Annotated in this window: 43 protein-coding genes, 2 tRNA genes and 2 pseudogenes; 30 read left to right on the forward strand and 17 right to left on the reverse strand. The window is 47.5% G+C overall.

From position 1 onward, the window contains the following. Positions 1-103: 103 nt before the first annotated feature. Both ACWB0I_RS07390 and ACWB0I_RS07395 read right to left on the reverse strand, forming a co-directional pair. Positions 104-178 (reverse strand) — tRNA-Val (locus ACWB0I_RS07390). Continuing rightward, entirely contained in the window at positions 169-423 is a 255-nt protein-coding gene (locus ACWB0I_RS07395; protein ID WP_479387415.1) for a hypothetical protein, read from the reverse strand. The genes ACWB0I_RS07390 and ACWB0I_RS07395 overlap by 10 nt, the downstream gene beginning before the upstream one ends. A gap of 134 nt (positions 424-557) precedes the next feature. Between ACWB0I_RS07395 and ACWB0I_RS07400 the strand changes: the two genes are divergently transcribed. The 5 genes from ACWB0I_RS07400 to ACWB0I_RS07420 all read left to right on the forward strand — a co-directional run bounded on the left by ACWB0I_RS07400 (position 558) and on the right by ACWB0I_RS07420 (position 6,024). Beyond that, positions 558-1,541, forward strand: a complete 984-nt coding sequence (locus tag ACWB0I_RS07400; RefSeq protein ID WP_479387416.1) for an MlaD family protein — start codon at positions 558-560, stop codon at positions 1,539-1,541. Further along, positions 1,522-2,142 carry an ABC-type transport auxiliary lipoprotein family protein gene (locus ACWB0I_RS07405; protein ID WP_479387417.1) on the forward strand — a complete coding sequence of 207 codons (621 nt, stop codon included), beginning with the start codon at positions 1,522-1,524 and terminating at the stop codon, positions 2,140-2,142. Before ACWB0I_RS07400 ends, ACWB0I_RS07405 begins: the two co-directional genes overlap by 20 nt. Positions 2,143-2,154: 12 nt before the next feature. Further along, the gene (locus tag ACWB0I_RS07410) at positions 2,155-3,246 is read left to right on the forward strand and encodes an ABC transporter permease (RefSeq protein WP_479387418.1); all 1,092 of its coding nucleotides are present in this window, start codon (positions 2,155-2,157) and stop codon (positions 3,244-3,246) included. Further along, positions 3,246-3,977, forward strand: coding sequence for an ABC transporter ATP-binding protein (locus ACWB0I_RS07415; protein WP_479387419.1), 732 nt, complete (start codon positions 3,246-3,248; stop codon positions 3,975-3,977). Before ACWB0I_RS07410 ends, ACWB0I_RS07415 begins: the two co-directional genes overlap by 1 nt. 106 nt (positions 3,978-4,083) lie before the next feature. Beyond that, positions 4,084-6,024, forward strand: coding sequence for a ComEA family DNA-binding protein (locus tag ACWB0I_RS07420; RefSeq protein ID WP_479387420.1), 1,941 nt, complete (start codon positions 4,084-4,086; stop codon positions 6,022-6,024). A gap of 5 nt (positions 6,025-6,029) precedes the next feature. Here ACWB0I_RS07420 and ACWB0I_RS07425 read toward each other — a convergent pair whose 3' ends face one another. The 4 genes from ACWB0I_RS07425 to ACWB0I_RS07440 are packed head-to-tail and all read right to left on the reverse strand — an operon-like array spanning position 6,030 to position 9,464. Further along, a complete protein-coding gene (locus ACWB0I_RS07425; protein ID WP_479387421.1) occupies positions 6,030-6,422 on the reverse strand; it encodes a carbonic anhydrase in 393 nt (130 codons plus the stop codon). Positions 6,423-6,437: 15 nt separating this feature from the next. Next, positions 6,438-7,940, reverse strand: a complete 1,503-nt coding sequence (locus tag ACWB0I_RS07430; RefSeq protein WP_479387422.1) for an ABC transporter permease — start codon at positions 7,938-7,940, stop codon at positions 6,438-6,440. Beyond that, entirely contained in the window at positions 7,937-8,857 is a 921-nt protein-coding gene (locus ACWB0I_RS07435; RefSeq protein WP_479387423.1) for an ABC transporter ATP-binding protein, read from the reverse strand. The genes ACWB0I_RS07430 and ACWB0I_RS07435 overlap by 4 nt, the downstream gene beginning before the upstream one ends. A gap of 13 nt (positions 8,858-8,870) precedes the next feature. Beyond that, complete coding sequence (locus ACWB0I_RS07440) at positions 8,871-9,464, reverse strand: YigZ family protein (RefSeq protein WP_479387424.1); 594 nt, start codon at positions 9,462-9,464, stop codon at positions 8,871-8,873. A 223-nt stretch (positions 9,465-9,687) separates the two neighbouring features. Here ACWB0I_RS07440 and ACWB0I_RS07445 point away from each other — a divergent pair. The 15 genes from ACWB0I_RS07445 to ACWB0I_RS07515 all read left to right on the forward strand — a co-directional run bounded on the left by ACWB0I_RS07445 (position 9,688) and on the right by ACWB0I_RS07515 (position 26,826). Beyond that, positions 9,688-9,762 (forward strand) — tRNA-Asp (locus ACWB0I_RS07445). A gap of 781 nt (positions 9,763-10,543) precedes the next feature. Further along, complete coding sequence (locus ACWB0I_RS07450) at positions 10,544-11,782, forward strand: GAF and HD-GYP domain-containing protein (RefSeq protein ID WP_479387425.1); 1,239 nt, start codon at positions 10,544-10,546, stop codon at positions 11,780-11,782. A 410-nt stretch (positions 11,783-12,192) separates the two neighbouring features. Continuing rightward, positions 12,193-12,615, forward strand: coding sequence for an NADH-quinone oxidoreductase subunit A (locus ACWB0I_RS07455; protein WP_479387426.1), 423 nt, complete (start codon positions 12,193-12,195; stop codon positions 12,613-12,615). After that, positions 12,612-13,250: an NADH-quinone oxidoreductase subunit B gene (locus ACWB0I_RS07460; protein WP_479387427.1), complete on the forward strand. Its 639-nt coding sequence runs from the start codon at positions 12,612-12,614 to the stop codon at positions 13,248-13,250. Before ACWB0I_RS07455 ends, ACWB0I_RS07460 begins: the two co-directional genes overlap by 4 nt. 35 nt (positions 13,251-13,285) lie before the next feature. Beyond that, positions 13,286-15,034 (forward strand): NADH-quinone oxidoreductase subunit C/D, encoded by a 1,749-nt coding sequence (gene nuoC / locus ACWB0I_RS07465; protein WP_479387428.1) that lies wholly within the window; start codon positions 13,286-13,288, stop codon positions 15,032-15,034. Between the two features lie 21 nt (positions 15,035-15,055). After that, positions 15,056-15,520, forward strand: coding sequence for an NADH-quinone oxidoreductase subunit NuoE (nuoE, locus tag ACWB0I_RS07470; protein WP_479387429.1), 465 nt, complete (start codon positions 15,056-15,058; stop codon positions 15,518-15,520). A 14-nt stretch (positions 15,521-15,534) separates the two neighbouring features. Further along, complete coding sequence (gene nuoF / locus ACWB0I_RS07475) at positions 15,535-16,806, forward strand: NADH-quinone oxidoreductase subunit NuoF (RefSeq protein ID WP_479387430.1); 1,272 nt, start codon at positions 15,535-15,537, stop codon at positions 16,804-16,806. Between the two features lie 2 nt (positions 16,807-16,808). After that, positions 16,809-19,508 (forward strand): NADH-quinone oxidoreductase subunit NuoG, encoded by a 2,700-nt coding sequence (nuoG, locus tag ACWB0I_RS07480; protein WP_479387431.1) that lies wholly within the window; start codon positions 16,809-16,811, stop codon positions 19,506-19,508. Between the two features lie 4 nt (positions 19,509-19,512). Then, the gene (gene nuoH, locus ACWB0I_RS07485; RefSeq protein ID WP_479387432.1) at positions 19,513-20,469 is read left to right on the forward strand and encodes an NADH-quinone oxidoreductase subunit NuoH; all 957 of its coding nucleotides are present in this window, start codon (positions 19,513-19,515) and stop codon (positions 20,467-20,469) included. 61 nt (positions 20,470-20,530) lie between these two features. Next, entirely contained in the window at positions 20,531-21,046 is a 516-nt protein-coding gene (gene nuoI, locus ACWB0I_RS07490) for an NADH-quinone oxidoreductase subunit NuoI (protein WP_479387433.1), read from the forward strand. 34 nt (positions 21,047-21,080) lie between these two features. Then, a complete protein-coding gene (gene nuoJ, locus ACWB0I_RS07495) occupies positions 21,081-21,611 on the forward strand; it encodes an NADH-quinone oxidoreductase subunit J (protein WP_479387434.1) in 531 nt (176 codons plus the stop codon). After that, positions 21,611-21,919 (forward strand): NADH-quinone oxidoreductase subunit NuoK, encoded by a 309-nt coding sequence (gene nuoK / locus ACWB0I_RS07500; RefSeq protein ID WP_479387435.1) that lies wholly within the window; start codon positions 21,611-21,613, stop codon positions 21,917-21,919. Before nuoJ ends, nuoK begins: the two co-directional genes overlap by 1 nt. Before the next feature lies 1 nt (position 21,920). Further along, entirely contained in the window at positions 21,921-23,813 is a 1,893-nt protein-coding gene (nuoL, locus tag ACWB0I_RS07505; protein WP_479387436.1) for an NADH-quinone oxidoreductase subunit L, read from the forward strand. Then, positions 23,810-25,378 carry a complex I subunit 4 family protein gene (locus ACWB0I_RS07510; RefSeq protein WP_479387437.1) on the forward strand — a complete coding sequence of 523 codons (1,569 nt, stop codon included), beginning with the start codon at positions 23,810-23,812 and terminating at the stop codon, positions 25,376-25,378. Before nuoL ends, ACWB0I_RS07510 begins: the two co-directional genes overlap by 4 nt. Further along, entirely contained in the window at positions 25,375-26,826 is a 1,452-nt protein-coding gene (locus ACWB0I_RS07515) for an NADH-quinone oxidoreductase subunit N (protein WP_479387438.1), read from the forward strand. The genes ACWB0I_RS07510 and ACWB0I_RS07515 overlap by 4 nt, the downstream gene beginning before the upstream one ends. A 402-nt stretch (positions 26,827-27,228) precedes the next feature. Here ACWB0I_RS07515 and tpx read toward each other — a convergent pair whose 3' ends face one another. Together tpx and ACWB0I_RS07525 are read right to left on the reverse strand one after the other, a co-directional pair. After that, the gene (gene tpx, locus ACWB0I_RS07520) at positions 27,229-27,732 is read right to left on the reverse strand and encodes a thiol peroxidase (protein WP_479387439.1); all 504 of its coding nucleotides are present in this window, start codon (positions 27,730-27,732) and stop codon (positions 27,229-27,231) included. 378 nt (positions 27,733-28,110) lie between these two features. After that, positions 28,111-29,421 carry an SPL family radical SAM protein gene (locus tag ACWB0I_RS07525; protein ID WP_479387440.1) on the reverse strand — a complete coding sequence of 437 codons (1,311 nt, stop codon included), beginning with the start codon at positions 29,419-29,421 and terminating at the stop codon, positions 28,111-28,113. A 170-nt stretch (positions 29,422-29,591) separates the two neighbouring features. On the opposite strand from ACWB0I_RS07525, the gene ACWB0I_RS07530 reads away from it, so the two are divergent. The 8 genes from ACWB0I_RS07530 to ACWB0I_RS07565 all read left to right on the forward strand — a co-directional run bounded on the left by ACWB0I_RS07530 (position 29,592) and on the right by ACWB0I_RS07565 (position 36,715). Beyond that, positions 29,592-29,990, forward strand: a complete 399-nt coding sequence (locus ACWB0I_RS07530; protein ID WP_479387441.1) for a secondary thiamine-phosphate synthase enzyme YjbQ — start codon at positions 29,592-29,594, stop codon at positions 29,988-29,990. A 103-nt stretch (positions 29,991-30,093) separates the two neighbouring features. After that, positions 30,094-31,677 (forward strand): hypothetical protein, encoded by a 1,584-nt coding sequence (locus ACWB0I_RS07535; RefSeq protein ID WP_479387442.1) that lies wholly within the window; start codon positions 30,094-30,096, stop codon positions 31,675-31,677. A gap of 22 nt (positions 31,678-31,699) precedes the next feature. Continuing rightward, a complete protein-coding gene (locus ACWB0I_RS07540) occupies positions 31,700-32,566 on the forward strand; it encodes a Rossmann-like and DUF2520 domain-containing protein (RefSeq protein ID WP_479387443.1) in 867 nt (288 codons plus the stop codon). Then, a complete protein-coding gene (gene hisJ / locus ACWB0I_RS07545; RefSeq protein ID WP_479387444.1) occupies positions 32,556-33,377 on the forward strand; it encodes a histidinol-phosphatase HisJ in 822 nt (273 codons plus the stop codon). The genes ACWB0I_RS07540 and hisJ overlap by 11 nt, the downstream gene beginning before the upstream one ends. A gap of 10 nt (positions 33,378-33,387) precedes the next feature. Further along, a complete protein-coding gene (locus ACWB0I_RS07550; protein ID WP_479387445.1) occupies positions 33,388-33,807 on the forward strand; it encodes a CoA-binding protein in 420 nt (139 codons plus the stop codon). 1 nt (position 33,808) lies between these two features. Then, positions 33,809-34,684 (forward strand): TraB/GumN family protein, encoded by an 876-nt coding sequence (locus ACWB0I_RS07555; RefSeq protein ID WP_479387446.1) that lies wholly within the window; start codon positions 33,809-33,811, stop codon positions 34,682-34,684. A 10-nt stretch (positions 34,685-34,694) separates the two neighbouring features. Next, on the forward strand, positions 34,695-35,465 hold the full coding sequence (locus ACWB0I_RS07560; RefSeq protein WP_479387447.1) for a DUF72 domain-containing protein: 771 nt from the start codon (positions 34,695-34,697) through the stop codon (positions 35,463-35,465). Between the two features lie 14 nt (positions 35,466-35,479). Continuing rightward, positions 35,480-36,715 (forward strand): exo-beta-N-acetylmuramidase NamZ family protein, encoded by a 1,236-nt coding sequence (locus ACWB0I_RS07565; protein ID WP_479387448.1) that lies wholly within the window; start codon positions 35,480-35,482, stop codon positions 36,713-36,715. A 332-nt stretch (positions 36,716-37,047) separates the two neighbouring features. On the opposite strand, the gene ACWB0I_RS07570 is transcribed toward ACWB0I_RS07565, so the two are convergent. Continuing rightward, positions 37,048-38,916, reverse strand: a complete 1,869-nt coding sequence (locus tag ACWB0I_RS07570; protein WP_479387449.1) for a metallophosphoesterase family protein — start codon at positions 38,914-38,916, stop codon at positions 37,048-37,050. Between the two features lie 178 nt (positions 38,917-39,094). On the opposite strand from ACWB0I_RS07570, the gene ACWB0I_RS07575 reads away from it, so the two are divergent. After that, a complete protein-coding gene (locus tag ACWB0I_RS07575; RefSeq protein WP_479387450.1) occupies positions 39,095-39,301 on the forward strand; it encodes a hypothetical protein in 207 nt (68 codons plus the stop codon). 67 nt (positions 39,302-39,368) lie between these two features. Here the strand turns inward: ACWB0I_RS07575 and lhgO are convergent, their stop codons facing one another. The 8 genes and pseudogenes from lhgO to lepA form a co-directional block, all read right to left on the reverse strand. Continuing rightward, on the reverse strand, positions 39,369-40,577 hold the full coding sequence (lhgO, locus tag ACWB0I_RS07580; RefSeq protein WP_479387451.1) for an L-2-hydroxyglutarate oxidase: 1,209 nt from the start codon (positions 40,575-40,577) through the stop codon (positions 39,369-39,371). Further along, a complete protein-coding gene (locus ACWB0I_RS07585) occupies positions 40,558-41,394 on the reverse strand; it encodes a PSP1 domain-containing protein (protein WP_479387452.1) in 837 nt (278 codons plus the stop codon). The genes lhgO and ACWB0I_RS07585 overlap by 20 nt, the downstream gene beginning before the upstream one ends. Continuing rightward, positions 41,391-42,491 carry a DNA polymerase III subunit delta' gene (gene holB, locus ACWB0I_RS07590; RefSeq protein ID WP_479387453.1) on the reverse strand — a complete coding sequence of 367 codons (1,101 nt, stop codon included), beginning with the start codon at positions 42,489-42,491 and terminating at the stop codon, positions 41,391-41,393. Before holB ends, ACWB0I_RS07585 begins: the two co-directional genes overlap by 4 nt. A gap of 258 nt (positions 42,492-42,749) precedes the next feature. Beyond that, entirely contained in the window at positions 42,750-44,012 is a 1,263-nt protein-coding gene (locus ACWB0I_RS07595) for an asparagine synthetase B (protein WP_479387457.1), read from the reverse strand. Beyond that, on the reverse strand, positions 44,012-45,847 hold the full coding sequence (locus ACWB0I_RS07600) for a tetratricopeptide repeat protein (protein ID WP_479387454.1): 1,836 nt from the start codon (positions 45,845-45,847) through the stop codon (positions 44,012-44,014). The genes ACWB0I_RS07595 and ACWB0I_RS07600 overlap by 1 nt, the downstream gene beginning before the upstream one ends. Then, positions 45,822-46,982, reverse strand: a complete 1,161-nt coding sequence (hemW, locus tag ACWB0I_RS07605; RefSeq protein ID WP_479387455.1) for a radical SAM family heme chaperone HemW — start codon at positions 46,980-46,982, stop codon at positions 45,822-45,824. The genes ACWB0I_RS07600 and hemW overlap by 26 nt, the downstream gene beginning before the upstream one ends. Next, positions 46,979-47,695, reverse strand: a pseudogene (gene lepB / locus ACWB0I_RS07610) (signal peptidase I). The gene hemW and the pseudogene lepB overlap by 4 nt, the downstream one beginning before the upstream one ends. An 18-nt stretch (positions 47,696-47,713) precedes the next feature. After that, a complete protein-coding gene (gene lepA / locus ACWB0I_RS07615) occupies positions 47,714-49,519 on the reverse strand; it encodes a translation elongation factor 4 (protein WP_479387456.1) in 1,806 nt (601 codons plus the stop codon). A 402-nt stretch (positions 49,520-49,921) separates the two neighbouring features. Between lepA and ACWB0I_RS07620 the strand changes: the two are divergent. Further along, positions 49,922-50,923 (forward strand): annotated as a pseudogene (locus ACWB0I_RS07620) (hypothetical protein); the annotation flags it as partial.

Raw genomic sequence — 50,923 nt, forward strand, 5'->3', positions numbered from 1 at the left:
GATTCGAACCTACGACCCTCCCGACTTGTCGGGATGCTCAAGACCAACTTAGTGATTTTTTTTCAATAAAAAGAGTCTACCGAATTGGCAGGCTGAAAGAGTGTGGGCGATGTAGGATTCGAACCTACGACCCCCTGCTTGTAAGGCAGGTGCTCTAGACCAACTGAGCTAATCGCCCTTGACTTTACCCTTGGCCATTATGGCCACAGGAATTACAATGAGATAGGCAATGATCAGCACAATGGGCGCCAGATGTAAAGAGAGAAATCCTTCTGCCGGAGGCTGAGCCATAAAAATGTAGCCCAGAATGATCAAGCCCAACCCTACAAGAAAAATATTGATGTTTTTCTTGCTGATAACAATGGCTTCCACTCGTTTTTCGTGGCGCTTTTTCTGATCTTTTTTTCTGGCTTGTTTAGCCATTTTGCTTACTCTCGCGTTAATTTTGAGCCCCAAATATAACCAGAATTTCACCCTCTTGCAAAAATTTTTTAATTTGTTTGAATTGATTACTTTCTTTGCTTAATTTCGTAAAAATTGCAAAGGAAGATCGAGCGATGAAGTCAAAATCGCAAAAAATACGACTGGGTATCTTTGTCTTTGTGGGGCTGTTGTTACTACTGGGTCTGGTGCTTATTCTCTCCATTGAAAGGTATTTTAAGGAAAAAGACATCTACTACATCAAATATCAAAATGTGTCTGTTAGCGGACTCGATGTGGGCAGCGCGGTAAAATACCTGGGTGTGCATATTGGTTCCGTTCAGAAAATTGAAATTGATCCCCGCAACATCAGTCAGATCATTGTAACCATTGGCGTACAGCATGGCACACCCATCAAGCAGGATGTGGTGGCCGATATCTCCACTGTTGGCATTACGGGTCTTAAAATCATCGAATTACGCGGTGGAACGCAGGAAGCGCCATTGCTCAAGCCAGGAGGTAACATTCAGCCAGGAAGATCCTTAACCGAAGAGATAACCGGTAAGGCCGAAGTACTGGCTGAAAAGATTGAATTGATCTTAAACAATCTGCTGCAACTGACTGATCCTCTCAATCAAAAGAAGGTTATCAACCTGGTTGAAGAGTCGCAGTCCGCGGTCAGTCGGTTAAATCGAATTTTGGCTCAAACCGAACCCCGCCTGGAAAATGTGATGGCCCATCTCGACAGCACCACGGGGCATCTAACCTATGCCGCGCGTTCGGCCAGAAATACCCTGCAAACCATCGAACAGGTAGTGGAATCGGATACCTTTAAAATGACCATGCGCAATATTGCTGAAGTCACGGAAAAGCTGAACAAAGCCAATATTTACAATCTAGATGAGGATCTGAATTTTGCTGTTGATCGCCTGAATCACTTGTTGGAACAGGTGGACTTATTGGTCAACATGAACAGCGTGCGTCTGAATCAGACCATGGAACAGTTAAATCAGACCATGCAGTATCTGAATAGTGCCGCCCGCCAGATTGATGAAGACCCATCTATTTTGCTGGGTGGCAGTAAACCGGAGAATCCGCCAGATGAAAACCTTAAAGACTAAACTACTCGTTACTTTGCTGAGTTTTTTAATTTTTTCTCTGACAAATTGCACCAGTGAACGCGTTTTGAAAAAAATTTATGTGCTGGATGAACAAATCGATTCCACCCTCATCCATCCAACTCCGCTGCCCTATGCCGTAATGATTGAGCCGTTCTGGGCCAGTCCCGCCTACAGGACAAGGCAAATTGCGTTACGCACCAATGGACATGAGCTGCAGTATTATTACTACCACCAATGGAGTGAAGCGCCGGCCGTGGCCTTCAGGTTTTTGTTGTGGCGCAAATTAAAATCGCTCAATCTGTTTCAAAATTGCGAGTTAGCCGTAGGCCAGGTTTTCCCGCAATACGGCATCGGTGGAACATTGGACAGGGTAGAGGTCAGAGCCCGGGACAAAACCCATAAATTCCCTCAGGCTGCCATTAAAGGCCGACTCGAACTGTTCGAGTTTAAAACGCGTCAAACCGTGGTTGCCCACACATTTGAACGGGCCATGCCCCTAACCAAAAAATTTTCCATGAACCAGTTCGTGACAGCAGTAAACCAGATGGTTAATAGTGAACTGGACCAATTCATTGCCAAAATCGTAAAACAGTTGCAATAGTGGATTGATTGCATGGACCCGTTAAACATTACCCTGCCCGAGCACTTCGATCATACACAGATTAAGTCCATAGAAAAGATGCTTCTTAAATACAAAAGCAAAACATTTGCCGGGCAGACTCTTTTGCTCGACTTTCAGAATATGCGCCAGTTGGATAGCGCCGCCGCTGTCTTTTTGTATCATCTGAAAGAGGAATTTAAAAGCAGAGGCATTGAACTGCGCTGGCTCAACGTTGCTCCTGAGGTAGAGAAAACGCTCAGGTTATTTAAACCGGTTAAACCGGCCCCTTTGTCGCAGCCCGCGGCAAACCTATTTGAGCTTATTGGGCAGGCCGGCTACAATCTGCTCACTCAATTTAAAGAATCCGTTTTTTTGTTCTCGAATATCGGCTTCTGGTCGGTGGTGAGCCTTTTAAAACCGCGATTACGCAGAAAGGGGGAGATCAGCAACCAGGGCGTTTTAGTGGGGGCCAATGCCTTACCCATTGTGGCCTTGATTGCCTTTCTCATCGGTTTCATCCTGGCATTGCAATCAGCGGCGCAATTGCGCCAGTTCGGGGCCAATATTTACGTGGCAGATTTAATTGCCATTGCCATGGTCAGCGAGATGGGGCCATTGATCACCGCCATTTTAGTAGCTGGGCGGTCCGGATCGGCTATTACCGCCGAAATTGCGACCATGAAGGTAAGCGAAGAAATCGATGCCCTGACTGTGATGGGCGTGGATCCCATCCCCTACCTGATCGTGCCCAAACTCTATGCCCTGGTGATCACCTTACCACTGCTAACCGTATTTGCCAATATCATTGGCATTTTGGGCGGAGCCATTATTGGCGTTACCTATCTCGATATTGGCTTCTACGCTTTTTTCAAAGAAGTTTTTACTGTTTTGCGCTACAAAGAAATTGTTACCGGTCTGGTGAAAAGTTTGACCTTTTCGATCATTATTTTGTTTACCGCTGCCTATTTCGGTTTTAAAGTAAAAGGCGGCGCCGAAGGCGTGGGCCGGGTGACTACCTCCTCGGTGGTCGCCTCCATCTTTTTTGTGATTGTGGCCGATAGTCTGTTAGGATTAATCTTTTATTTTGGAGAACCAGCCTTCTGATGAATGAACCGGTCATTCAGGTCCAGAATTTGGTCAGTGGTTACGAAGATCAGATTATTTTAGACCAGATTACCTTCGATGTAACGCCTGGCGAAATTCTGGTAATTTTAGGCACCAGCGGTTGTGGTAAAACCACGCTGCTCAAACACTTGATTGGACTCATGCAGCCTTTTTCGGGCCAAATTTCATTGTTGGGCAAAGATTTGCTAAAGGCCGATGAAAAAGAATTGCTAAGCCTCATGCAGCAGGTGGGCGTCCTGTTCCAGAACAGCGCTTTGTTGAATTCCATTACCGTGGCAGAAAATGTAGCCATCCCTCTGGAACAGCACACCAATCTGAGCGCGGAATTGATCAAAGAAATTGTGCAGGTAAAGTTGTCTCTGGTGGGCTTGAAGGATGCCGCTTTGTCTTTGCCTTCGGAGTTGTCCGGCGGCATGCGCAAACGGGCCGCCCTGGCCCGCGCTATTGCGCTCGATCCCAAAATCCTGTTTGCCGATGAACCGGGTGCCGGGCTGGATCCGGTAACCGCTGCTTCTCTGGATCGTTTGTTGTTGAATTTGCGTGATTTGCTGGGTATGACTTTGATTGTCGTTACCCATGAGGTGGCCAGTATTAAACGCATAGCCGATCGTATTCTCTTTTTGCATCAGGGCCAGGTGGCTTTCTGGGGCCCTTTAAAGGATGCTTTGAATTCGGATATTGAACCCGTGCGTGAGTTTTTTACGGTTTGATTCGTCTGCACTCCATGCACGATGGTCAAGGACAGGGAAAAAGTCCTGATTCTTGCTTTGACCTCTTTTTGACTTTTTTCAAATCGACAGGTAAAAATAGCCATTTTTGACCATGTTCAAAACCGGTTTGCTTTTACCCATTCTGGTCTTGACTCTTTATTTAAAGGTTCCGCTTTGGGCCCAGCAGAACGATGTGCTGGAACGCTGGTTCGATTTAATTCATGATGACCCAACTCTGGCCGAAATCCTGACTGAGTTGCGCGAAAATCCTGTGCCTGTAAATCAGGCAGACCGCCAACAATGGCAACGTATTCCATTGATCACCCAGCAAGAAATTGATTCCATTTTGAGCTATCGTCAGCGGCGGGGAACCTTTACCAGCATTCGTCAGCTTCAGAAAATCGTTGGCCGTGAGAAATATCGCCTGATCCGACCGTTTGTGATATTGAGGCCCGTCAAGAGAGAGAAAACGATTTTAACGCAGCGCAATTACTGGAGTGTGGAAACTCCCCAGGAAATCCTTACAGGAAAATTTAACGGGAGCAAGCTGTACAACCTGACCCGCTTTCAATATCTGAAAAAAGAACAGTGGGCGATGGGCTTGGTTTTGCAAAAAGATGTGGGAGAATCGTCTTTCAACGATTACTGGAATGCCTTTGCTGCTTACTACTCTAAACACTGGCAGCTATTCCTGGGCAGCTACTATTTACAGTTTGGGCAGGGCTTGCTTTTTGCCTCTCCTTTTGGTCGTGTAAAGACCAGCCTGGTCATGTTACCGTTTCAATCTGGCCTCAACAAGGTAAGCCCCTATCAGGGCACGGCAGAAAACTGGGCCCAGACCGGTCTCTGTTTCAAAGGCCAGATGCACCGTAACCTGCAAATCATTCTCTTTGGCGCCCGTAATCTTCGCGATGGACGTTTTAACCCGGAAACGCGACGCATCATCGGTTTTGAGTTTTCCGGGTATCACCGTTCGACAACAGAGCGAGCCCGGCAGGACATCATCCAGGAAAACGTGTTTGGCTTGCAGGTAACGCATCGTTTAAAACCGGGTGTGCAGGCGCAATGGACGCTGGTGCAATTTCATTACAGACCAGGCATTGAACGTAACGAATGGAATGTAAAATCCTCTGAGTTGCGGAAAAAATTTTACGATTTTAATGGCGATGATCTCCTGTTGAGCAGTCTGGCCTATGATGTTCAAAAAAGAGATTGGCATTTAAGCGGAGAAATTGCCGGCGGCAGACACAGCGCTCCGGCCTGGACGCAAAGTTGCTGGCTGCAAAAAGAACCATTGCGCACCGGCCTCATTTTCTGGAATTTGGCGCCTGGTTTTCACTCACCTTATGGTAGGGTGTTGGGCCAGAGCGATCCCTTTCCCGGAGCGATACGTGGATTGTACGGGGCCCTCAGCTGGCAGAGAGGTAACTGGGAGTTCAATTTCTACAAGATTTTGAGTCAGGATTTATGGCGCAGCTATCAAAGCCCGTTTCCGCAATTAAAAGACGAATGGCTGGCGCAACTGCGCTGGATGTTTGGAGAGCATGATTTGACGCTGCGCTGGCGGGAAAAAGTGACTGGATTTTCAGGCCAGGAACCAGGCTCCGGTTTCCAGCAAGCGGATGAAATTCGAATTCAATATGCTACTCAGCTGAAGAACAGGATTGAATTTAGAACGCGGCTGGATAGCAAACACCTGAAACACTCCGGTCAAAAGGGTCTACTTACTTTTCAACAAATCCGCTGGGTTGTGTCACGGCGCTTGCGTTTGTATTTCAGAGTGACCTTTTTTAGAACCGATGCCTATGATTCCAGAATTTACGAGTACGAGCAGGACGTGCCCGGAAGTTTTGCCAATTATCCTCTTTATGGACAGGGATTTAAATGGTACGGACTCATTCAGTGGCAGCCGTTTAATGGTTTGAAAATCTGGCTCAAATATCGCTATTTATTCATTAAAGACAATGCCTTAGCCGATGTGGATTATGGGCGGAATGTCAGTGCGCTAAAACGTCTGCTGCATTTGCAAATCAGGGCGACCTTTTAAGACATTCAGCCATCCGCCTCCAAAGGCCTTATCTCTTCCACCTGCCATTTTTCATTGACCCATAAGCCAATAATTTGCACATCCCTAAAGTGCTGTTTAAGGAAATTGATGGCTTTCTGGATGTGTTCGATCTGCACGGCTTTTGGGTTAGGATTGCCGGCGCAGTCGTGGTGGCCAATCACGGCAATGTGTTGCGATTGATGAGCCCTTAGAGAGATACGAATTCTGGAGAGTAGAGAATCAATCAGCTGCCTGTCGGTCTGTTCAGCCAGAATGCGGTTTGGACCGGCTTCGGTAATCATATCGACAAAGAGTCGATCAAATCGTTTCTGCAAATAAGAGATCACTGCAGTTTGAATTCGACCATCCATGCAGTTAATGGCTGTACAAAATTGCATCCAATATCTCCATAGTTACCACACTTTAATCCAGCGCCAGATTTCCCGTGGAATGGGTTTTTTTCCGACCATTAATGTGGACATGCGAAAAATCCGTCCGGCAATAAAGACCATGGCCGCAATGGAAAGCAACATCAAAATAATGGTGCCATAGATATCGAACATGATGGGCGTGGTGGAAAGCGGAATGCGCATAATCATGAACGATGGCGTTAAAAAGGGAATAAAGCTCAGAATACGAATGACCGGTGCATTGGGATCGGCCAGAACCAACAACGAGAGCAGTACTGGGAAAATGGCAATAGTACGCAATAGCTGATTGATCTGTTGGGCGTCATACTCGCTGGCCGAGACCGAGCCGATGGTAACGAAAATGGAACCATAAAACAAAAAGCCCAGACTAAAGTAGATGAGAAAATAGAGAGCATTCTGCCAGTTCAGGTAAGTGATTTTGTCGCCCGGAATAACCCCGATGGAGATCAAAAGCAGGGTGATGGCGAACCAGCTGAATATTTGCACCAGACCTAAAAAGCCCAAACCAAAAATTTTACCGCCCATAAGCTGACTGCTGGAAACGTAAGAGAGTAAAATTTCAATCACCCGATTGGACTTTTCTAAAAGGACGCTGCTAAAAACATAGCCGCCGGCCGTAAAAATAGCCATGAAAAGTAAAAAGACGCCAATTAAAGGGCCGTAAAACTGGACATAAAAGTTCCACTCCTGTTGCCCTTCGGGTAACAACTGGTATTTTTTGAGATAGATGGGCCGGAACCAGCGGCGGATTTTGCTGCGAGGAATCTGGTCATTTAAAATGCGCTTCTTGATAATAATGGTTTGCAGAATTTTCTCGAAACGGTCAATCTCTTTTAAGTCGCCCGGCGTCTTGGTGTGATATTCCACAATACCGTTTTTTGCAAAATCTGGTCCAAAGACCAGGTAAGCGTTTAAAACATCCATGTGCAACAGGGAGTCTGCGGTTTTGAGCGCTTCACGTTTGTAAAGCGAATCCATGGCCGATTTGAAGCGGGAGAGCTCAATTTCGATCAGTTCTTTCTCTTCTCTGGTATTTTGCAGTTTTTCGTAGGAGGTGCGTAAAACGTAGTCGCGATTTGGAATGCGTCGGTTTTTGTAATATTGCATGCGCTCGCTCTTGATCTGTTCATAAGCCAGGTTGATGGAATCCAGACGCGCCTTGATCTCTTCATATTTGGCAAGCATCTGTTTGTACGGTCTGGAATTGCCCACGGCCACATTCATTACCAGGTACTCAGAGGACTGGTTTTCCAGACGGTAGCTACGACTCAGTTCCCGCTGCAGCTCTTCTTTGATGTTCTGACCGGAAAGATCGATTAAACCGATAAGTTTGGTGGTAATCTGGGGTTGTAAATTGAAAATGAACAGAGGCAATGTAATGACAGCAGCAAACAAAAAAGGCGAAACAAACGTGTTAAACAGAAAGGAACGCGATTTAATGCGCGTGGTAAATTCCCAGCGGGCAATACGAAAAATATTTTTCATTTTGAATCCTCAGTCTGTTCCTGAATCAAACGGATAAAAATATCGTGCAACGATGGCTCAAATACTTCAAAACGCAAGATGCGTGCCTTTTGCTCCACCTGTTTTAAAAGATCGGTCAGTTTGAGTGTCTTGTTTTCGAGGACAAACTTGTAGCTGTTTTTTCCTTCTTCAATGATTTGCAGGCCGGACATTTCGGCTAGCTGCGGAATAGGGCGGTCTGCTTCAATGTAATAGGCGTCTTCACGAAACTGTTTCTTGATCTTAGAAATGGGGCCGTCTATTACCACCTGAGCCTGGTTGATTAAACAGATGTGGTCGCACAGTTTTTCGGCCTGATCCATCAGATGTGTGGAGAGGATCAGAATTTTGTTCTTGCTTTTGTATTCTTCCAGAAGTTCCTGTAACACCGATTGGTTAATGGGATCCAGACCGGTGAACGGCTCATCCAGAATCAACACATCTGGATCATGTAAAAAAGCCGCAATAAATTGAATTTTCTGCTGGATGCCTTTTGAGAGTTCATTGATGTGGGCGTCGGTGTATTCCACAATACCCAGACGATCTAAATAACGAATGGCTTCGACCTCGGCCTTACGAATCGACAGGTTGTTCAGGGTCCCAAAGTAGACCAGAACATCCAGCACCCTGGCTCTGGGGTAAAGGCCCCGTTCTTCGGGCAGATAACCAAAATGGACGCCTTTTAATCTTTGACGACGGATGCCATTAAAAAGAATTTCTCCTTCGTCCGGCTGCAGAATGTTCATGATTATACGCATGGTGGTCGTTTTGCCGGCCCCATTGGGTCCCAATAAACCAAAGGTTTCGCCGCCCTGTACTGTAAAACTCAGGTTGTTTAAAACCACATGGTCATTAAAACGTTTACTGACATTCTGGACTTCCAGAATATTCTGTTCCATGAATTCCCGACCTCTATTTGATTAATTCAAACTGCCCGTGAGTTGCATTCTGTAATTTGAGTAAAAATTCATCCATTTTGCTTTGTGGTAATTCGACGTAAAAGGTCACGCCATTAGAATAATCGCTGTGCGTAACCCGTCCACCCAATTGACCGAGCAAATGGTAGATGTGGTTTTCGTGCGCAAAAGGGGTTTTGATTTGTAAGGAACCGGTTTTGATTTTTTCTTTGATTTTCAGCGATTTCAGGGCTTCTCTGGTAGCATCGCCATAGGCGCGAATGAGTCCACCCGTACCCAGTTTTGTCCCCCCAAAGTAGCGGGTTACCACACAAAGCACCTCGAACAGGTTTTGCCCTTCGAGCGCCTGCAAAATGGGTTTGCCAGCCGTGCCCGAGGGTTCGCCATCGTCAGAAAAGCGGAAAGTCTGTTCATCAATTCGGTAGGCAAAACAGTTGTGGGTAGCATCATAATATTGCTTTCTAACAGTCGCGTATGTTTCTTCAGCTCCCTCTTTACTTTTAACCGGGAAGATTTGCGCAATAAATCGGGAACCTTTAACATTCAACCTGGCTATAGCCCTGGAGGCGGGTACTAAGTAGCGATCCATAAGCGTTTACAACTGTAATATTAACATAAGATTAAAAATTTTAGTTACTTAAATACTTGCGTTCAATTTAGATAAACAACAGGTATTTGTCAAGGCGGGCAACAAATTCGTGGAACATGAAGGCCAGCGAACTGTAAATAATTGAGAAATGATAGAAACCGGAAAAAATGATTTGAAATGATTAAAAAATGTCTTTATATTTGAAATCTATTGCAATAACAATGGTCCGGTAGTTCAATCTGGTTAGAGCACCTGCCTGTCACGCAGGAAGTTGCGGGTTCGAGTCCCGTCCGGACCGCTTTTCAAAGGTTCACGAAGGCACTTCGTGAACCTTTTTTTTGGGGGGTGTGACGCAAAGGCAGTGTAGAGCTTCAGCTCGAGACGTTGTAAGGGCGAAGCATTTTTTGCAAAGTCTTTCTCAAAAGCGATTTTAACTTATACACAAAGAGGTTGCGCTAATTGGAACAACCTTCAGCAAAATGCTTCGCCCTTACGCCTGAGAAAGATTTCTCCACTTTGCACGTCGCTTTCGCCCCGCGCATCGGTCGAAATGACAGTTAATTGGTTTCAAGCGCACCGTAACTCGAACTTTAGCTCGGGCCCTCCACAGGCAGAAACAATTTCCCCCTGGTCCCGATTTTCGTGGAGAAAGTAGCAGGAGGTGAGGACGAAAAAGACAAAGCCTGCTTTAGCGAAGCGAAAATCCCGATTCTCGGGGACAGGCCCGTCTGGCCACCGGACAGGCTTGTCCGGCCGTAGGACGGGCCCGCCAGTCTGGCAAAGCGCAGCCGGACAGGCCATTCAACCGTTCAACTAATCAACAATTCAACAGCTTTACTTACTCACACAGCACAGAAATTTTTGCATTCCGCTATGGCGGAATAGATCTTTTGAAGGGAGTATTTTAAACGTTTTACCGGGTCGTCTTGCTATTTTTATTCAGGCCCTTGCTTCTGGCCTTTATTAGAGATGATTTTTGAAAAACGGATTATTTTTCATTGCGCAACTGTTTTAAATATCTGTAGATTTGTGCCGAATACGATTTAGGAACGTTTTAATAGCAGCAAAGGATTAGCTGGATGCTAAACCACACTCAAAAATTAAACCGCCTGGTGGAATTTGGCCTTGAAATCAGCCAGGTGGCCGATCTCGACCTGCTGCTGGAAAAAGTGTTGAGTGAAGCGAGATTTTTGTTCAATGCTGATGCGGGATCGATTTACATCAGGGAAGGGCATCTGTTGCGCTTTACCATTTCCCAGAATGAGACTTTGCAAAAACGACTGCCCAAAGGCAAAAAATTAATTTACACTTCTTTTACCCTGCCGATTAACAACAATTCGATTGCCGGCTATGTGGCCAATAATGACTACACTTTGAACCTGCCCAATGTGTACAAACTGGATCCGAACTTGCCTTTTTCTTTTAATCCGGAGTTTGATAAAATCAGTGGCTACCACACCCAATCCATGTTGACCATCCCCATGAAGAATACGCGGAACCAGATCATCGGTGTGTTGCAATTGATTAATGCTCAGGACGATGCCGGGCATATTGTTCCCTTTGATCCCGAAGATGAGCCCATTGTGAAGCATTTTGCTATTTACGCGGCCAATGCCATTGAACGGGCGCAAATGACGCGGGATACCATCGAACGTATGATCAGCATGGCCGAGCTAAGAGACCCCAAAGAGACCGGCCCTCATGCCAATAGAGTGGCGGCCTATGCAGTGGAACTCTTTGAGGCCTACGCCCACAAAAAAAACATGCCTCAGAAAGAGATCGATCGAACCAGAGATGCTCTGCGTATGGCAGCCATGCTCCACGATGTGGGCAAGGTAGCGATTTCTGATACGATTTTGAAAAAACCTGGTAAATTAACGGATGAAGAATACGAAATCATGAAGTTACACACCATTCATGGCGCACGGCTTTTCCTCAATCCCCGCTCGGATTTTGATGATTATTCGGCGATTGTGGCATTGAACCACCATGAACGCTGGGACGGTAAAGGCTATCCCGGGCACGTTGATCCTTTAAGCGGTAAGCCCCTACCAGGTTACGAAGATGAACATGGTAAAGCTCGCGGCAAAAGGGAGGAAGAAATTCCGCTCTTTGGTCGTATTGTAGCCCTGGCCGATGTGTACGACGCGCTCTCTTCCAGGCGCGTTTACAAACAGGCCTGGTCAGAAGAAAAAGTTCTGCAGGTGCTGGAAGAGGAAAGGGGAAAACAATTCGATCCCAATCTGGTGGATTGTTTTTTTGAGAGATTGGAGAGCATCCGGGCCATTGCTTCAAAATATCCGGACCGCGAAGATTGATCGCTACAAAGCATTGCGGTCAACCAGGACCGCGCCATCGTACAACCGGCCGTGGTCTTCAACCATTACTGTTTATTTTTGTGGACGAACTTATTGCTTCCCGATCGCATAACTGAATGGGCAGTAACGTACTCAGCAAAATTTTTTTAGTCCTCTCAGTGCGCAAAAAATTCAGAAAAGATGTAAATCCATCGGAAAAATAGTAAATTTTTTTTTCAAAAAATGTAAAAATGATTAGCGTTGAAATAATTTTATTTTTATCTTTGCGTCTTATGCAGTTCATTGAGAAAATTTTCATATTTTGGGGAATAATTCATTTACTGAATGCGTAATAAAGTTTTTTACGCCAAAATAATTGAAAAATTTCACAAACTTTAACCCTGTTTACGATTTAAGAAAGGGATTTGGTTTTGGAAGTTACAACACCTCAATGGCCATTGCTGGTGTACATCGTGGCCGTTCTTGGCCTGGTAAGTATTATGATCGGGCTTTCCTATCTTTTAGGGCAAAGACACAAAGAGCGGGCCACCGGTGACTATTATGAGGCGGGTATTTTGCACACCGGTACCTCCCAGATTCGTTTTACGGCCCACTTTTATTTAATCGCTCTTTTCTTTATTATTTTCGATTTAGAAGCGGTCTTCATTATTGCCTGGGCTATCGCTTACAAAAGCGTCGGCTGGCTGGGCTTTGCGGGCGTTGCTATTTTTATTTTGATTTTATTGATCGTGCTTGTTTACGAATGGCGTATTGGTGCCTTGAACTTTGCAGCCGATGGCAAAAAGATTATTCAAAAAATGAATGAATTAAAAAAGGTGAATCGACAATCATGAAATGGTGGTTAAGCAAACCCAATCAATCCATAAAGGGTGCTCTGCAGGATACCTCGGTGGAAGAGGCGGTTAAGCAGAGCGTGTTGTTAACGCGCTTGCAAGACCTGATTGCCTGGGGGCGTAAAAACTCTCTCTGGCCTTTTAACTTTGGCCTTTCCTGCTGCTATGTGGAGATGGCGACCAGTATTACCAGTAAATACGATCTGGCCCGCTTCGGGGCCGAAGTGATTCGTGGCACGCCCAGAGAGGCAGACATGATGATCATTGCCGGTACGGTTTTTTTGAAGATGGCGCCCATCATCAAACGGCTTTACGAGCAGATGATGGAGCCGCGTTGGGTGATTTCCATGGGTTCCTGCGCCAACTCAGGTGGGATGTTCGACGTTTATTCCGTGGTGCAGGGGGTGGACAAGTTTCTGCCTGTGGATGTTTACGTACCTGGCTGCCCACCGCGTCCCGATGCATTTCTGGATGGCTTAATGCGTCTGCAGGAATTGGTAGGCAATGAAAAACGGCCGTTAAGCTGGGTGGTTGGGCCGCAGGGAGTCATTAAACCGGAAAAGCGCATTGTGCGTGATGAGCGCTGGCCGGAAAAGAAAAAGACAACCTTTTTAAAGCCGCCGGATGAAATTTAACCTTAAGTGTCAGTCAAAATAGCGAAGATTAAAATATGACGTACGATCATAGTGTTGTTGAGCAGTTGAAACAGGAATTTGGGGCCCATAGTATGGTCTTGCAAAAAACGCAGGACGGCCTGCCCACAGTTTACGTGCAACCAGAGATGGTTGGCCAGGTGCTGAGATATTTAAAAAACAAGATTTCCAAACCGTACAAAATGTTGTACGATTTAACGGCCATTGACGAGCGCAATCGCCAGCACACAGAAGACCTGCCAAAGGGCGAATTTACGGTAGTGTACCATCTGCTTTCCTTTGATCGCAATTCGGATTTGCGTGTTAAGGTGGCTCTGCAGGGCGAGTATCCCTCCATCCGGTCCGTGACGGACATCTGGGCTAATGCCAACTGGTACGAACGGGAAGTGTACGACATGTTTGGCATCAGGTTTGACGGTCACCCCAATTTGCGCCGCATTTTGATGCCCGAAACCTGGGAAGGTCATCCGCTGCGTAAAGACCATCCGGCCAGAGCCACGGAAATGGGGCCCTTCCAGTTGCCGGATGATAAGCAGGACAGAGAGCAGGAAGCGCTGCAATTTAAACCGGAAGAATGGGGATTGCAACGTTCTTCGGAAGATACGGATTTCATGTTTCTGAATCTGGGGCCGCAGCATCCTGGAACACACGGCGTGCTGCGTCTAATTTTACAATTAGATGGCGAAGAATTGGTGGATGTGGTGCCGGACATTGGCTTCCACCACCGGGCACAGGAAAAAATGGCCGAACGCCAGACCTGGCACACCTATTTACCCTACACCGACCGCATCGACTACCTGGGCGGCGTCATGAATAATCTGGCTTATGTATTGGCGGTTGAGACCTTAGCCGGCATCGAAGTGCCCGATCGGGCCAAGGTCATTCGCATCATGCTCAGCGAGCTTTTCCGCATTGCCAGCCATCTGGTCTGGTACGGGACCTTTGCCCAGGATGTGGGCCAGATGTCGCCGGTCTTCTACATGTTCAACGACCGTGAACGCATCTTTGACATTATTATGGCCATTACCGGCGATCGCATGCATCCCAACTGGTTTCGCATCGGTGGGGTGGCTCAGGACCTGCCCAAAGGCTGGGACAAACTGGTCAAGGACTTTATCGATTATTTCCCGAAACAATTGAAGACTTACGACAAGCTGGTCATGAAAAACAAAATTATCAAGGCTCGAACTGTAGGCATTGGCGCTTACACCACGGAAGAGGCCATTGAGTGGGGCGTTACAGGTCCTGGCTTGCGGGCCACCGGTCTGGAGTGGGATTTTCGTAAAAAACGTCCTTATGGTGGCTATGACCAGTTTGAATTTGACATTCCCACCGGTCAGAATGGGGACGGGTACGATCGGGCCCTGGTGCGTATTGAAGAGATGCGTCAGAGTTTACGCATCATCGAGCAGTGCTGGAAGAACATGCCGGAAGGTCATTACAAATCGGATCATCCTTTAACCACGCCGCCGCGCAAAGAACGTACCATGCACGATATTGAGACACTGATTAACCATTTTCTGAATGTAACATGGGGGCCGGTCATTCCGCCGGGCGAGGCCTTTCATGGGATTGAAGCCACCAAAGGCAACAATGGTTTTTATCTGATCAGTGACGGGGGAACCAATTCCTATCGTACGCGTGTTCGAACTCCTTCCTTTCCCCATATTCAAATGGTGCCCTACATCAGTCGCGGGCACACCATTGCTGACCTGCTGGCTATTTTAGCCAGCATTGATTATGTTTTAGCCGATGTTGACAGGTAAATCAATAATACGGATTGCGTTATGCTGAACGAGAAAGAAATCGTAGAAATAGAAGAACATATCAAACACTATCCGCGCAAACAGGCTGCTGTCATCGAAGCTTTGAAAGTGGTGCAGGCCCACCGCGGTTATGTTTCTGACGAGAGCGTAAAAGACATTGCCCAATTTTTAGAAATGACGCCGGATGAAGTGGATAGCGTGGCTACCTTTTACAATCTCATCTTTCGTAAGCCGGTAGGGGAGCACGTTATTCTGCTTTGCGACAGCGTGAGTTGCTGGATTATGGGCTACGAAAATGTGCGGGATCACTTAAAACAAAAATTGAAAATAGATATTGGCCAGACCTCAGAAGATGGGAAATTTACGCTTTTGACCATTCCCTGTCTGGGAGCCTGTGATCGGGCGCCGGCCATGATGGTGGACAATGACCTGCACGGTCAGTTAACCCCTGAAAAAATCGATCAAATTCTTGAAAAATATAAGTGAGAATAGATTAGCCTATGGAACGACCATTAACACAACATATTCGGCCCGGTGAAACCAATTTTTTAAAGGATTACCAGAAAAATGGCGGGTATCAGGGATTGAAAGCCGCTTTAAAAATGACGCCTAAAGAAGTGCAGGAAGTGGTGAAAAAATCGGGGCTGCGCGGCCGGGGCGGCGCCGGTTTCCCTACGGGTTTAAAGTGGAGTTTTGTGCCCATCGGCGATGATGCGCCGCGTCCCAAATACCTGATTGCCAATGGCGACGAAATGGAACCGGGCACTTTTAAAGATCGCCTGCTGTTAGAAGGCGATCCTCACCAGTTAATTGAAGGCATGATCATCAGCGCGTACGCCATTCAGGCCGAAATTGGCTACATCTTTTTACGCTGGGCTTACAAAAAAGCAGAGCAGATCATCAGCAAGGCGTTGAATGAGGCGTACGAAGCCGGCCTGTTGGGTAAAAACATATTAGGCAGCGGCTTTAATTTTGATCTGTATTTGCACACCAGCGCCGGGCGTTACATCTGTGGAGAAGAGACGGCGCTGCTTAATTCGCTGGAAGGCAAACGGGCTAATCCCAGAGCCAAGCCGCCATTTCCACAAACCAGCGGGTTGTTTGGTAAACCCAGTATCGTCAACAATATCGAAACCCTGTGTAATGTCCCCCACATCCTGCGCAATGGCACGGACTGGTATCACAGTCTCAGCCTTAGCGTGGATGGCGGCACCAAGATCTTTGGCGTGAGCGGCAAGGTAAACAATCCTGGCTTGTGGGAATTGCCCCTGGGCGTAACCTTGCGTGAAGTGCTGGAAGAAAAAGCTGGCGGGCTGCGTAAAGGAGTTAAGTTTAAAGGATTGCTACCGGGTGGCGCTTCGACCGATTTCCTGGTCGAAGAACATATGGACATTAAGCTGGATTACAAAGGCGTGGAAGAAGCCGGCAGCCGCCTGGGCACCGGTACGATGATCGTGTTAGACGATCAGACCTGTGTGGTGGGCATGGTGCACAACTTAGAGCAGTTTTTCGCTCAGGAATCCTGCGGCTGGTGTACGCCCTGCCGGGATGGGCTGCCCTGGGCCCGCAATATTTTGTGGGCCATTGAAAACGGCCAGGGCAAGATGGAAGACCTTGAAATCCTGGCCGGAATGACCAAAACGTTGGGCCCGGGCCACACCTTTTGCGCTCTGGCTCCCGGCGCCATGGAGCCATTGCAAAGCGCTTTAAAATATTTTCGTGAAGATTTTGAGCGTCATATTAAAGAACAACGCTGCCCCTGGAGGTCTTGAGAATGGTTAAGATTACAATAGATGGCAAAACATACCAGGTCGAGCCGAAAAAGAATCTCTTACAAACGGTTTTGTCTTTGGGCCTGGATTTACCCTATTTTTGCTGGCATCCGGCCATGGGATCGGTTGGCTCCTGCCGGCAATGTGCGGTGAAAAAATACGCCGACGAAAACGATCAGAAAGGCCGAATTGTCATGGCCTGTATGGAACCTGTGGTTGACGGCCTGCGCATCTCAATCAATGATCCGGAGGTTAAGCAGTTCCGGGAAAACATCATTGAGTTGATTATGACCAACCATCCGCACGATTGTCCGGTGTGTGATGAAGGTGGCGAATGCCACTTACAGGACATGACTCTGATGTCCGGCCATAACTATCGCAGATACGAATTTAATAAGCGTACGCACAAAAACCAGTATCTGGGGCCCTTTATCAATCATGAAATGAACCGCTGCATTGCCTGCTACCGCTGCGTTCGCTTTTACCGCGAATACGCCGGGGGACGCGATTTCAATGTGTTTGCTTCGAGGAATCACGTCTTTTTTGGCCGTTACGAAGATGGCGTGCTGGAAAATGAGTTCAGCGGTAATCTGGTCGAAGTTTGTCCTACGGGTGTGTTCACCGACAAGACCTACAAACAACATTACACGCGTAAATGGGATTTGACCACGGCGCCCAGTATTTGTCATAATTGCAGCCTGGGATGTAATATCATCGCTGGTGAACGTTACGGCCTGGTTCGCCGGATTGCCAGTCGCTACAACGAAAAAGTAAACGGTTATTTTATTTGCGACCGCGGACGCTTTGGCTACGAATATGTCAACAGCGACCAACGGATTAAAGAACCCCTGCGCCGCGGACAGGCTTCCGGTCAGTTAGAGCCGGTGGATGTGCCCACGGTGTTTGAATTCGTAAAAAAAGTGATGAATAAGAAGGGCAACATTCTGGGCATTGGCTCTCCCAAAGCATCGCTTGAATCCAATTACGCTTTACAAAAACTGGTGGGTAAAGAACACTTTTTTGCCGGAGTCGATGCGCTGGAACATCGCCTGGTGCTCAAAGCCATGGACATCATGCAAAACGGGCCTTCCAATGTTCCATCCTTAAAACAAACCGAAAAAGCCGATGTGGTGCTGGTGCTCGGAGAAGATGTGACCAATACTGCGCCCATGCTGGCCCTGAGCCTGCGCCAGGCTTCGCGGGTGCGCCCCATGGAACTACCCATCAAAATGAACATTCCTACCTGGCATGAGATGGCTGCTATGGAAATCATGCAGGATGAACGTGGGCCGTTTTTTGTGCTGACGCCCAATGAAACCAAACTGGATGATGTGGCTACGGCCACCTATCGCAATGCGCCGGACAATATTGCCCGTTTAGGGTTTGCCATTGCTCACGAAATCGATCCCAATGCTCCGGCCGTAGAAAATCTGAGCGAAAAAGAACGTCAATTGGCCATACAGATTGCCGAAGAGTTGATCAGGGCCAAAAAGCCATTGATCGTCAGCGGCGTCTCATTGCTGAACGAAAAGATTCTGGAAGCCGCGGCCAATATTGGTCGGGCCATTGACAAAAAAGAAAAGATTGCTGATCTGTTTTTTGTATTGCCGGAAGCCAACAGCTTTGGTCTGGCTACGCTTGAAGAAAAGACGCTGGAAGACGCCTTACAGGCCGTGGAGCAAAATAAATTTGAAGCGATCGTTATTCTGGAAAACGATTTGTACCGTTGCCTACCTGAAGACCAGGCTGACAGGCTGTTAGGCGGCGCCGAAAAAAAGGTGGTGCTTCACTACCTGCAGAACAAGACCACAGAAAAAGCGGACCTGGTCGTTTCTGTAGGGCCCTTTACTGAAAGCGACGGCACATTGATTAATAATGAAGGTCGAGCTCAGCGTTTCTTCCAGACCTTCTATCCGCAAGAAACCATTAAAGAGAGTTGGCGCTGGCTGGCCGGTTTTATGGAAGACAATGGACTGGTTGCCGAAAATGAACTCAATAATCTGGACGATGTGATCCACGCTCTGGTAAGCGATTACCCGCAGCTAAGTGCTGTGAAAGAAGCGGCTCCGGACAGTAAATTCCGCATTAATGGGCAAAAAATTCCGCGCCAGTCGCACCGCTTTTCAGGCAGAACGGCGATCCAGGCCCATGTGAATGTGAGCGAACCTGCTCCGCCTGAAGATCCGGACACGCCCCTTTCCTTTTCAATGGAAGGCTACAACGGCCCTACGCCGCCGGCTACACTTTCGCGTTTCTGGTACCCTGGCTGGAACTCCAATCAGGCGGTAAACAAGTTTCAGATTGAGGTGGGCGGCGGTCTGCACGGCGGAGCTCCAGGCGTGCGTATTTTTAAACCCCGTTTAGACAATGAACCCGAATACTTTAAAGAAGTCCCGGCTGCCTTTGAACCCGTGGCCGGCCAGTGGTTGACCATTCCGCTGTATCTGTTTTATGGTAGCGATGAATTTAGCCGGCACACGCCCGGCGCGCAGGAGGTTATTCCCCAGCCCTTTGTTTTACTCAACACTAAAGATGCCGAGGCCTTTAAAAGGCCCAGTGTAAAAATAGAGCTGGCAAACCAAACCCTGGAACTACCGGTAAAAGGCAGTCCCCATTTGCCCCGGGGGCTGGCAGCTTTGCCCGTAGGAATGCCGGAAATCGGTTTTGTAAGTTTACCAACCATGGCAAAAATTACAGGATAGTGTTATGAACGAAACCCTGTTTTATCTGATATTGATTGTTGGCGTTCTGGTGGTCATGCTTTCCGTGGCTGCGCTGTTAATCTGGTACGAGCGGCGCATGCTGGCCTTGTGGCAGGATCGTTACGGTCCGAATCGTGTGGGCCCTTTTGGTCTGGTGCAGGTCATGGCCGACATGGTTAAAATCTTTTTTAAAGAGGACTGGATTGCGCCCTTTGCCGATAAGTGGGTATTTATCATTGCCCCGACCTTTGTGGTTATCGCCATTCTGATGGGCTTTGCTGTGGTCCCCTTTGGTCCGGGCCTGGTAGTAGCCGATCTGAATATCGGTTTGTTGTTCTTTCTGGCCATGTCCTCACTGGGCGCCTACAGCATTTTTCTGGGCGGCATATCGTCCAACAATAAATACGCGTTGATCGGCTCCCTGCGTGGGGCAGCTCAGGTCATTTCTTATGAAGTGTTCATGGGCCTTTCGTTGATGGGCGTGGTTATCATGAGCGATTCATTTAGTCTGGTGAAGATTGTGGAAGCCCAGAGGACGATCTGGTTTGTAATCCCGCAGTTCATCGGCTTTGTCATTTTTGTTATTGCCGGCTTTGCCGAATCGCACCGGGCGCCGTTCGATTTACCGGAAGCCGAAAGCGAGTTGATCGCCGGTTTTCATTCTGAGTATTCGGGCATGAAATTTGGCATGTTTTTCGTCGGAGAATATCTGGGCATTACGCTCATTTCGGCCATGATCGCCACACTCTTTTTCGGCGGATGGCTGGGACCGGCTTTCTTGCCACCGGTGGTCTGGTTCTTTTTGAAGACCGGTGTGTTTATTACCTTTTTTATTCTGGTTCGGGCCGCTTTACCCAGACCAAGGTACGATCAATTAATGGCTCTGGGCTGGAAGATCCTTTTGCCTCTGTCCCTGTTAAATGTGTTGGTAACCGGGGCGTTGAAATTATATTTTGGTTGAATTGACAGGCTCTGCCGGTTCAACCATTTAAACTGTAAACTCAAATCAGGCTGGAGAATAGATGTTTAGCATTTTACGCAGTATCTGGCTAACATTGCTTCATACGTTTAGCAAGCGTTTTACGGTACAGTACCCGGAGGAGAAACCGTATCTTCCGGCGCGTTACCGAGGACGCATTGTTTTGACCCGTGATCCGGATGGACAGGAACGATGTGTGGCCTGTAATTTATGCGCGGCCGCCTGTCCGGTGGACTGCATCGCTCTGGAGGCAACCGAAGATGAGACCGGGCGGCGTTACCCCAAGTTTTTCCGCATCAATTTTTCGCGCTGTATTTTTTGCGGCTATTGCGAGGAAGCCTGCCCTACTTACGCCATTCAACTTACCCCCGATTTTGAACTGGCGGAATACGATCGGCAAAACCTGGTTTACGAAAAGGAACATCTTTTGATTGACGGACAGGGCAAGTATCACGGTTACAATTTTTACCGTATTGCCGGTTACGCCATTGGCGGAAAAGACAAAGGCCAGGCTGAACACGAAGATCCGCCCATTGATGTGCACGATTTAAAACCGTAATTAAGTTGAAGTTGAGAATAAAGGGCCATTATTCATGACACTATTATTTTATCTTGCAGCGTTCATTGCCATAGTCGCATCGATTCTGGTTGTTACGCGTACCAACATCATTCATGCTTTGCTCTACATGGTTGTTGCGCTGTTGGCCACGGCCGTCATGTTCTTTTTGATCGGAGCGCCATTCATCGCCGCCATGGAAATTATTATTTACGCCGGCGCCATTCTGGTCATGTTTGTTTTTGTGGTCATGATGCTCAATCTTGGTCAGCGCGGCATTCAGCAGGAAAAACAATGGCTCTCATCTGAAGGTTGGTACTTTCCCTCTTTGCTGAGTCTGATTTTGCTCATAGAAGTTGGCTACATTGTTTTGTCTGGCAATCATCTTGAATTGGCCGGTCAACCGGTGGCTCCGCAACAGGTAGGCCGGCAACTGTTTTCGACCTACGTGCTGGGCGTTGAGTTAGCCGCTGTTTTGTTAATGGCTGGTATTATTGGCGCCTACCATCTGGCGCGACGTAAAAAACACGTGGTTCATCGTTTTTTAAATAACGAAGGAGGCGAGTAATGGCTTCCGTTTCTCTGAACACAGGTCTGCTTATTTCCGGTATTATGTTCTTTATCGGATTTATTGGCGTAATGATTCGTAAGAATATTTTGTTCATGTTGATTTCCATAGAAATCATGCTGAATGCGGCCGGTCTGGCCTTTGTTTTTGCCGGCGCGCGTTTTGGTCAGGCCGATGGCCAGGTGATGTTTTTGTTTATTTTGACTACAGCTGCCGCCGAGGTGGCTGTGGGGCTGGCCCTGGTCATCCAATTCTACCAAAAATTTAAAACCCTCAATTCCGATGCTGCTAATAAGTTGAGAGGCTGATATGTACGATTTATTATGGTTAGTTCCGGCATTGCCCTTTTCAGGTTTTTTAATCCTGGCGCTTTTTGGGAAAAAATTGGGTCGCACGCTTTCGGCTGTGGTCGGAGTGGGTTCTGTGGGCCTTTCAGCTGTGGTGACCATGCTGATCGGAATCCAGTTCCTGACCCATGCCCCTGAAAATGGCGCTTTTGTGCAAACGGTGTGGAACTGGATTGCAGCCGATGATTTTCAGGTGAACATTGCCTTCCATCTGGATGCGCTTTCCATGGTCTTTGTTTTTGTCATTACCTTTGTCGGATTCTGGATTCATCTTTACTCCGTGGAATACATGGCCGAGGATGATGGCTTCAGCCGTTTTTTTGCTTACATGAATTTGTTCGTGGGCGCCATGCTGATGCTTGTCCTGGGCGATAATCTGTTGCTCCTGTACCTGGGCTGGGAAGGCGTCGGTTTGTGTAGTTACCTGTTAATCGGTTTCTGGTACCGCGATCCGGCCAATGGTTACGCTGCTCGCAAGGCTTTTATTGTAACGCGTGTGGGCGATGCAGCCATGGCTGTGGGACTTTTTCTTCTGTTTTACAGTTTTCGATCGCTGAATATTCAGGAAATTTTATCCGTGGCTCCACATGTCTGGAGCACAGGCAACACATTGGCTGTGGCTTCCACCTTGCTTCTTTTGGGAGGTGCCGTTGGGAAATCAGCTCAATTACCGCTGCAGGTCTGGTTACCGGACGCCATGGCCGGCCCCACACCGACCAGCGCCCTGATCCATGCGGCAACCATGGTAACGGCTGGTGTGTATTTAATTGCCCGCATGAATGGCCTCTATTTGCTGGCTCCGATTTCCATGACGGCGGTGGCCATCGTGGGCGCGGCAACTCTGCTGGTGGCTGGTTTGGCCGGTGTAACCCAAACCGACATTAAACGCGTGCTGGCCTATTCTACGGTCAGTCAAATTGGTTACATGTTTTTAGCTCTGGGCGTGGGCGCCTGGAGCGCAGCTGTCTTCCATTTTATGATCCATGCTTTTTTTAAAGCCTTGCTCTTTTTGGGAGCCGGCGCCATCATTCTGGCCCAACACCATGAACAGAACATGTTCAAAATGGGCGGGCTGGCCAAAGCCTTGCCTGTCACCTTCTGGACCTTTTTGATTGGTTCCGGTTCGCTGGCCGCACTGCCGCTCATTACCGCAGGGTTTTACAGCAAGGATGCCATCATCTGGTATGCCTGGGCCGGTCCCAACGGTAGCTTGTATTTATGGCTGGCCGCTGTGTTTGGCGCTGTGATTACGGCCTTTTACACCTTTCGCATGGTCTTTGTTACTTTCTTTGGGCAACAAAAAATGGAGGTTTCGCACTACCCGGCCTGGAAGGTGCACCTACCGCTGGTTGTCCTGGCCTTTTTTGCCCTGTTTGGCGGATTCATCGAATTGCCAGGAACCATGGGGCACGTAACCCTGTTCAGCGATTTTATGAAATCGGTTTTGCCGGTAACCGAGGGCGGCCATCATCAGGCTACTCTGGAACTGTTTTCTCAGGGATTAACAGCTGTTCTGGCCTTACTGGCCATTTATGTAGCCTACTATCTGTATCTGAAAAACACGAAAATTGTGGCTGATTTTACGAGCACAACACCCGGACGCGCCCTTCAGCAATTTCTCCTTTCCGGTCTGGGCTTTGACTGGCTTTACGAGCGGTTGTTCATCCGGCCCTATGTCTATCTGGCGCGAATTAACAAACGGGATTTTATTGACCTGTTCTTTGTTTTTCTGGCCTGGCTGTCCAGGCAGTTCCACTACTTGTTTAAGTTAACGCAAACCGGTAAAGTACGCCGATACATTGTGGGCATCGCCCTTGGCGCTCTGGTATCAATAACAATTGTGGTGATCCTATGACATTAACATTTTTATTTGCATGGTTGGTTTTAGGCGGATTGTTGGCCTGGTTTTCAGGCCGCTGGAATAAAGAAGCGCCCCGCTGGATTTCGCTGGGCTTTTTAGTGGTGCATCTCATTGTTAGTGTGCGTTTGTGGCTCTCTTTTCTTGCGCAAAAGGGGCTTGTCCTGGAGCGGGGCCACTGGTTTTTAATGGAAAAAGCGAAATGGATTCCGCAGTGGGGCATTCAATATTTTTTAGCCGTAGATGGCCTCAGTATTTTGTTGATTGTCCTGACCAGTTTTTTAGGATTGCTGGCCGTGGCTTGTTCCTGGAAAGGCATTCAGGAACGCGTCGGCTTTTTCTTTTTTAATTTACTCTTAATTTTGGCTGGCCTGAGCGGTGTGTTTATGGCCCTGGATCTGTTTCTGTTCTACTTTTTCTGGGAAGTGATGCTCATCCCGCTCTACTTTTTGATTGGCATCTGGGGACATTCCAATCGCGTTTACGCTACCTTAAAGTTCTTTATTTTTACGCAGGCCAGCGGTCTCTTTATGCTCATATCCATTTTGGCTCTCTATTTTATTCATGGAGCCCAAACCGGACACTACACGTTCGATTACGTTGAATTGCTGGGAACGCAGGTACCGCCCAAAATAGCTTTCTGGTTGATGCTGGGCTTCTTTCTGGGATTTGGCGTAAAATTGCCCACGGTTCCTGTACACACCTGGTTGCCGGATGCCCACACTGAAGCCCCGACGGCGGGAAGTGTGGTTTTAGCGGGTCTGGTGCTTAAAGCCGGCGCTTATGGTTTTATCCGCTTTTTGATGCCTCTTTTCCCTCAGGCCGGAAAAGAGTTCGCCATGGTGGCCATGGTGCTGGGCATTATTGGTATTATTTACGCCGCCATTGTGGCCTTTGCCCAGAACGACCTGAAACGGCTGGTTGCTTACACCAGCGTTAGCCACATGGGATTTGTGCTGTTGGGCGTTTTTGCCTGGAACCAGCTGGCTTTGCAGGGCGCGGTCATGATCATTTTGTCTCACGGTCTGAGCACGGGCGCTCTGTTTATTCTGGTAGGTGATATCTACGACCGGCTGCACACACGCGACATGGATAAATTAGGCGGTTTGTGGGATATCTCTCCTAAACTGGGCGGATTCGGAATGGTGTTTGCCATGGCTTCTTTAGGATTGCCCGGCCTGGCCAATTTTGTCGGTGAATTTCTTGTGCTGTTGGGCGTGTTTCAGGTAAGCGTGCCCATTGCCGCTCTGGCAACGCTGGGTTTTATTGCTGCCACGGTCTATTCTTTGTGGATGATCCAGAAAACATTTTTTGGCAAAAATGTACAGCAATGGAAAATGCCCGATGCTTCACCCAGAGAAATTTCCATCTACAGTGCATTGGTTCTGGCCTTACTCTGGTTGGGTCTGTTCCCCAACACAGCCTTAAAAACTTCGCGCCAGGCCTTGAGAAATTTACAGTCCATTACGGCCCAGTACTTTAAATCTTCAAACACACTGTCCAACGATCCTACGGTGCAGGAGTTAAAGAAAAGTCGTTCGAATTACGGAGGTCTGGAATGACCGGTCACGATCTATTGAAGCTGATGCCCATCATTTATTTAGCCGCTACGCCTTTAGTGGTCATGCTGGCAATTGCCATAAAACGCGATCATAGTATTACGACGTTGATTTCAGTAATTGGCTTATTAATGGCTTTTTTTGCCATCCCCGGGGCCCGTTACGATTACGGAAATCCCTTTAGCCAACTTTTAAGCATCGATCATTATGCGTTGTTTTACTTTGGATTGATCTTTCTGTCAACCATTGCTTTAATCATTCCTTCCTATCAATATCTTGAACTGCGCTTTAAAGGCAATCGAGAAGAGTACTACCTGTTGTTGTTAACGGCTACGCTGGGATCAACGATTCTGGCGGCCAGCAACCATTTTGTTAGTTTTTTTCTGGGCCTGGAAGTGCTCAGTGTTTCTCTTTATGGATTAATTGCCTATCTACGGCAGAATGAGGAAGGCATTGAAGCCGGGTTGAAATATCTGGTGTTGGCTGCCGTTTCTTCCGCCTTTCTGATCTTTGGCATGGCTCTGATCTATTCGCAAAGCGGATCGATGCAGTTCAGCGAGGTCATCAAATTTTTGGCCCAAAAAGGCCATTACAACATCATCTCGGTTGCTGGGTTGAGTCTGATGGTGGTGGGGTTTGGCTTCAAATTAGCTGTGGCACCTTTTCATATGTGGTCGCCGGATGTTTACCAGGGCGCCCCGGCGCCGGTCACGGCCTTCATTGCTTCGGTTTCCAAGGGTGGCATTTTAGCTCTGCTTTTCCGCTTTTTTGCCCACTTTAACATCGTACAGTCTAAGCCCTTATTTGCCATCTTTGCTCTCATTGCCATTCTTTCCATGTTTGGCGGAAATTTACTGGCTCTTTTGCAAAGCAATGTCAAACGAATGCTGGCCTATTCCTCCATTGCCCACTTCGGTTACATTCTGGTGGCCTTCATTGCCGGCAACGCCCATCGCCATTTTAAGGGCGTGGAAGCCGCCACGTTTTACATTGTTTCTTACTTCATTACCATCATTGGCGCCTTTGTAATAGTTGGTTTAATTGCCACCGAAGAACGCGAAGCAATGGAAATGTCGGATTACCGCGGCCTGTACTGGAGGCATCCCTGGCTTTCTGTGGCCCTGTCGGCCATGATGTTCTCGTTGGCCGGAATTCCGCTGACCGCCGGATTCATTGCCAAGTACTACATTTTAACGGCCGGTGTTTCCAATAAATTGTGGGTGCTGGTTATTATTCTGGTCATCAATAGCGCCCTGGGAGTCTACTACTATTTGCGTGTCACCGTGGAAATGTTCAGTAATGTGGATGAAACAGAGAAGGCTGCGCTGATTACGCCGCAGGTAGGCATTTTTAGCGGCGTGCTGCTGGCCGTTTTAACCCTGGCTCTGATCTGGATTGGCGTCTATCCCACGGGACTCATTTACAGCATTCAGAATGCGGTATTATTTTAAACAGATGTTGGCCTGATGGCCGCTAAAAACAGAGTCGGGCCTGAACGGTTATGGGCCTTGCCCGAGGCCAGTGAAAGGGATCCCTCACTCCCCGCTAAAGCGGGATCAGAATGACAGTCGAAAACGGGCCTTCATCTTTTAGCAGCAACGCGACGTTTCACAAAATAATTCGTAATTTTTAATTTTTTAATTAAAAATGCCTTTTGGTGTATTGGGGGATCGGAGTCCGCTTCAAGTAAAAAAACCGGCCCTCATCAACTCTGAAAGACCGGTCTAACGTTGAATTCCATCAATAAATAGTGCTCGGTAAGATTGGCTTCTGAGATACTTCCTCGCCCAAGCTCGAAAGGTTTTGAGCAAAACGCTACATCCGTAAAATACAGGGATAAGGCGCGTTTATGATTATTCCGAAAGAGCCTGTAAGGCAGCCTGGTAATCGGGCTCCTGGGTAATTTCGGGCACCAGTTCGGTATGTAAAATTTTACCGTTTTCATCGGCCACAATCACTGTGCGGGCAAACAGACCACGCATCGGACCGTCTATGATTCGGACGCCATAGGTTTCGCCAAAACCGCGTTCGTGCAATTCTGATAGGTTGACGACGTTTTCAATGCCTTCCGTGGTACAAAAGCGTTTGTGGGCAAATGGTAAGTCCATGGAAACACAGAGGACTTTTGTGTTTTGCAGACCGGCTGCCAGTTCATTAAACTTGCGTACGCTATTGGCGCAAACAGAGGTGTCCAGACTGGGGAAAATGTTTAACACCAGGCGTTGCCCGGAAAAATCTTTTAAACACACATCCCCTAAATCGGTGGTGGTTAAACTGAAATCCGGTAATTGGCTGCCTACCGCGGGCACATCGCCAGAGGTGTGGATTGGATTGCCTTTTAATTTAACTTCTGCCATAAGTAAACCCCTTTTCATTGTTTGTTAACATCAAATGGTTTTAACTATGGTAACGATGTTTTTATTTCCTGTCAGTTGGGTAATGTTTAAAGAAATTACTGATTCAACAGAGGCGAAACAAAAAAACGCTGATTTTGTTATTAAAAAGAAATCAGCCCTTTATTCCACCGCAAAGTGCGCAAAAAATCGCCCAAAATTATGATTCTGTAAATGATTAATAAAATTTTTGCACGCTCAGGCAATCGATCTTTTGAGGGCAGTATTTTAACATTTTGGGTGCTTTTTCTTTTTACCAGAAGGAAGATCTTCTGCCCATTCCGAAGATGTGTTTTTTTAATCCGGGGCTAATTTAGCAAAAAGGGGCTGAATGAGAGCGCTTTACAGCTCTGCTGGATTAAGGATGTTTTGTGGGAAACCAATTTTTTTAAAACTGGATTGTAATAAAGCCTGCTCAAAAGCCTCGTTATTGGGATAAACAAAACCAAAGCTCTGGCGCCAGATGTCGGCTTTTTCCATGCACAGGTAAAAAAAGACGTTTTGGTGCCAGGGTGCAAAGGCCTGGTACATGGTGCGGAACATTTCAATTTTAATGGGGTCCGGGTAGGTCCATTTGCCATGCGGATCGGGGACCAGGGGCATTTGAAGGATTCGCGTTTTAAAGCCTTTTTTTCGAATTTGTTTAATGACCGGCCGAATCAGAGTAACCGAGCCCAGAGAGATGAACAGTACCTGCTCAGGATCAAACAGGTCCATCAAACGTCGGGCTAAATTCGGGTAGGCGGTTGACCATTCATCGTAGTAGATCATGGGATGAAAGTGAAACCCCACTTTGCCGCCGCGTTGCGAAACGGTACGCGCCGCTTTTAGGCGGTTTTCCAGGCTGGCTGTAAAATGCTCTTCGTTTTCAATAATGATTTGTGGATTTAATGACCAGGTGCAAACAATGTTGGGCGGAATTTCATGTTCCAGAAAATAATGAATATTGGCCGATTTGGTTTTAAATTCTAATAACACATTGGGATGTCTTCGCGCGAATTGAAATAAGGCATCCAGCATGCCGTTGCGATTGCCCCAGACCAGCGAATCAGATGACTGTCCCGTTCCAATATGGATCAGCTGTTCCGGATTAATCGGAATGTTGGCCAGCTTTTGCTCCAGATCGGCGTCAAAGGTAACCTGATCGCTGTAAAAGGTTTGAATGGTGCAGTAGCTGCAGCCGAAGGCACAGGTTTCAACCGCATCGATTGTTCGCAAATTGCAACAAACCGTCTTTTCTGAAGCAACGGGACACCAGCCAAAGATGTTTTTATTTGAATGTGAGTCAACCAATTGCGTGCGACTGATTTTTTTTGGCACTTCTCCTTTGAAATCGTTGTACGTTTTAGGTTGAGCTTTTAAGGCTTGCAGGCGAGGGGTAAAAACTGAAAAGAACTTTTCCCTCTGGTTTCGGCCGCTTGCTCTGGAAAGATGGGGTAGAACTTGCTCATTGATCCATTGCCGCAATCCGGGCATACCCCACATTTCAAAATCGCGTGCCGCATCCACCAGTTGTTTAAATTCCTGGAAACTAAAATGGAATTCAGCAAACAGTTCTTTTAAAAACAACTGCTCTTCAACCGGCAATTGTAAAAAGAGGGTCTGCTGTTTAAATTGTTCAAATTTTGCCTGCCAGTCTTTTCGTTTGGCCATAAAAGTCCTTATTTTATGATAATGGTTTTGTAACGCACCAAATTTACAGGATATTTCGCAAAAGGCAAGACCATTTTTGGCTGAGAACGCCAGATCGGAAAACAGATTTTGGTTAAGTTGGCAATTTTTTTAAATTCCAAAAAAAACAGAACGAACAGGGAGATACCGCTATGGAAAAAATAGATGTACGAACCGCTCGTCGTACAGAGCTAATCGATATTACGGGTCTGGTGCAAAAAGCCGTAACCAACGTTGGATTGCAGGAAGGTTTGGTGGTTGTTTTTGTACCGCACACCACTGCGGCTGTAACCATCAACGAGAATGCCGATCCAAGCGTTCAACGGGATATTCTGCACGAAGTCAATAAAGTGATTCCCTTTGAAGACGGCTACCATCATCTGGAAGGTAATTCGGCGGCTCACATTAAGGCCTCGTTGTTTGGAAGTTCGGAAACCATCCTTGTACAAAATGGTCGCTTACAGTTAGGCACCTGGCAGGGCATCTATTTTTGTGAATTTGATGGCCCCCGCCAGCGTAAAGTCTGGTTGCAATTTATTTCTGCTTCCTAAATTTAAATCGGGTGCAGAAAAATGAAGTGCATCACATTTTGATTTGATGTTATTCATTAATTCCTTTATTTTTGGTAAACAAACCTAATTTGAGGAAATAACGATGTTAGAAGATGTAATGGAAATTTTTATTGAACGTATTCGGAAAAAAGTATTAGCCGATAATAAGATGACCGAGATCCCTCTGGCCTACCTGGTGACACTGGACATTCCGCAGTCCATCAAACACTTTTTTGATCAGGAGGTCGAACTGTGGATTCGCGAGGAAGAAGAAAAATTTACCAGCAGCGATCGCTTTAACTATGATTTACCGGAAGTACGCGTGTTAATCGATCAGATTTTCGATATCCTTAAACAAACCGCGCAATTCAGTTTGCCCAAATTTAATCAGCTATTGGAAAGAGCGGTTAAATTACAGCTGAATTTCATCATTCAACCCCATCGTACCCTGACCCAGTTTCTTTTCAAAGATAGCCGCATCATCTCTACCATAGAGGTGTACGACACGTTAAAGTACTTTTTTCAATTCGAATATTACAAAGAGGCTATTTCCGATTATTTTAACACCAAGTACATGAAGCAGATTTCGCAGGAACAGTTTGTTAATCTAATCAATAAGATTGATGAAAAAGTGTTCGCGGAAAATCGGATTGAAATGACGCTCAAAGTCATCAAAACCATCATGAACTTTTTAAGCGAAGCCAAAGGCACAGAGGTCACTTCGCTGCCCACCGATGTTTTATTGGCTGCCCTGAAAGACCGCAATTTGGATGACCTGGTGGCCCGCGTTGAACAGGCCCAAGACCAGATTCAACTGGATGAGATGTCATTTGATGATATTGAGAGTATCTTGTTCGGCCGGTTCGCCGAAATGCCGGAAACTCCGCCTGCTGAAAAATTTACAATCGATGAAATTCCAGGCATTGAAGAAGAAAAATTGACGATTCCGGTCGATGATATTGAGGTCGGTGAGGAAACCCCACTCGAAAAACAGGTTGGAGGCGCGGTAGATGAACTGGAACGTTTTGATGAAAAATTGCGTGAATTGGAAGTCGAAGAAGAGGAAGAGTTTGAATTTGATGAAGAGGAAGAGGAAGTCCAGCCCGCTGAAATAGAACCCACTTTGGAACAGGAAGAAGCGCTGTCTATGGAAGAAGAAATCCCGGCTGAAGAAGAAGCTCCGCTACAAGAGATGGAGATGGAACCTTCTGAAGCAGAAGAAACTTTCAGTCCCCCGCAAGAGGTAATGCCCGAGGCGGAAGCCGAGGTTGAAGAAGAAGCCGAACCTCTGGAAGAAGAACCGGTAGCAGAAGAAGAGGTGGCCGAGAGCGCAGAAAGCGCCGGGCCTTCCAGAGTAGCCGAAGACCTGGCCGAACATCTGGCTAAACAGATTGCCGGCGAAGGACCGCTGGAAGATTTAAACAACATGATAAAAGGCCGAACGCGAAAAAAGATTATCAAAAAATTGTTCCGCAAAGATGAAGCCGCTTTCAATGAATTCATTAATCATTTAAATGCCATGTCTTCCTGGAAAGAAGCTTCGCATTACATCGATGATACCTTTTACGAGTTGAACATCAATCCCTATTCCAAAGAAGCCATTGCCTTTAGCGATATTGTTTACATGCGCTTCTTTCCCAAAGACAAGTACATCGGCCAAAAATTGGAAGAAGACAAATTTGACTGATGGGACATGGTGAAGGCGCTGGATGCAAAATATTTTAATTATTGGCTGGGGTAAAGTAGGAAGCAGTCTCTTTAATCTGTTTAGGGCCCTGAACCGCCATCAAATTTTTGTGCTGGACACAAAAAAAGAATATGAACAACAATGGGCGGCCTATTTGCCCGCTGAGGCGTTTTTTACCCGTTTTGAAGACCTGCGGCACCGTGTCTTTAGCATGATAGCCATCTGCACCCCGGATGATCAGATTGCCTCTCTGCTGCCGGAATTGGAACAGATGGCCTTAAAAGGTTGCCAGGTGTTCCACACCTCAGGCAGTAAATCGGCAAATGTATTGCAGCCTCTAAAAGAGAGTGGTGCCCTGGTGGGCAGCCTCCATCCTTTACAAACGTTCAATACTCTATTTTTATCCGTCGAACACTGGCGCAACATCATCTGTACTTTTCAGGGAGATGCGGCTTTATTTGAGGCCCTACGTGACCTTTTACAGAAATTTCAGGTGCGGATTGTAAAAATTAATGCCCAACAAAAACAGATGCTCCATCTGGCGGCCACCATAGCAGCCAATTTTCAGGTTGCGCTTTACAGCTGGGCCGAGCAGTTGTTGTCAAGCGGGGGCCTGGAAGCGCACAATTTGAATGAATGGTTGGGTCCCCTGATCAGGCAGGTGACCGAAAACCTGAAAAAACAGCCGATTGAAAAGATTTTAAGCGGGCCCCTGCAGCGTGGCGATTTGAGCACGTTAGCCGAGCATCTCGAAATCTTGAAAAAACAGCCCGTTCCCCATGATGCAGAGCTGTACCGTTTACTCAGTCTAAAATTGCTGGAAAATGAGCGCTTTCCGATCAATCGTCGTTCATCATTAAAAAAATTTCTGGAACAATATGAAACTTGATTACCATCTCCATATGCGCTTGTGCAAACACGCCAGCGGGCAGATGGCCGAATATGTGGAACAGGCCATCGCTCTGGGCTTTGAAGAGATTGCCTTTACCGATCACATTCCACTGCCGGACCATTTTGATCAGGTCCATCGCATGTCGTTTTCGGAAATGGAAGGTTACCTTGCTGAGATCGAGTCGTTAAAAACGCGCTATCGCGAAATCAGAATCTTGCGGGGCATTGAGGCCGATTTTTACGACGGCTTTGAAGAATATTTAGCCGATTTCTTAAGACGTTTTGATCTGGAAATTGTTATCCTTTCGGTGCATTTTATTCGAACATGGCCTGCCGGAAATTGGGTTTTCGATTATCATTTTCCGCACAAATCCCTAAGCGCTGTGTATTCGGACTATTTGCAGGCCCTGATGCGCGGGGTGCAAACCGGCTTGTTTAATGTGCTTGGGCACCTGGATCTGATTAAACGGCCGCAAGCCCGACTGATTGACGAGAATGAGTCGGAAGTGCGAACGCTGCTCGAGCTAATCCGAAAACAGAATATGGCTGTAGAAATCAACAGCTCCGGTTTACGAAAGGCCATCGGACAACCCTATCCGGACTACGGCCTGTGGCCGCTCCTGGCCGAATACCAATTGCCGCTGACCCTGGGCTCTGACGCTCACGCAGCCAATCAGGTGGGCTTTGCCTTTGACGTGCTGGAAACGCAACTGGCAAAGGTCAAAGGTCTGCAAAAAGTGCATTTCGAAAGGGGCCGATTCAGGCCGGTGCCATGGGCCGACTGGTCGCTTGCCGTTCAACAGAGTTAAGGAGAAAACCATGCAGGATATCTGGAGAGAAGTCAATCAGGACATCGATCAGATCATTAAAACTTACCGAAAAGTGGCTGTGGTCGGCATCTCCGATAAACCCTACCGGCCCAGTCATGATGTGGCCCGGTACCTTAAGAACCACGGTTTTACCATTTATCCGGTCAATCCCCGCCTGGATCAGGTATTGGGCCTGCCGTGTTACCCCTCGCTTAAAGAAATTCCGGAAACCGTTGAAATTGTGGATATCTTCCGCCGCTCTGAACTGGTTTTACCCATTGTGCAGGAAGCCATTGAAATTGGAGCCAAAGTGGTCTGGATGCAATTAGGGGTAATTAATGAACAGGCTGCCCGCCTGGCTCTGAATGCCGGGCTAAAGGTGGTGATGGATGCCTGTTTGAAGATAGAAGCAGCTGCTCGGGGTGTGTAACATGAACAAACAAAAAAATCTTAATCTGAAATTTTTTGTACTTTTCTTTCTCTTCACAACCCTGCTGGCCGGAGAAAAACACTGCTTATGGCAGGTTCAGGGACAAAAGAACAGCCTCTTTTTGCTGGGTTCCGTCCACATGCTGACCAAAGCACAATACCCCCTGCCGGCTGTTTTCGATTCCGTTTACGCGCACAGTGATGCGCTTATTTTTGAAGTCGATGTAGATAGCGCGCGCTCGCCACGAGCTGCTGCCATGCTGCTGCAAAAAGGTCTGCTGGATTCTGACCAGACCCTGAGAGATGTACTCAAAGAGGAGACCTTCAGGAAAGTCCAGGCAGCGCTCAGGGCATTGGGGCAACCCCCAGAGCTGTATTTGAAAATGAAGCCCTGGTTCTTAAGTTTGATGCTCAATCAGTTAAAATTAAACAGCCTGCATTTTGATCCCCGCTTAGGCCTGGAGATGTATTTTTCTGCCAGAGCCAAACAGGACCGCAAGCCAGTCAGCGGCCTGGAAACTCTGGCAGAACAGGTCGCCTTATTGGAGAAACTCTCAAATCTGAATGCCGATCAACTGGCGCTGGAAACCCTGGATGAAATTGAGCGCACCGAAGGCATGATGGCAGAATTAATCACCGCCTGGCAAACCGGAAATAGTTCCCTGCTGGATTCCTTAATGAATGTCGGACTGCAGGCTTTTCCGGAGGTTGGAGACTTTTTACTGGTCAAACGCAATCTGGCCTGGCTGTCGAAAATCGAGCCCCTACTGCAGGATCAGAAAAATTATTTGATTGTAGTTGGAGCTGGACATCTGGTCGGCTCCAGAGGCCTGGTACAACTTTTGCGCCAGAAAGGTTACCGTGTAACACAAATGTAGAAAGCAAGCTGTGAACCAATCTAAATTGTACATCGGGACATCCGGCTGGTCCTACAAAGACTGGAAAGGCGTTTTTTACCCGGAAACATTGAAGAATAACGAATATTTGAATTTTTACAGTCAACGTTTCAACAGCGTGGAAGTGGATTCTACCTTTTACGGAATCCCGAGAAAGACAACGGTTGAAAACTGGTTCCGACAAACCCCGGAAAATTTCGTTTTTACCTTAAAGGTTCCGCAAATCATTACCCATGAGAAACGCCTGGAACAATGTACAACAGAATGGCAAACCTTTCTGGAGGTCACTTCTCTTTTACAAAATAAACGCGGCCCGCTCATCCTGCAATTTGACTACAAATTTACCTTTAAAGATTATTTTCAGCCCTTGCAATCCTTTCTGGCTGCGCATCATACTCAGGCGACTCTGGCTGTGGAGATCAGAAACCGGGAGTGGCATAAGGCGCAATTTTACGAAATGCTCAGGTCGTACCAGACGGCTCTGGTTTTGAATGACCTGTACTACATGCCGCGTGTGGTAGAACTTACCGCTCCGTTTACCATCGTTCGGCTGCTGGGCAATCGCAAGCAAATTCCGGATGACTTTTCGCATGTGCGTGTTGATCGTACCAGAGATTTAAACTGGTGGGCTGAAAAGATTGAACATTTTTTAGAAAAGGAGCTGGAAGTTTACGTGTACTCCAACAATCGCTATCAGGGACACGCCCCTTCCACCATTCAATCTTTGTTGAAATTACTGGAACAAAAGCAAATGCGCTTTTAAAGAGGAGCAAACTCATGCGTCGAGGAGTTATTATTTTGTGCTGCCTGGTATTGTGGCTGGTGAGCTGCGGGCTTGACAAAAACAAGGGAGTGCTTACCGGTCTGGATCGTGTGGCCGAATATGAACACTGGTTTAAGGACAAAAATCTGGGCATCATTGCCAATCACACCGCTTTCAACCGGAACGGGCAATTCATTCTCAATGTTTTTCAGCAAATGCGCGGCGTAAAAATCCGCGCTCTGTTTGGCCCTGAACACGGATTTAGAGGTAATTATTCGGCTGGCAAAAAAATAGAGGGACACACCTTTCTCGATTCCATTCCCATTTACAGTCTGTACGGAAAAAATGTTAAACCAACAGCCCGGATGTTACAGGACATCGATGTTTTAATATTTGACATTCAGGATATCGGAGCGCGCTTTTACACCTATATCTGGACCATGGCTCTGGCCATGGAAGCGGCTGCAGAACAGGGCATCCCTTTTGTTGTCCTGGATCGGCCTAATCCCATTAATGGACTGGATATGGAAGGGCCTTTGCTGGACACAACCTTTGCCTCTTTTGTCGGGCTGTATCCCATTCCTGTGCGGCACGGTATGACCGTTGGCGAACTGGCAACTCTGTTCAATGAACAGGGCTGGCTAAAAGGAGGGATTAAAGCCGACCTGCATGTGATTCCCATGAAAAACTGGCGGCGTTCCATGTGGTTTGATCAAACCGGTTTGAAATTTATTGCGCCTTCGCCTAACATGCCCAATCTGCAGACGGCCATCGTTTACCCGGGGTTATGTCTGTTAGAGGGTACCAATGTTTCCGAGGGGCGCGGCACTCCAGCTCCGTTTTTACAATTTGGCGCGCCATGGATTGAAAAGGAAAAACTGCGGCAGAGTTTACAGCGCTTTCATTTGCCCGGATTGCAATTTAAGCCCATTGATTTCCGGCCGGTTTCCATGCCAGGTAAGGCGTTGCACCCCAAATATGAAAATATGCCTTGCTCCGGTATTCAGATCGTTTTAACGGAACGGCAAGATGTACAACCTTTTAAAACCGGGGTGTTTATCATTAAAACCCTGCACGATTTGTTTCCCGATCAGTTCCAATGGCGTGTGCGCCACTTTGATCGTTTGTGCGGCACCGACCGCCTGAGAAAGGCTATTGATCATGGCGAGGAACTGCAGCCTCTGTTGGATGAATGGCAAAAGGATGTAGCGGCCTTTGCCCGTTTACGGCAGCCCTATTTACTGTACTAAACGGCCTTTTATCTTTAGGATCCTAACCCCCCGCCCCCCTTCCCTCCTTTTAATAAAGGGAAGGGGGAGCAGATTGTGCCGCTTTGCTAAGTTTTACTCTGATATGTTAAGATATTTTGCCATTTTCTATTTGCAAACTTTACGCACTTTGTGAATGCTTTGCCTGTCCCCGAAAACGGGATTTCCGTTGCGCTCCAACCGGTGGCCAGACGGGCCTGTCCCCGAGAATCGGGATTTCTGCTTCGCTACAACCGGCTGCGCCTGCCAGACGGGCGTTCTTTGCGACTTCTTTGCTCCCTTTGTTGTTTTTTAATGGTTGTGGCCTTGCTGCCTTAGCGTAAGGTAAAGGCATCAACCAGACCCAGGGTGTCTGGATTGTACACCTTAACTTCAATGCTTTGGCCATTTACATAGAAAAAGACCAGCGCATTTTGCGTAGTAAAGCCCTGAACTTTGTCCGACCATGGTGTTTTCTCCTGAGCGTAGTACGGCGCCCCGGCCGCGCCGTTGTTAATCTGCCATAGGGTTCGTTTTAATTGGATTTTAGGACCGGAGTACTGCGCCGGGTAGATGGTGGTGTTGGGCCCGATCTCTGTGCGGCAGTAGTTGTGTTCATCGCCGGTTAAAATAGCCGCCACTTTGGATGTTTCATTGACGATAAGTTGCAAAAGCTGGTCTCTCCGTTCAATGATTCCCTTGTTCAGCGGTTGACCGTTGACTACGGCCCGCGGCTCATTGGAGCCGCCGTACCACATGTCGTCGCCTACATGCCCGCCATTGGGGAAAAAGGGCGTGTGCTCGGTAATAAAAATATGATCGATCCGCTCGTCCTGCTCTAACTGCTTTAGGGTCTTTTTCAGCCATTTCAATTGCTGATCCATGATGTAACCGTGCAGATTGCCGCTGGTTTCCGGATGGTATTTTAAACTGGGGGCGTACCAGTAATTGGAGTTTAAAACAACCACGGCTACATTGTCGTACAGGTAGTAAAAGACATTTTCCCTGTACGAAGGGAAATCCGTTTGTTGGGGATCAGGATCGTACCAGGCCCCGTCTTCGCTTTGCGGGCCGTTTAAAGGATTGACAAAATTACGGGCAAAGGCCGCTTCAGCCGATTCCGTCTGATAAGGAAAACGGTCGATGGAGTAACGCCGGCCATTCTGATCATAAAAGGTGTAGATCAGTGCTTCGTGATTGCCCATGCCAACCATTACCGGAAAGTAGTGGGCAAAGGGTTCAATGGCTTTTTTCCAGTTGGCGTATTGCACATCGATTTCGGCTTTATTGGTTTTGTAGCCGCTGATTAGATCGCCGGTGAATTGTAAAAATGCGGCTTCTTTTTGTGCGGCCAGGGCCATGATCTTTTTGGTCATGTAATAGTTGGGGCCAAAAAAATTACGCTCCCCGCCGCCGCTGCCGCCGCGCGAATCACTGGCGTAGGCAAAAACAAAGGGTTTGCGGCTGCCGGGCGCCGGCGCCGTGCGAAATGAGTAACTCTGAGACAGCGGGCCGACCCGCACGGTGTAGGTGTAAAGATGATCCGCTTTTAAGTTTTGTACAGTTATTTCGTGAGTGGTAAGGGGTTCTTCCTCGGTCAACTCTTGCTGGCCCACGGTCAGAGTGCTGGTTACAGGCTGGCTGGTTTTGAAAGAAATGGTCACGCTCTTTTCGCTCAGCAGATTCACAAAGGGACCTTCGGAAATAGTGGGAATCACGGTAAAAGGTCCGCGTCCCCGAAAGGAGACCCGGCCTTCATAGAGCAGATTGCCCCGAGCATCGGCTACGCGATAGCCCAGAGTAGCAAAGCCCTTTTGCTGCCAGCCAACCATATCGTATTTGCCGCTCATTTTGTGCAAAATGTCAATATCGGCCTGGCCTTTTGTTATTTTTGCGGGATGTTTAAAATACACAGGCTGGGGGTATTTACCGTCCTTAAAATGAATAAAGCCATAGTAGAGCGTTCCCTTAAACTCAGGGTCTTTAAAATCAAAATGCAAACCGCTGGCAGTTCCCATGGGATTACCGGAGAGATGCTCCATGGTGTACATGGATTGCGCTGTTTGTTCGGGAAAGAGCTGATCGTTCAGCTGTAGATAAAGACGCTGATCTTTACCCCACTGTAAATGAGAATATGAAGCCGGGATGTATTGCGCCACAAGCCCACTTACAATGAGGATGAGGATGAACCATATTTTGTACATGATGCCTCCTGCGTTAAAATTTTTTTGTAATTTAATGTCAAAAAGGATGTAAAACCAGATTAAAAAATGGAGATTTTGGGTCTATTGATTTCATTTTTAGAATACTTCCTTTAAAACTTCAAATGCTTTAGCGTGCGAAAATTTTTGTGCTGTGTGAGGAAGTAAAAAGGTTGAGTTGTTGAATTGTTTAATTGTTGAATGGCCAGTCCGTCTGGACACCGTCCAGACGGGCGGGCCTGTACCAGAAAATCGGGAATTCCGCTTCGTTCCAACCGGCTGCTCCGGCCAGACGGGCCTGTCAGGCTGTGCCTGCCAGACTGGCCTGCCCGGCAGCATGACGGGGGCTCTTTGCGGTTTTTTAAAGGTTGCCGATGTGCTGCCTTAGATTGCAGGAAAAGCGCTCCGCCCATCCAGCGAAAGGCAGTCTTTGGGCAAGGTTGGGGGCACCCTGATTACAATTGAAAATTTTTCCCGGCAATACGGGCAATGGTCTGTCCGATGCTCAATGAAGCCGTGGCAGCCGGCGAGGGGGCATTCAAAACGTGAATCATCTGCGGCGCTTCCATGATCCGAAAATCATCGACCAGAAGCCCGGATTTTTCCAGTGCCTGAGCCCGAACTCCGGCGCCGCCGGGTTCCAGATCCGCTTCTTCAATTGCCGGAATTAAGCGCTGCAGGGCGCGCACAAAAGCCGTTTTACTGAACGAACGGTAGTACTCGGCCAGGCCAATTTTAAGGTAATTTTTGGCCAGTCGCAAAAAACCGGGGTAGGTAAAGGTCTCCACAGTGTCGCGTAAAGAAAAACTGAATTTTGTGTAGCCTTCGCGTTTAAAGGCCAGAACAGCGTTGGGGCCGGCTTCTACGCCGCCATCGATCATTCTGGTGAAATGGACGCCTAAAAAGGGAAAGGCCGGATCGGGCACCGGGTAGATCAGGTTTTTGACCAGGTAGCGTTTTTGTGGTTTGATTTTGTAATATTCGCCGCGAAAAGGGACGATTTTTACATCCGGTTTTAGCCCGCACTTTCGGGCAATGCGATCGGAATAGAGGCCTCCGCAATTGATCAGAAAAGAGGCTTCGATTACCTGTTGACCGGCGTCGATTAAGTGTGTGCTCCCGTTCCGTTTTAAACTCCTGAATCGATGGTTGAGTAGAACCGGATGGCCGGCCTCCTGCAGTAATTCGGCTAATTTTTGCGCTACCTGGCGGTAATCGACAATACCGGTTTCCGGCACCAGCAAGCCGGCAATGCCCTGCACATGCGGTTCGTATTTTTTTAAATCGGCCTGTTCCAGCCACTGTAATCCCTTTAAGCCGTTGGCCAGTCCTCGGTTGTGCAGATCCTTTAAACGGGGAATTTCTTCTTCATGGGTAGCCACTACCAATTTCCCGCAGCGTTCGTGCGGGATGTTGTGTTCGGCGCAAAATTGGTACATGGCTTCCCGACCTTCCACGCAATTTTTGGCCTTGAGCGAGCCGGGTTTGTAATACAGACCGGAATGGATTACGCCGCTGTTGTTGCCCGTCTGATGGGCTGCCAGGCGGTTTTCACTTTCGATAACGGCAATCTTCGCGCGTGTATTTTGCATCAGTCGGTAGGCGGTAGCCAGGCCTACAATACCGCCTCCAATAATGAGCACATCAAATTTCTGCCGGGGCATAAAATGTTTCCTTTGTTAGCTCCATGAATTTTTCCAGAGGGACGGCGTCCAGTTCATCCTCATTGGGAAATCGCAAATAGATCATTTCTTTAAAAATATCGATTTTTTCCACATAGGCTTCGCCGCGCCTGGTTAACACCTTGCTGTCGATCTGTGGATATTTTTGCAGATTTTCTTCATAAAATGTTTTTTCGTACACCAGACAACATTTTAAGCGACCACAAACACCGGTGAGTTTACAGGTATTGAGGGGCAGGTTTTGGAGACGGGCATATTGCGTGGTGATCGGTTCAAATTCCTGCACAAAGCAGGAACAGCACAAGGGTTTACCACAAACTCCCAGGCCGCCGAGGCGTCGGGCTTCGTCCCGCACACCGATCTGGCGCAACTCAATTCTGGTGCGGTATTTGGCCGCCAGGTCGCGTACCAGAGCCCGAAAGTCAACGCGCGTGTCGCTGGTAAAATAGAAGGTCAGTTTGTTGTTGTCGAACTGGTATTCAACATCAACCAGTTTCATGTTGAGCTTGTGATTTTTGATCTTTTCCCGACCCACTAAAAAGGCCTGAGCCTCTTTTTCCCGGTTTTCCTTGAGTTTTTCCAGGTCTTCGGGCACGGCCTTACGAATGATATTTTTGGGTACGCCCCGAATGTTGGTCAGGGCGACCAGACGCCCAATTTTGTTAACCCGTCCCAGGTCGATCCCTTTGTCAGCTTCTACAATCACATAATCGCCAGGTTTAACTTTGATCTCTTTTGGATTGAAGTAAGGGACGCGTTTATTGCCCTTAAACTCTATTTCTATGATCTCTGGTGTCATATTGCCTCCTTAAGTTCTCTTAATGGCCCAAACCATGCGTGCATTTGAATGGCCAGATTGAACCAGGTCATCATGGAATGGGCGTTGTTTTCAATAGCTCGTTGTGCCTTTTCAATGCCTTGAATGATTTCACTTATCTGGATTTGCGGATATGATTGAGAGAACTTATGTAGAGATTCCTGAAAATCAATATTGATTAGCCGCTTGTAGTCGGGCTCATGTTTTAAATGTAACACATCAGTAAACCAGCTGTGGAGCAAATGCAGAAGTTCCAGATGGCTTTGCTGTGCGCTTCGCAATGGCAATTTCTCCAGCAATTCGTTAATATGGAAGTAATTTTCTACGGCTACGGCGCGGATGAACTCCAGCATCCATTGTTTTTGCTGCGAATAGTCGGCGTGCAACATTTGAAAAATGCGTTTAATGTTGTAATGAGAAAGACGAATAAGAGGCCGCAGGTCCTCTTCAGTCGGTTCGTATTGTTTTACAATCTGTTCGATCTGTTCATCGCTGAATTCTGGAAAGTAAACGGGCTGGCAGCGTGAACGAATGGTGTCTAACATGGTGTGCAGAGTTTTGCTGATTAAAATGATTAAAAATTTTTCGGGCGGCTCTTCCAGCAATTTCAAAAAGGAGTTGGCCGCTTCCCGCGAAAAATATTCCGCCCCACTGATAATAATAACCCGATACCCACCTTCGAATGAGGCGTATTTTGCTTCTTCTTTCAATTCGCGAATGGCGTCAATGGAGATGTTCTTGTTGCCGACCAGGGGCAGGGCAGCGTAGGGATTGGCCACCTTGGTTTGAATAATCTCCTTGACCTGTTCGTGTTTGATGGTTTTGGGGGCAGGAAAGATGAATTTGATGTCCGGATGGTTAAAATGAGCAATGCGCTTACAATTAGCGCATTCACCGCAGGGGCGTTCTTTTTCGGAAGTACAATTCAAAGCGCGGGCCAGGTGCAGGGCAAAGGCTTCCTTACCGCGCCCCTCTTCTCCGTAAAACACATAGGCATGGGCCAGACGTCCATTCCGGATCGAGTTACTAAACAGAGCCTTGATTCGTTCCTGTACAACAATTCGGTTAAAATAGTTCATCTATATTCATGTACTCATGGTCAATTGCATTTCATTTAAATATAAACAAAATTTTGTTAATTTTAAAAAAAATTCGTGATCTTTTTCCCTAAAATGCAACAATTTTTTTAGTTCGTGGCCTTTTTTTGAAATGGACATCTGGTCGACGGTTAAAAATCGGCTTCTGTTCCGTTTAATGCAAAGTAGAAAAAGGGTTTAAATTGCTTTTTCCGGGAGCGGGCGCCAAATACCGGGCCAGCTCTTTGCCGGGCGGATGAATCAGGTTTTGAGCTTTTTCTTCTTGGCCGCCGGGAACAAGATATTATTCAGAATCAGGCGGTAACCGGGTGAGTTCTTGTGCAGGCTGAGATCGGTTGGCGGATCACCCACGCGGTGCGTGTAATCCTCAGGATCGTGTCCCCCGTAAAATGTAAAGGTGCCTTTGCCCAAATTCCCGTGAATGTACTTCACTTCGTCGGTTCCTTCAATTTTGCCCATGATGGTTACATTGGGCTTAATCTTTTCTTCGCGGAACATGGTGGTTTGTCCCATGAAACCTTTGATCACATTGACATGATTTTGAGTAAGCATAGTGGGCACCGGATCATATTTGGCAGAAAATTCAAAGAGGGTAAAGTAGTCAGATTCTGGATCCCGCACCCGCGGCATGTGGCTGGGCGGCACATCGATGTCAGAAAACTCGTAAATAGCCGGATCGGTAATCAGTTTAAAGTTCTGGAAGGCAAAGGTCTGGCTAAAGTCCAGTTTTTTCTGGTAGTCTGGATCGATGCCATCGCCGTCAAAAACCGCGTCACAAATATCGGTGTTCTGGGCGGCCAGAGCGATATCCAGGGCATCGGTGGCTGAACACATGGCAAACAAAAAACCCCCGTTCATTACGTAACGTCGAATTTCGATGGCCACGGCAGCTTTTTCTTTGCTAACTTTGCTGAAGCCTAATTCTCTGGCCAGACGTTCCGCTTCCAACTGTTGTTTAATGTACCAGGGCTGATTGTGAAAGGCGGCCCAGAATTTTCCGTACTGTCCGGTAAAATCTTCGTGATGCAGGTGTAGCCAGTCGTATTCGGCCAATTTGCCATCCAGCACCTCGCGATCGTACACTTTGTCGTACTTGATCTCCGCGTAGTTCATGGCCAGGGTTACGGCGTCATCCCAGGGCTGGGTGGTAGGCGGGGTGTAAACGGCGATTTTGGGCGCCTTTTCCAGCAGAACCCGTTCCATGTTGTTCTCTTCGATTTCAGCGTAAATCTGATTGACCTGGGCTCCGTTTTTCAACTCGTAGGTCACCCCGCGTAACTGGCACTCCTCGCGAAACAGGGGCGTATCGGTGAACAAAAAGGAACCGCCACGATAATTGAGCAGCCATTCCACGTTCACGCCCTGGGTTAAAATCCAGTAAGCCACTCCGTAGGCCTTTAAGTGGTCGTTCTGGGAAAGGTCCATGGGGATGAGGATGAATTGCGCCCTTACCAGGTTCATCCAGATAAAGGCAAAAAGGACGATTTTTTTAAAGGCGTTCATCATGGCACCTGTTCTTTTTTCAATTTATTTTTTAGAAAACGCGCCCGCTCTCTGGCTTGTTCCACAAAAAAACTATTGGGGTACTGCGTGATGACCAGACGGTAGGTATTAAAGGCCTCCCGGGTTTGGCGCTGCCGTTCCTGAATGTTGCCCAGGGTAAACAACAGGCGGTCCAGGTTGACGTAATCGGGCGAATGTTCGAGCACATGGGCAATCAGGGCCCGGGCTTCGTCCCACTTGTGCAGCTTGATGTACAATTGCACAGCACGTTCGGCGCATTGTGCCGAAAGAGGGCCGTTTTTTAGAGCCAGTTCTTTAAAAATACCGGCAGCCTGTGAAAGTTTTTTCTGGGCGATTAAAAATTCGGCGCGACCAAATTCCGTAAGCGTGGCTGAATCCTGCGGGCTGTGGTTCAGGAGCAACAGGCGTTGCAATACATTGTTTTTTAGAGAGTCGCCTGGTGATAGCCTGGCCGATAGGCTGGCAAAGGCATTGCGCGCAGCAGATAATTTCCCTTCGTAGAACAGTAATTCTGCCTGCTGATAGGCGGCCAGGTTTTGCAGATTTTTAAAATGGATTTGTTTTAAAAATTGGCGGGCCGCAGACAAATCGCCTTTGGTCAGGTAGCATCTGGCCAGTTTAAAGCGCACGCCATCCTGTTGTCGGGCGTTCAACGGCGCTGTTAAAAAGCGCTGGTAATCGCGAATGGCCTGGTCAATGTCTTCGAAGTATTGGAAATAAATATCGCCGCGCAGTTGCAGAGCCTGCCAGCGGTAACTGGTTTTTTGCTTGCTGTGTAGCAGATCGTCAATGGTTTGCAGAGCCTGATTGATGGCTTTTTGCGCCTTTTTCGTTTTTTGCTGCGCCGATTGTTTTTGGGCCCGGGCAAAATAAATCTGGGCCAGCTGGTAAATATATTGTTGTTTTTGAGCTTCCTGTTTGGTCTGGGCGATGAGCAGTTTTAAGCCCTGAATGGCAAAAGCGTAGGCCTGGTTCTGGCTGGCTTTGTGAATGAATTGCAACAGGTAGTTGGTTCGAGGCGCCTTTTTGTGTAAATCCCTGTACATGGCGAAGGAATGTTCGAAATCGCCGGAGCGCAGGTACAAATCGGCCAGGATTTGCTGGATGCCGATCCGCGTACTGTGCTCTTTTAGATAGTTCTCGATGGAGGCAATCATTTGATGCACGGCCGAACTGTCTGCAGACATGGCGATGATTTGACTGTTGACAAACGAAAATTGTTTGGGGAAGTGTTCCAGATATTTCAGGTAACTAATCGCCGCCTGGCCGTAATCCAATTGCGCCCGATAAAGCAGGGCAATATCGCGATACAGGCTGTACATGCTTTTTGTTTTTTGAATGCCCATGCGGTAAGTTTCGATGGCTTTGTCGTACAGGCGTAATTCGATGAGCACATTGCCCAACAGGCGGTACAGGTAGGCGTTTTGCCCGTGGCTTTGTAACAGGTTGTCCCACAAATCAAAAGCCTGATCGCGATGGTCGTTTAAATAATAGGCCTTGCCCAGTTTAACCTGATATTCCAGATCAGCTGGGAATTTCTGAGTCAGATTTTGCAGGAAAACGATCAGCTCGTCGTAGCGTTTTAATTTTTCGTAGCAGAACTGAATGTCGTTGATCACCAGTCGTGTTGTGCGGCCAGCATTGTAGATTTGCAGGTAAAGTTCCAGTGCTTCCTCGTAATTGCCGCTGTTTTTGAACAACGTGGCCATGCGTAAGCGGCTGTCGGTCTGGGCCAACAGCTGTCCGGCAAAGGCCAGAAGCAAAAGGAAGAGAGATATTTTTTTTAGATCAGGCAAAGTGTTGTAAAATTTCATCGCAAACAGCCATTCCTTTTTGGGTTAGACGAAAAACCGGTCCTTCTAAAACAGCCAGCTCTCGATCGATCAACATCTCTATGGTTGAACGATAGGTTTGCTGAAAAGATCGTTGAAACGTACGCTCAAAATAGGCAAGATCGATTCCCTGGTACGTGCGCAAGCGCAAAAAGATGTGTTCGAATACTCTGGTTTGTGGGGAGAGTTGCTCCTCAAAAGCGCGCGGTAAGCGATCTTGCTGTAAAAGATGCAGGTAGGTCTGGAGCGAACGAACATTACCCCAGCGCTGATCAGCCCAGAAAGAATGGGCCGAGGGGCCAAAGCCAAGATAGGGGACGTGCAGCCAGTACTTGTAGTTGTGGCGCGAAACGAAGGGTTCGGATCTGGCAAAATTGGAGACCTCGTAGTGCTGAAAACCGTGTTCGGTCAAAAATTGATGCGTGAAATTGAAAAAGCGCAATTCCGTTTCTTCTTCCTGGGGCTGCAATTGGCCTTTCTGGCGCATTTTGTAAAAGGGCGTATTGGGTTCAAAAATGAGATTGTAAGCCGAAATATGTTCCGGCTCCAGTTGCAGGGCCTGCTTCAGGTTGGTCTGCCAGGAATCCATCGATTGCCCGGGCAGGGCGTAAATTAAATCGATGCTCATATTGCTAAAGCCGGCCCAACGGGCGGCCTGAAAGGTTTCAATGGCCTGGCTGGCATTGTGAATGCGTTCCAGTAAGTTCAATTCGTGATCGTTAAAACTCTGAACCCCCATGCTCAGGCGATTGACGCCCAGCTGTTTGAAGAGCGGTAATTTTTCTTTTTCGGTAGCGCCAGGATTCATCTCCAGCGTAATCTCGCAGTCATCGCTAATATGGAACAGGCGGTAAAGTGAAGAGAGTATTTTTTTTAGTTGATCTGCTTCCAGCAAGGAAGGCGTGCCCCCGCCGAAATAGAGAGTGTCAAACACATCTGTGGGCTGTAGACGTCTGGCTACCAGTTCCATTTCCCGACACAGGGCATCCACAAACAGGCCCTGCTGGCTCCGGTTGGTGATGGAGTAGAAGTCGCAGTAACCACATTTGTGTTCACAGAACGGAATATGCAGGTAAATGCCCGGATTAGAAGTAATGTTGGTTTGCGTGCGCCTCATCGAATCACGCGGCCAATGCGACCAAATCGTATTTTTTTGAAAAATTGCGTAATGGGCACGTGGGAATTCCAGGAGAAGTAGATGATCAGGGCCTGACCCACGATTTCAGAATGATCGACAAATCCCCAGACGCGACTGTCAGAACTGTTGTCCCGATTGTCGCCCATCACCCAATATTTGTTTTTGGGAACGGTAATGGGGCCGTAATTGTCGCGGCTGCCCAGATTGCGAAACGTAGGAAAAAAGAAGTGTCCCTCGTCCCGGCGAAAAATTCTGGGATCGGTAAATTTCCCGTTAGGCGGAAAAGGAAATTTCTTGCCGTCCACGTAAACAACCTTGTCGATGATCTCTACCGTCTGGCCCCCTACAGCGATGCAGCGTTTGATGTAATCCATGGAGTGATCGCGCGGGTAACGAAAGATGACCACGTCATAAGGCTGCGGATTGCGCAATGCCGGTAAGCGTTACCAGGGCAAATCTACGCCAACCTTGGTGTAAGGAATGCCGATCCAGTCTGGTGTCCGCATGCCGTAATTGAATTTATTGACCAGCAGAAAATCACCGATTAACAGGGTGTTTTCCATGGAAGAAGTGGGAATGGTGTAAGCTTGCACCAGAAACTGACGAATAATCAATGCTGCGATTAAAGCCGAGAAGAGTCCCTCTGTAAAATTTTTAAAACGACTCTTGCGTTTTACAACCGGTTTAGACAAAATGCCTCCTTGGTAATATCAATCTTCTTTATTCATTGAAAGAACGGCCAGGAAAGCTTCCTGGGGAATTTCAACCCGGCCAACCTGTTTCATACGCTTTTTACCTTCTTTTTGTTTCTCAAGCAATTTGCGTTTACGCGTGATGTCGCCGCCGTAACACTTGGCTGTAACGTTCTTGCGCAAAGGCTTAACCGTTTGCCGGGCAATGATCTTACTGCCAATAGCAGCCTGGATGGCCACTTCGAACAATTGACGCGGAATCAATTGTTTGAGGTGCCGACACAAGCGTTGTCCCATCTCGTAGGCTTTGCTCTCATGGACAATAGTAGAAAGGGCATCGACTGGCTCGCCATTGATCAGAATGTCCAGTTTAACCAGTTTGCCTTCCCGGTAACCGTCGAATTCGTAATCAAACGATGCGTAACCGCGGGAAACGGATTTGAGACGATCGTAAAAATCAAAAATGACTTCAGACAAAGGAAAGAGGAAAGTCAGATCAGCGCGCGTCGGATCCAGGTAAGAGGTGGATTTAAAGATGGCCCGCTTTTCCTGAGAAAGTTTCATCACGTTGCCAATGTACTCGGAAGGCGTGATGATTTGAGCCGAAATGTAAGGTTCTTCAATGTGATCCACTTCTGCCAGGTTGGGCAGATCGGTTGGTGTGTGGATTTCCACAACGGAACCGTTTTTCAGGTGTACCTGGTAAACCACATTGGGCACGGTATTGATGATACTTAAATTGTATTCGCGTTCCAGACGTTCCTGTACGATCTCCATGTGCAGTAAGCCTAAAAATCCGCAACGAAAGCCAAATCCCAGCGCTTTGGACGTTTCTGGTTCGTAGATCAAGGCCGAATCGTTCAAAGAGAGTTTGTCCAGTGCGTCACGCAGGTCTTCAAAGTCGTCGGAATCGATGGGGAAGATTCCGGAAAAGACCATGGGTTTGATCTCTTTGTAGCCGGGTAAGGGTTCCCGGGCCGGTTTTTTGGCGTGCGTGACCGTGTCGCCTACGCGAATGTCTTTAATGTTTTTGGCGCCGGAAATCAGATAGCCCACTTCACCAGCCTGCAGTTCATCTACCGGTTGGCGACGTAGTTTTAAAATGCCGATTTCTTCGGCCTGGTAATCGCGTCCGGAGTTGAAAAAGCGAATGGCGTCGTTTTTACGAAGCGTACCGTTAAAGACGCGAATGTAGCTGATGGCGCCGCGGTAGTTATCGAACAGGGAATCAAAAACCAGTGCCTGCAACGGAGCCTGCAAATCGCCCCGGGGCGGCGGAATTTTTTGAACCACAGCTTCCAGAACTTCTTCCACGCCCAGACCGGTTTTGGCGCTGGTTAACAAAATCTCATCTTCTGAACAGCCGATGAGTTCGATCAACTGGTGTTGCACCACTTCAACCTGAGCGCTGGGTAAATCGACTTTGTTGATGACCGGGATAATTTGCAAATCGTTCTCGATGGCCAGGTACAGATTGCTAATGGTTTGTGCTTCCACGCCCTGAGCAGCATCAACTAGCAGCAAGGCCCCCTCGCAGGCGGCCAGACTGCGTGAGACTTCGTAGGTAAAGTCCACGTGACCGGGCGTGTCAATTAAGTTCAAGATGTATTCGTGTCCGTCTTTGGCCCGGTAGTTCATGCGCACCGGATGCGATTTAATGGTAATGCCCCGTTCGCGTTCCAGATCCATGTTGTCCAGCACCTGAGCCTTAAGCTCGCGTTGCGAAAGGGTGTGCGTGTATTCCAGCATGCGATCGGCCAGGGTAGACTTGCCGTGATCGATATGGGCGATAATACAAAAATTTCGAATGTATTTCTGATCCATTGTAATCCGATTTATTAATTTCAAAATTTTTAAGTTACTGATATTGATGAATAAAAGCAACTAAGGCAGCATAGCCGCAACCAAAATCAACCACAGAAAGCACAAAGATTTTGAAAAAAAATAAAATTTATTGACATGAAAGGCGAAAACTCAGCAAAGCGGCACAATTTGCTCCCTCTTCCCTTTATTAAAAGAAGGGAAGGGGGCCGGGGGGTTAGGATCTCCAGCACAAAAATTTTCGCATCCCGCTAAGCGGGATTATAAGTTTTGAAGGAAGTATTCTAAACTCCTAAACCACTAAACAGCTAAACCTCTACCCCCTTTCCCCTTATTCTTTCTTTTATACGTTCCCCGCCTTAAATTACCAATAGCCGTAACTTTAAAACCAACAGGAGTTATACCATGCCGTGCAAAAACAAAAATACTTTTTCCATTTTCATTTTTCCTTTTTCTTTTATCTTGATTCTTTTGACTTTTGTCTTGTTTCTTTCCTCTTGCAAAAGAAGCACCGAACCCGTTTACAACCCACAGAACCTGCAGCTACAGGTATTAGATGTTTCCTGCACCGAAGCCTGGCTGAGCCTGAAAGACAAAAACGATTACCTGAACAAAACACTCAAGCTGTTTCAAAACGACAGCCTGAAACTGGAAAGGACCTTGACCGCCAACGACAGCCTGTTGTACGTGGACGGTCTTTGGCCCAACACCAGTTACGAATTCAGGGCCGATCTTTACGATGGCGGAAAACTCCTTGCTAAAAGCGCCACAGTAACCGCCGCCACCATGGACACCACCAGCCATGCGTTTGAGTGGGAGGTGATTGAGTTCCCCAGTCCCTATGGCAGTGGCGCCCTGTATGATGTGGCGATTATCGATGAGGACGACATCTGGGCGGTGGGGGCGATATACAGCGATAGCGCCCAGCCCTGGCTGCCCTACAACTCGGTGCACTGGGATGGGGAGAAATGGGAGTTGAAGCGGATTACAGTAAAATTGAATTATGGTAATGGAAATATTATTATAACAAATGCGGATCCTTTAAAGACTGTTTATTATGAAAAAGATAATAATGACATTTGGTTTGTTTCCAGCGCTGGTGGTGTAACTAAATATAATAGTAATGACTATGAGTATCTAATAATCCCTCCTGGAAAAGGGCCGGGTGGAGCAAATGGTATCTGGGGTAATAAAAAATTGGGCTTATATTTTGTCAGCAATAATGGTCTCATTTCCCACTACGATGGTGAGCGCTGGCGTCGAATTGAGAGTGGTACGGGGACGATGATACAGGACATCTGGGGTGCGAAAGATTTAAAAACAGGGGAATGGGTAGTCTTATGTGCAGTTTCTCCTGGATACGGGGTGTCCGGTTCTGGAATTCTTCAGATTTATGAGGGTGGTAAG

This window comes from Caldithrix sp. (assembly GCF_056497305.1).

Bases quoted from the DNA above. Each gene is read 5' to 3' on its own strand.
- ACWB0I_RS07430 (WP_479387422.1), bottom strand. From the start codon at position 7,940: ATGAAAAATATTTTTCGTATTGCCCGCTGGGAATTTACCACGCGCATT.
- ACWB0I_RS07515 (WP_479387438.1), top strand. From the start codon at position 25,375: ATGACCGGTCACGATCTATTGAAGCTGATGCCCATCATTTATTTAGCC.
- ACWB0I_RS07525 (WP_479387440.1), bottom strand. From the start codon at position 29,421: ATGGCCAAACGAAAAGACTGGCAGGCAAAATTTGAACAATTTAAACAG.
- lhgO (WP_479387451.1), bottom strand. From the start codon at position 40,577: ATGCCCCGGCAGAAATTTGATGTGCTCATTATTGGAGGCGGTATTGTA.
- ACWB0I_RS07595 (WP_479387457.1), bottom strand. From the start codon at position 44,012: ATGAACGCCTTTAAAAAAATCGTCCTTTTTGCCTTTATCTGGATGAAC.
- nuoH (WP_479387432.1), top strand. From the start codon at position 19,513: ATGAACGAAACCCTGTTTTATCTGATATTGATTGTTGGCGTTCTGGTG.
- ACWB0I_RS07550 (WP_479387445.1), top strand. From the start codon at position 33,388: ATGCAGGATATCTGGAGAGAAGTCAATCAGGACATCGATCAGATCATT.
- nuoE (WP_479387429.1), top strand. From the start codon at position 15,056: ATGCTGAACGAGAAAGAAATCGTAGAAATAGAAGAACATATCAAACAC.
- lepA (WP_479387456.1), bottom strand. From the start codon at position 49,519: ATGGATCAGAAATACATTCGAAATTTTTGTATTATCGCCCATATCGAT.
- holB (WP_479387453.1), bottom strand. From the start codon at position 42,491: ATGAACTATTTTAACCGAATTGTTGTACAGGAACGAATCAAGGCTCTG.
- ACWB0I_RS07395 (WP_479387415.1), bottom strand. From the start codon at position 423: ATGGCTAAACAAGCCAGAAAAAAAGATCAGAAAAAGCGCCACGAAAAA.
- ACWB0I_RS07535 (WP_479387442.1), top strand. From the start codon at position 30,094: ATGTTAGAAGATGTAATGGAAATTTTTATTGAACGTATTCGGAAAAAA.
- ACWB0I_RS07405 (WP_479387417.1), top strand. From the start codon at position 1,522: ATGAAAACCTTAAAGACTAAACTACTCGTTACTTTGCTGAGTTTTTTA.
- ACWB0I_RS07400 (WP_479387416.1), top strand. From the start codon at position 558: ATGAAGTCAAAATCGCAAAAAATACGACTGGGTATCTTTGTCTTTGTG.
- ACWB0I_RS07540 (WP_479387443.1), top strand. From the start codon at position 31,700: ATGCAAAATATTTTAATTATTGGCTGGGGTAAAGTAGGAAGCAGTCTC.
- ACWB0I_RS07460 (WP_479387427.1), top strand. From the start codon at position 12,612: ATGAAATGGTGGTTAAGCAAACCCAATCAATCCATAAAGGGTGCTCTG.
- ACWB0I_RS07600 (WP_479387454.1), bottom strand. From the start codon at position 45,847: ATGAAATTTTACAACACTTTGCCTGATCTAAAAAAAATATCTCTCTTC.
- ACWB0I_RS07415 (WP_479387419.1), top strand. From the start codon at position 3,246: ATGAATGAACCGGTCATTCAGGTCCAGAATTTGGTCAGTGGTTACGAA.
- ACWB0I_RS07585 (WP_479387452.1), bottom strand. From the start codon at position 41,394: ATGACACCAGAGATCATAGAAATAGAGTTTAAGGGCAATAAACGCGTC.
- nuoL (WP_479387436.1), top strand. From the start codon at position 21,921: ATGTACGATTTATTATGGTTAGTTCCGGCATTGCCCTTTTCAGGTTTT.
- ACWB0I_RS07565 (WP_479387448.1), top strand. From the start codon at position 35,480: ATGCGTCGAGGAGTTATTATTTTGTGCTGCCTGGTATTGTGGCTGGTG.
- ACWB0I_RS07425 (WP_479387421.1), bottom strand. From the start codon at position 6,422: ATGCAATTTTGTACAGCCATTAACTGCATGGATGGTCGAATTCAAACT.
- ACWB0I_RS07440 (WP_479387424.1), bottom strand. From the start codon at position 9,464: ATGGATCGCTACTTAGTACCCGCCTCCAGGGCTATAGCCAGGTTGAAT.
- hemW (WP_479387455.1), bottom strand. From the start codon at position 46,982: ATGAGGCGCACGCAAACCAACATTACTTCTAATCCGGGCATTTACCTG.
- nuoF (WP_479387430.1), top strand. From the start codon at position 15,535: ATGGAACGACCATTAACACAACATATTCGGCCCGGTGAAACCAATTTT.
- nuoJ (WP_479387434.1), top strand. From the start codon at position 21,081: ATGACACTATTATTTTATCTTGCAGCGTTCATTGCCATAGTCGCATCG.
- hisJ (WP_479387444.1), top strand. From the start codon at position 32,556: ATGAAACTTGATTACCATCTCCATATGCGCTTGTGCAAACACGCCAGC.
- ACWB0I_RS07410 (WP_479387418.1), top strand. From the start codon at position 2,155: ATGGACCCGTTAAACATTACCCTGCCCGAGCACTTCGATCATACACAG.
- nuoG (WP_479387431.1), top strand. From the start codon at position 16,809: ATGGTTAAGATTACAATAGATGGCAAAACATACCAGGTCGAGCCGAAA.
- nuoI (WP_479387433.1), top strand. From the start codon at position 20,531: ATGTTTAGCATTTTACGCAGTATCTGGCTAACATTGCTTCATACGTTT.
- ACWB0I_RS07530 (WP_479387441.1), top strand. From the start codon at position 29,592: ATGGAAAAAATAGATGTACGAACCGCTCGTCGTACAGAGCTAATCGAT.
- tpx (WP_479387439.1), bottom strand. From the start codon at position 27,732: ATGGCAGAAGTTAAATTAAAAGGCAATCCAATCCACACCTCTGGCGAT.
- nuoC (WP_479387428.1), top strand. From the start codon at position 13,286: ATGACGTACGATCATAGTGTTGTTGAGCAGTTGAAACAGGAATTTGGG.
- nuoK (WP_479387435.1), top strand. From the start codon at position 21,611: ATGGCTTCCGTTTCTCTGAACACAGGTCTGCTTATTTCCGGTATTATG.
- ACWB0I_RS07435 (WP_479387423.1), bottom strand. From the start codon at position 8,857: ATGGAACAGAATATTCTGGAAGTCCAGAATGTCAGTAAACGTTTTAAT.
- ACWB0I_RS07555 (WP_479387446.1), top strand. From the start codon at position 33,809: ATGAACAAACAAAAAAATCTTAATCTGAAATTTTTTGTACTTTTCTTT.
- ACWB0I_RS07510 (WP_479387437.1), top strand. From the start codon at position 23,810: ATGACATTAACATTTTTATTTGCATGGTTGGTTTTAGGCGGATTGTTG.
- ACWB0I_RS07450 (WP_479387425.1), top strand. From the start codon at position 10,544: ATGCTAAACCACACTCAAAAATTAAACCGCCTGGTGGAATTTGGCCTT.
- ACWB0I_RS07570 (WP_479387449.1), bottom strand. From the start codon at position 38,916: ATGTACAAAATATGGTTCATCCTCATCCTCATTGTAAGTGGGCTTGTG.